The sequence below is a fragment of the Pseudomonas asgharzadehiana genome, from assembly GCF_019139815.1.
In the GTDB taxonomy this organism is placed as follows: Bacteria; Pseudomonadota; Gammaproteobacteria; order Pseudomonadales; family Pseudomonadaceae; genus Aquipseudomonas; species Aquipseudomonas asgharzadehiana.
This window is the reverse complement of the sequence record NZ_CP077079.1, coordinates 5,085,394-5,141,804: the sequence shown is the minus strand read 5'-3', so window position 1 is coordinate 5,141,804 and position 56,411 is coordinate 5,085,394. Positions and strand designations below refer to the sequence as shown.

Sequence of the window (56,411 nt, the reverse complement as noted above, 5' to 3'; positions counted from 1 at the left end):
TTGGCCCGTTCGGCAAACAGGGGCTTCCCCAGGGCGAGCAGCACCGTGCATTGAGCCTGGATCGCATCGCGCCAGGCGTGGGTGGCGGCGCTGCCGTGTTGGATGGCGGCGGTGGCGGTTTCGAGCAGGGCCGGGTCTTCCAGCAGGGCCAGATGGGCGGCGAAGATCTCTTGCTCTTCGACATGTTTGCGTTGGCGGGCGTGGCCCAGGGTGGTGCGGATGTCGCTGCGCACTTGCTCCAGGGCGGTGTCCAGGCGTTGCTGTTGGTCATCGGCCGAATGGGTGCCGGTATCGGCCGGCAATTCAATCCCGGCGAGGCGGAACAACGGCCCGCACGCCAGGCCCGGCGCCGCGCACACGCCTTGCAATACGTTGGCTTCGGTACTCGCCCGGCGGGGTGTCGCCGCGACAGGCTCGGAATGTTCGCCCTTGGCCGGCACTGACAGGGCGGCAATCAACGCCTGCAACGCCGCTTCGCCATCCTCGCCACGGCAGGTGACCCGTACTTCATCGCCTTCGCCAATCCCCAGCCCCATCAAGCCAACCAGGCTGTCGCACGGCGCCGATTTCGCGCCGTAATGCACGCGTGCCTGGCTGCTGAACGCCAGCGCTGTCTTGCGGATCAGCGCCGCAGGCCGCGCATGCAAGCCGCCCCGATGGGTCACGCGTACGCTGGCGCCGGCTTCAGCGCTCGAGTTATCCACAGCGGTGTCATCAAGGGCTGTCGAGCGAGCGAGTACACGCATCAGCGGCTCGCCGACCTTGACCGTTTGGCGCGCCAGAGGCTGCAACTCGAAGCCCTCGCCATTGGTCAGGATGATCAGGCTGACCAGGCTTTTGCACTGGCGCGCAATGCGGTCCAGATCAAAGCGCAGCAGCGCCTGGCCCTCTGTCACTCGCGCGCCCTCCTTGACCAGCAACGCAAAGCCTTCGCCGTTCAATTGCACAGTGTCGATCCCCACGTGCATGAGTAGTTCGGCACCGTTGTCGGCGCGGATCGTCAGGGCATGGCCGGTGCGCGCGACATGAAGGATCACCCCGTTACACGGCGCATGCAGGCTGTCATTGAGGGGGTCGATGGCAATGCCGTCGCCCATGGCGTGGCTTGCGAACACTTCGTCGGGAACGTGGCCCAGGGTCAGCACGGGGCCGCTCAACGGGGCGCTGAGTGTGAGTTCTTTATTGTTGTTGGACATGGGCACGGTACTCATCAGGAAAAACGCAGCGATCGACTCAGTGGGTGCGGGTGACTTTGCTCAGATGACGCGGCTGGTCCGGGTCCATGCCACGTGCGACCGCCAGCCCTGCTGCCATCACATAAAAACTCTGGATGGCCAGGATCGGATCCAGGCTCGGGTGCTCGGCGCGGCTCAGGGTCAGGTCGCGTTCGGCAATATCGTCCGGCGCGGCCAGCAATACACGTGCGCCGCGTTGGCGCATGTCGGCGGCCAGGCTCAGCAAACCGGCTTGCTCGGCGCCGCGCGGGGCGAACACCAGCAGCGGGTAGTTCTCATTGATCAAGGCCATCGGCCCGTGGCGCACTTCGGCGCTGCTGAAGGCTTCGGCCTGGATCGCCGAGGTTTCCTTGAGCTTGAGCGCGGCTTCCTGGGCGATGGCAAAACCGGCGCCACGGCCGATCACCATCAAGCGCTGGCTGTCACGCAGGGCGTCGACGGCATGGCGCCAATCCTGTTTGGCGGCGTCGCGCAAGCCCTCGGGCAGCGCCTGGCATGCTTGCAACAAGTCCGCTTGCTGATTCCAGTGCCCGACCAACAGGGCGCTGGCGCTGAGGGTGGCGATAAAACTCTTGGTGGCGGCCACACTGAGTTCGGGCCCGGCGCACAGCGGCACGTGGAACTCGCACGCAGCTTCCAGCGGTGAGTCTTCAGCGTTGACCAGCGAGATGCTCAAGGCACCGCGCTTGCGCAGCAGGCGCAGGCTGTTGACCAGGTCCGGGCTTTGCCCCGACTGCGAAAACCCGAAGGCCACTTGGCCGCTAACCTTCAACGGCGCTTGCAACAAGGTCACCACCGACATCGGCAACGACGCGACCGCAACCCCCAGATGCTGCATGGTCAGGTAGGCGAAGTAGCTGGCGGCGTGGTCCGAACTGCCACGGGCAATGGTCATCGCCACTTGCGGCGGCTGGCGGCGCAGGCGGCCGGCGATCTCTTCCAGTATCGGGGTCAGGCGCTGTAATTGGGCGACGACCGCTTCACAGGAGGCCAAGGCCTCTTCAAGCATTTTTGAAGTCAAGGGTGTCTCCTTCGACCATTACGTCGGTCAGATACAGGGAGCGGTCCAGGCGCACACAATCGGCAAAGCTGCCGGGTTGCAGGCGACCGCGTTCTTCCAGGCCCAGGTAGTCCGCAGGAAATTGCGACAGGCGTTGTGAGGCTTCGCTGATGGGCAGGCCGATCTTCACCAGGTTGCGCAGTGCCTGGTCCATGGTCAGCGTGCTGCCGGCCAGGGTGCCGTCGGCCAGGCGCACGCCGCCCAGGCACTTGGTCACGGTGTGGCTGCCCAACTTGTACTCGCCGTCGGGCATACCGGCGGCAGCGGTGGAGTCGGTCACGCAGTACAGGCACGGGATCGCACGCAGGGCCACGCGCATGGCGCCGGGGTGGACGTGGAGCAAGTCCGGGATCAATTCGGCGTATTGGGCGTGGGCCAGCGCGGCGCCGACGATGCCCGGCTCGCGGTGATGCAGCGGGCTCATGGCGTTATACAAGTGAGTGAAACTGGTGGCGCCGGCGGCGAGGGCGGCGACGCCTTCTTCATAGCTACCCAGGGTATGGCCGATCTGCATGCGTACCCCGCGCTCGCTGAGGGTGCGGATCAGCAGGTCGTGGCCGGCGATTTCGGGGGCGATGGTGATCACGCGGATCGGCGCCAGGCGCAGGTAGGCTTCGACTTCTTCCATCAAGGCGGTGTGGGCGAAATTGGGCTGGGCGCCGAGTTTTCCCGGATTGATGTAGGGACCTTCCAGATGCACGCCAAGTACTCGGGCGCTGCCCGTAGGGCGCTGCTCGCAGAAGGCGCCGAGCTGGCCGAGCACGCGGGAGATCTCTGCCACCGGCGCGGTCATGGTGGTGGCCAGCAGCGAAGTGGTGCCAAAGCGCACGTGGGTGCGGGTGATGGTCTCGAAGGCCTCGATGCCCTCCATGATGTCCTTACCGCCACCGCCGTGCACATGCAGGTCGATAAAGCCCGGCAGCAGGTAGGGCAAGTCGTTTTCAGCCGGGTCGCAAGGCGTGCCTTCAATGGCCACCACCTTGCCGTGTGCGTGTACCAGGCGGCCGCGAATCCAGCCGTGTGGCGTGAGGATATTGTCTTCGGACATGGCAGTTCTCTAAGGCCGCAACTCGGCGGCAAAGTCGTATCTGCGCAGCTCTGCCACGAAGTCGTAGTAGTCGTTGCGGCAGTAGGTGTCGGTGATTTCTATCGGCGTGTTGTCAGCGGTGTAGCCCACGCGGGTCATCAGCAACATGGCGGTGCCCGGGGCGATGCCTACCAGGGCGGCGAACTCGTCCGAGGCGTTGATCGCCTGGATGTGCTGCAGGGCACGCACGATGGGTTTGCCGATGCTTTCCAGGTACTCGTAGAGCGAGTTGCCGATGGCTTGCGGTTGCGGCAGCACGGTGGCGGGCAGGGTGGTCATTTCAATCGCCATGACCGTGTCATCGGCTTTGCGCAACCGCTTCAGGCGCGCCACTTTGTCGGTAGGCGACAAGGCCAGGCGGATCAGCTCTTCGTGGGTGGGCTGGGTGATATCGCGCTCCAGCCATTGGGAGGTAGGCACAAAACCCTTGAGGCGCAACATCTCGCTGAACCCCGAGAGGCGCGACAGCGGCTGTTCCAGGCGTGGCGTGATAAAGGTGCCGGAGCCCTGGCTGCGGCGGATCAGGCCTTGGTCAAACAGCACTTGCAGCGCCTTGCGAGCGGTGACTCGCGAGATGCTCAATTGCTCGCTGAGTACGCGCTCGGAGGGCAACGCCTGTTCGGATTTCCACTCGCCGGCGTGAATGGCGGCTTCGAGCTTGCGCGCCAATTGCAGGTACAGCGGCGTGGACTGTTTACCGTCGGGGCGCAGGGCCAGGATGGGATTCATCTGTCAGGTTTCCGATGCGTTATTGGAGTGTTGTCGCCCGGTATTGGCCGGAAATTAATACCACTTAAATACCATGTCAATGCCGCCAAAACGGTGCAAATCGCCATTCCAAGGCCCTGAAACGGAGCTTGGCGGCAAGTGGTATTACAGAGGTCTTTATCGCGCGCAGAACGACGCAGCCCGTGCCGTGCACTGGTATTCACCGGCGGGGGCTGTGGGGGAAGGGGATTTTTTTGAATTATTTTACGAACGGTCGACGATTACGGGCGAATCTCGATCAGCGTGCCGTCTTTGACCAGGCTCCAGACTTCACGCATGTCGACGTTGCGCATGCCGATGCAGCCGTCGGTCCAGTCCAGGGTGTGGAACCACTGCTCGGGGTAGTCCTCGGTGTCGGGAGTGCCGTGGATCATGATCATGCTGCCGGGCTTCACCCCTTCGCGGCGCGCGCGGGCGGCGTCGCTGATGTTGGGGTAGGAAATATGCATGGCCAGGTTGAAGCGGTCGCTGGTCTTGCGCCAGTCGATCCAATAGAAACCCTCGGGGGTGCGGCGGTCGCCTTCGATCAGCTTGTGGCCCTTGGGGTTTTTGCCCAGGGAAATACGGTAGGTCTTGAACGGCTTGCCGTCGTTGATCAGTTGCAACTGATGGGCGGATTTAAGCACCAGGACTTTTTCGACAGGTTTGCCGCCCAGGGTTTGCAGGGTGGAGGCCGACGACAGCGTAGCGAACGACAGGCAGAGCAGAGCAAGCAACCAACGCATTGAAACGGTATCCCTTTGGCGACGATCGGCCGGCTTGTTATTGGGCGGGCTTGGCAAGTGGTGGCACGGACTCGCTGCGCACCGGGTACGCCTGTTGGCGACGGTCAGCGAAAAAGCATTCTAAGGTACGCCCTACCGTGCGGAAAGCCAGCTCGGACCAAGGGATATCGGCTTCATCGAACAGCTTCACTTCAAGGCTTTCCTGGCCTGCGGCAAAGTCCAGGTCGATCAGCTCGGCGCGGTAGAAGATGTGCACCTGGCTGATGTGCGGCACATTGATCAGGGTATAGATGTTCAGGTTGCGCACGCGGGCGCAGGCTTCTTCCAGGGTTTCACGCATGGCCGCCTGTTCGACGGTTTCGCCGTTTTCCATGAAGCCTGCGGGCAGGGTCCAGTAACCCAGGCGCGGCTCGATGGCGCGGCGGCACAGCAGCACTTTGTCGCCCCACACCGGCACGGTACCGGCAACGATATTGGGGTTCTGGTAATGGATGGTCGAGCAGTGATCGCACACAAAGCGCAGGCGCGCGTCGCCTTCGGGAATGCGTTGGGTCACCGGTTTGCCGCACTGGCTGCAGAAATTCATGCTGGGGTTCCTGGAAAGTGCGTCTATCTTGGCGTGGCGGGCAAGGCCCTGCAAGTTGTCGTTTAGCGACACCCACCGGGTTTTGGGGTTGGGCGCCCGCACGCTTTGGTGCATGATGCAAGGTAGCCAACAGACCGAGATGACTCATGCTGGACGAGCTACTTCGCCGGGTAAGCAATCACACCCCCCACACGCTGGAAACCGATGGGCGTTTCCCCGAGGCTGCGGTGCTGGTGCCGATTACCCGCAGTGACGAACCTGAGCTGATCCTGACCCTGCGCGCCAGTGGCCTGTCGACCCACGGTGGCGAAGTGGCCTTTCCCGGCGGGCGCCGCGACCCCGAAGACCCGGACCTGATCTTCACCGCCCTGCGTGAAGCCGAAGAAGAAATCGGCCTGCCACCTGGGCTGGTCGAGGTGATCGGCCCGTTGAGCCCGCTGATTTCCCTGCATGGCATCCGCGTAACGCCGTATGTGGGGGTGATACCCGACTACGTCGAATACTTGGCCAACGACGCCGAGATCGCCGCCGTTTTCAGCGTGCCCCTGGACTTTTTCCGACAGGACCCACGCGAACATACCCACCGCATCGATTACCAGGGCCGCAGTTGGTATGTGCCCAGCTATCGGTTCGGCGAATACAAAATCTGGGGGCTGACGGCGATCATGATCGTGGAGCTGATCAACCTGCTCTATGACGATGCCAAGATCAGCCTGCATCAGCCGCCCAAGAGTTTCATCAATATCTAAGCCATCGTGTGAATGGCGAGCCGTGAGGACACACCATGAAATACCGCTTGGGCGACGCCCGCGTCGAGACGCATCCGCAGAGTTGGGTGGCCCCCAATGCAACGCTGGTGGGCAAGGTCAAGCTGGAGGAGGGCGCTAACGTCTGGTTCAACGCGGTGTTGCGTGGCGATAACGAACTGATCCTGATCGGCAAGAACAGCAACGTGCAGGACGGCAGCGTGATGCACACCGACATGGGCTACCCGCTGACCCTCGGCACCGGCGTGACCATCGGCCACAACGCCATGCTGCACGGTTGCACGGTGGACGATTACAGCCTGATCGGTATCAATGCGGTGATCCTCAACGGCGCCAGGATCGGCAAGCATTGCATCATCGGCGCCAACTCGCTGATTGGCGAAGGCAAGGAAATCCCCGATGGTTCGCTGGTGATGGGCTCGCCGGGCAAGGTGGTGCGTGAGCTGACCGACGCGCAGAAACGGATGCTCGAAGCCAGCGCTGCGCACTATGTGCATAACGCTCAGCGTTACGCGCGGGACCTGATCGAGCAGCCGGAATGAACCCGGTTGAACGCCCCGTTGCCTCGCCGTGCGTAAGTATTTGCGCGCTGGATGATGACGATATGTGCACCGGCTGCCAGCGCACTGTGGATGAGATTACGCGCTGGAGCCGCATGGATAACGCCGAGCGCCGGGCGGTGCTGGTGTTGTGCCATGCGCGGGCGGTGGCGAGTGGGTTGGTATGGATGACGCCCAAGCGCTCGGATGCCTGATCGATTGCTATCGGGAGCAAGCCCCCGATGAGGCCCTCCCAGACGACGTGTATTTATTTGTGTACCCTGTGCGAGATTATCCACAGGTCCACTTCCAATGCTCTTCCTGATCGCCTACATCAGCAGCGTCGTGCTGATCAACTTCGCCTTTTCCACCGCTCCGCACCTGGACGTGATCTGGTCCGCCTGGGGCGGCCTGGTATTCGTCTTGCGCGACATGGTGCAAACCCGCTTCGGCCATGGTGCGATCATTGCCATGCTGGCGGCGCTGGTGCTCTCGTACATTACCTCCGACCCGGCCATTGCCCTGGCCAGTGCCACGGCATTTGCGGTGTCCGAGTGCATCGACTGGCTGGTGTTCAGCATCACCAAGCGCCCGTTGCACGACCGCCTGTGGATAAGTTCGGCGCTGAGCATTCCCCTCGACACCTTCATTTTCTTCGGCCTGATCGGCGCCCTGACGCCGGCGGTGGTGGGCACCGCACTGGCCTCGAAATTCGCCGGGGTTACGGTGGTGTGGCTGATCATGGCCTGGCGCTTGCGCAAGCGGGCTGTCGCCAACTGAGGCCAATTGTTGTAGTTCATGTAAAATGCCGGCCTTTCTCCCCATGATCCGCTCCCCTGAGGACCTGAGATGACCCGAATCGGAACTCCATTGTCGCCAACCGCGACCCGCGTTTTGCTGTGTGGCTGCGGTGAGCTGGGCAAGGAAGTGGTAATCGAACTGCAACGCCTGGGCGTTGAAGTGATTGCCGTGGATCGCTATGCCAACGCGCCGGCCATGCAAGTGGCGCATCGCAGCCACGTGATCAATATGCTCGATGGCGCCGCCCTGCGTGCGGTGATCGAAGCCGAAAAGCCGCACTTCATCGTGCCGGAAATCGAAGCCATCGCCACCGCCACCCTGGTGGAACTGGAAGCTGAAGGCTTCACGGTGATCCCGACCGCGCGCGCCGCGTCGCTGACCATGAACCGTGAAGGCATCCGCCGCCTGGCCGCCGAAGAGCTGGACCTGCCGACCTCGCCTTACCACTTCGCCGATACCTTCGAAGACTACAGCAAGGCCGTGCAAGACCTGGGCTTCCCCTGCGTGGTCAAGCCAGTGATGAGTTCGTCGGGCAAGGGCCAGAGCCTGCTGCGCAGCGCCGACGACGTGCAGAAGGCCTGGGACTACGCCCAAGAGGGTGGGCGTGCCGGTAAAGGCCGCGTGATCATCGAAGGCTTTATCGACTTCGACTACGAGATCACCCTGCTGACCGTACGCCACATCGGAGGCACCACGTTCTGTGCGCCAGTCGGCCACCGTCAGGAGAAAGGCGACTATCAGGAATCCTGGCAGCCACAGGCCATGAGCCCGGTAGCCCTGGCCGAATCCGAGCGCGTTGCCAAAGCCGTGACCGAAGCCTTGGGGGGCCGCGGCCTGTTTGGCGTGGAACTGTTCATCAAAGGCGACCAGGTGTGGTTCAGCGAAGTATCGCCGCGCCCGCATGACACCGGTTTGGTCACGTTGATCTCCCAGGACCTGTCGCAATTCGCCCTGCACGCGCGCGCGATTCTCGGCCTGCCGATTCCTTTGATCCGTCAGTTCGGGCCTTCGGCTTCGGCGGTGATTCTGGTGGAAGGGCAGTCAACCCAGACCGCATTCGCCAACCTCGGCGCCGCCTTGAGCGAGCCGGATACGGCGTTGCGTTTGTTTGGTAAGCCAGAAGTCAATGGCCAGCGCCGCATGGGCGTGGCGTTGGCGCGGGATGAGTCGATCGAAGCGGCGCGGGCCAAGGCGACCCGGGCTTCCCAAGCTGTTGTCGTAGAGCTCTAACAGCATCGGGAGCAAGCCCCTCCCACATTTAACCGCGTATAGCCTTTGGAATGCGGTCGAGTGTGGGAAGGGGGCTTGCTCCCGATTGCGGTTTATCAGGCGACCTTGTTCAAGTCGTTATCCCGCGTCTCTTTCAGGCACAGCACGGCAATCAAGCTGAGCAACGCTGCCGCCGACACATACCCTCCGACATAACTCAGGCCACCCATCGCCACCAGCTTGGTTGCGAAGAACGGTGCGGCCGATGCACCGACGATTCCACCCAGGTTATACGCCGCCGAAGCACCGGTATAACGCACGCGGGTCGGGAACAGTTCGGGCAACAGCGCGCCCATCGGGGCGAAAGTCACGCCCATCAGGAACAGCTCCAAGGCCAGAAACAGTGCCACGGCCCAGGTTGAGCCGTGGGTCAGCAGGGGCTCCATGGTGAAGCCCGACAGGATGGCGAGGATCGCACCGACGATCAGCACCGGCTTGCGCCCATAGCGATCACTGGCCAGGGCGGCCAAGGGGGTGGCCAGGCCCATGAACAACACGGCAAAGCACAGCAGGGCGAGGAAGGTTTCGCGGCTGTAGCCCAGGGTCGATACGCCGTAGCTCAGGGAAAACGCTGTGGTGATATAGAACAGCGCATAGCACACCACCATAGAGGCGGCGCCCAACAGCACCGGCAGCCAATGCTGGCTGAACAATTCCACCAGCGGCACTTTTACTGGTTTTTCCCTGGCCACTGCGTTGGCGAATACCGGGGTTTCATGCAGCTTCAAGCGTGCGTATAAACCGACCATCACCAGCGCCGCGCTGAGGATGAACGGAATGCGCCAGCCCCAACTGCGGAACTGCTCGTCGTTCAGGCTCATGGCCAGGATCAGGAACAAGCCGTTTGCGGCAAGGAAGCCGATCGACGGGCCCAACTGCGGGAACATGCCGAACCAGGCGCGTTTGCCTTTGGGCGCGTTTTCGGTGGCCAGTAACGCCGCGCCGCCCCATTCGCCACCCAGGCCAAGGCCCTGGCCGAAACGCAGCACACACAACAGGATAGGCGCCCAAGCGCCGATACTGTCATAGCCGGGCAGCAAGCCGATCAACGTCGTGCATACGCCCATCAGCAACAGCGAGGCCACCAGTGTGGATTTGCGCCCGATACGGTCCCCGAAGTGGCCGAACAACGCCGAGCCCAGCGGCCGGGCGATAAAAGCGATACCGAAGGTCAGGAACGACGCCAGCATTTGCGCGGTGCCGGAAGTCTGCGGAAAAAACACCGGGCCGATCACCAGCGCCGCGGCGGTAGCGTAGATATAGAAGTCGTAGAACTCGATGGCGGTGCCGACGATGCTGGCGGTCGCGACCCGTGCGGTCGAGTTGGCCGGGGCGGCGGGCGCGGCTTCGTTATAGGTGGTACTCATGGCGGTATCCCTGACGGTCATTGCGCGTTTGGACGCGGATTATTATTGGTCGAACACCCATTGATCAGGGTTGCACGCGGTCGGGCGAAGCTTGGGTAAGCCGCAGGGATTATAAGAAGGGGTCTGGAATTACAACAAGAGCCCGCACGCCGCAAAACAAATGTGGAAGACGGCTATTTACGGTCAGGCAGTTAGGCGGCGACGGGTATCCGGCTGGTATGCCAGATCAGCACCTTGCTCACCCGGTTGTCCTCGGTCTCGAGGATTTCCAGGCGGTAGCGACCGATTTTCAGGCACACCGCGCAATCCGGAATCGTCTCCAGCGCCTCGGTCACCAGACCATTGAGGGTCTTGGGACCGTCGCTGGGCAGGTGCCAGCCCAGGCTTTTGTTCAGCTCACGGATCGATGCGGCGCCGTCGATGATATAGCGACCGTCGGGTTGGGGCTCGATATGCGGGTTGTCGGTGCTTTGCTCGTTTTCGAACTCGCCGACGATTTCTTCGAGGATATCTTCGAGGGTCACGATACCCAGCACTTCGCCATATTCATCCACCACCATGCCCAGGCGCCGCTGCTGTTTGTGGAAGTTCAGCAATTGCAGTTGCAGAGGCGTGCTTTCGGGAACGAAGTAGGGTTCATGGCAGGCGGCGAGGAGCGCCTCTTTGGTCAGGCTGGCGTCAGGCAGCAGGTGCTGGATTTGCCGCGTGTTGAGCACGGCCTGCACTTGGTTGATATCGCTGTGGAACACCGGCAGGCGCGTGCGCTGGGAGGTGCGCAGTTGCTCGATGATGTCTTCGATCGGGTCATCCAGGTTGATGCCATCCACTTCGCTGCGGGGCACCAGGATGTCATTGACCGTGATGTTGTCCAGGGCGTGGATGCCGGGCATGCCGGGTGTGCGGTTTTCGTCGGTCTCGGGCTCGGGCTCGTCATCGTGGTCGGGCAGCGGCTCGTCGCTCTTTTTCACCACGCCGGATTTGCGCGTGAACGGGCGCAACAACAGCAGGCTGATGCCATTGAGCAGCCAGGCTGCGGGGTAGAGGATTTTCAGCGGTACACCCAGCAGGCTGTTGCCAAAACCCAGCACCGCTTGCGGATGGCGGGTGGCCAAGGCGCGGGGCATGTAGTCGGCCAGTATCAGCAGCAGGGCGCAGGCGATCAGCCAACCCAGCCACGGGCCGTTCTCTGCCCAGGCATAGATCGCCAGCAATGTGCACAGAATGACCACGGCGGCGCGACACAGGCTGTTGCACAGGATCAGGCTGTTACGTGGAAAATTCAGGCGGGCCGCGGCCTTGTCACCCTGGCGCGTGCCGGGGCGCAGCGCCAGCAGGTGTTGCTGGGCGGCTTCAATGGCGGTAAACAGCCCGGCCCATAACACCAGCAAGGCGATTACCGCAAGCATCGGCCCAAGGGGCAAGTTGTCCATGATCGCTGCCCGTCAGATATGCAGGATGTATTCGCGAACCAGCTTGCTGCCGAAATAGGCCAGCATCAGCAGGCAGAAACCGGCCAGGGTCCAGCGGATTGCCTTATGCCCGCGCCAGCCGAGTCGGTTACGACCCCACAGCAGCACGCTGAACACGATCCAGGCCAGGCAGGCCAGCAGGGTCTTGTGTACCAGATGCTGGGCAAACAGGTTTTCGACGAACAGCCAGCCCGAGATCAACGACAGCGACAACAGCGTCCAGCCGGCCCACAGGAAACCAAACAGCAGGCTTTCCATGGTTTGCAACGGCGGGAAGTTCTTGATCAAACCCGACGGGTGCTTGTGCTTGAGTTGGTGGTCTTGCACCAGCAGCAGCAGGGCCTGGAACACAGCGATGGTGAACATGCCATAGGCCAGGATCGACAGCAGGATGTGGGCAAGGATGCCGGGTTCTTCGTCAATCACCTGCACCGTGCCGGTGGGGGCGAATTGCGCCAGCAACACCGTTAGCACGCCCAGCGGGAAGAGCAGAACGAGCAGGTTCTCGACGGGGATCCGGTAGCAGGCCAGCACGGTCAGTGCGATGACCGCCGCAGCGATCAGGCTGGCGGCGCTGAAAAAGTCCAGGCCCAGGCCAACCGGCGTCATCAGATGGGTGAACAGGCTCGCGGCGTGGGCCAGCAGGGCGAGGACGCCCAGCCCAACCAGCAGACGTTTGTCCGCCTTGGTGCCTTGGGCCAGACGAGTGCCCTGATAGAGAGTCGCAGCGGCATACAAGATGGCGGCGGCGAGGCTGGGTAGCAAACTGGGTGACAAGGGGACCATAAATCCTGATAGACGAGCCCGAAAGGCGCTGAGTTTGGCACACCCCAGCGTTGCACGAAAGACTCCCAGGCCAGACAGCGGGTGTGCATGCGCGCAGTCTTCGCTATAATCCGCGACCTGCCCACGCCGCAGGCTCGCCGAACGCTGTTTTTAATAGCGATTTACCACAGCCTGGGCCGTCACTACCTCGGTCTACCAACGCACTTCGATGCATAGGGCCTGAAAGGATCGCGCATGTTTGAAAACTTGACTGACCGTCTCTCGCAGACGCTGCGCCACGTAACCGGCAAGGCCAAGCTGACCGAGGACAATATTAAAGACACCCTGCGCGAAGTGCGCATGGCATTGCTGGAAGCCGACGTGGCGTTGCCTGTGGTCAAGGACTTCGTCAACTCGGTCAAGGAACGCGCGGTCGGCACTGAAGTGTCGCGCAGCCTGACCCCGGGCCAGGCCTTTGTGAAGATCGTCCAGGCCGAACTCGAAAGCCTGATGGGCGCGGCCAACGAAGACCTGAACCTCAGCGCCGTGCCGCCCGCCGTGGTGCTGATGGCCGGTCTGCAAGGTGCGGGTAAAACCACCACCGCCGGCAAGCTGGCGCGCTTCCTTAAAGAACGCAAGAAAAAATCCGTGATGGTGGTATCGGCGGACGTCTACCGTCCGGCCGCCATCAAGCAGTTGGAAATGCTCGCCGGCGAAGTGGGCGTGACCTTCTTCCCGTCGGACCTGAGCCAGAAGCCGGTCGACATTGCCAGCGCCGCTATTAAAGAAGCACGGCTGAAATTCATCGACGTGGTCATCGTCGATACCGCCGGTCGCCTGCACATCGACGAAGAGATGATGGGCGAGATCAAGGCATTGCACGCCGCGATCAACCCGGTCGAGACGCTGTTTGTGGTCGATGCCATGACCGGCCAGGATGCGGCCAACACCGCCAAGGCCTTCGGTGACGCGCTGCCGCTGACCGGCGTGATCCTGACCAAGGTCGACGGCGACGCCCGTGGTGGTGCCGCGTTGTCGGTACGTGCCATTACCGGCAAACCGATCAAGTTCATCGGCATGGGCGAGAAGAGCGAAGCGCTCGAACCGTTCCACCCGGAGCGTATCGCCTCGCGCATCCTCGGCATGGGCGACGTGCTCAGCCTGATCGAGCAGGCCGAAGCGACGCTCGACAAGGACAAAGCCGACAAACTGGCTAAAAAGTTGAAGAAGGGCAAGGGCTTCGACCTCGAAGACTTCCGCGATCAACTGCAACAAATGAAGAACATGGGCGGCCTCGGCGGCCTTATGGACAAGCTGCCGAACATCGGCGGTGTGAACCTGGCGCAAATGGGCAATGCCCAGGGCGCGGCAGAGAAGCAGTTCAAGCAGATGGAAGCCATCATCAATTCCATGACCCCGGCCGAGCGCCGCGACCCTGAGCTGATCAGCGGTTCGCGCAAGCGTCGGATCGCCATGGGCTCCGGCACCCAGGTGCAGGACATCGGTCGCTTGATCAAGCAGCACAAGCAGATGCAGAAAATGATGAAGAAATTCTCCGCCAAGGGCGGGATGGCCAAGATGATGCGCGGCATGGGCGGCATGTTGCCCGGCGGCGGCATGCCGAAGATGTAAAGAATTCGAGCGTAAGCGTTGCTTGCGCTCCGACCCACAGGGATGTGGGATCTCCAGCAAACCCGCCGTTGGCGGGAGCTGACTCGCCGTTTTAATCGACGGCCCTTTAGCAGATCTGAATGGCACGTTGATAGGCGCCAGAAAAAGACATTTGCAAAAGTCCGGATATTCCTTAGAATATGCGGCCTTTCGGGCACCTATGCCCGCTGTGCATTTAGATTTGCAGCACCGACTACAGGAACGATGTTCACATGCTAACAATCCGTCTTGCCCTTGGCGGCTCCAAAAAGCGCCCGTTTTACCACTTGACCGTAACCGACAGCCGCAACCCGCGCGACGGTTCGCACAAGGAACAGGTTGGTTTCTTCAACCCTGTTGCCCGTGGTCAAGAAGTTCGTCTGTCCGTGAACCAAGAGCGCGTAGCCTACTGGCTGAGCGTTGGCGCACAGCCATCCGAGCGCGTAGCAAAACTGTTGAAGGACTCGGCTAAGGCCGCAGCCTGAGCAATATGAACGCGACGCCAGCTGTTGCTGATGATTTGATCGTTATCGGCAAGATTTATTCTGTTCATGGCGTTCGCGGCGAAGTGAAGGTGTATTCCTTTACTGATCCGACCGAAAACCTGTTGCAGTACAAAACCTGGACGCTCAAGCGCGAAGGTAGTGTGAAACAGGTCGAGCTGGTCAGTGGACGCGGGAGCGATAAGTTCCTGGTCGCAAAGCTCAAGGGTCTTGATGATCGCGAAGAAGCCCGTCTTCTGGCCGGTTATGAGATCTGCGTGCCGCGCAACCTGTTCCCTGAATTGACCGACGGCGAGTACTACTGGTACCAGCTGGAAGGTCTGAAGGTTATCGATCAACTCGGGCAATTGTTCGGGAAAATCGATCATCTTCTGGAAACCGGCGCCAATGATGTAATGGTGGTCAAGCCTTGCGCTGGCAGCCTGGATGATCGCGAACGCCTGTTGCCCTATACGGAGCAATGCGTGTTGGCCGTCGACCTGGCAGCGGGCGAGATGAAGGTGGAATGGGACGCGGACTTCTAAGCGTGGCTAATTTGCGCATTGAAGTGATCAGTTTGTTTCCCGAGATGTTTTCCGCCGTCAGCGAGTACGGCATCACCAGTCGGGCGGTGAAGCAGGGGCTGTTGCAGCTTACCTGTTGGAACCCGCGAGACTACACGACGGATCGACATCACACTGTGGACGATCGCCCATTTGGCGGTGGCCCGGGCATGGTGATGAAGATCAAGCCCCTGGAAGACGCATTGGCCCAGGCCAAGGCCGCCGCCGGGGAGAAGGCGAAGGTAATTTACCTGTCCCCTCAAGGCCGCCAGCTGAAACAGGCTGGGGTACGCGAACTGGCGAATGAGGAAAGTTTGATCCTGATTGCCGGTCGCTATGAAGGCATTGACGAGCGTTTTATTGAAGCTCATGTCGATGAAGAGTGGTCGATTGGGGACTATGTCCTGTCTGGCGGTGAGCTGCCGGCGATGGTCCTGATAGATGCGGTTACACGACTGCTGCCTGGAGCTTTAGGGCATGTGGACTCCGCGGAGGAAGATTCCTTCACGGATGGTTTGCTGGATTGCCCGCACTACACCCGACCGGAGGTGTATGCGGATCAGCGTGTTCCCGACGTATTGCTAAGTGGCAATCACGCACACATCCGGCGTTGGCGTTTACAGCAGTCCCTTGGTCGGACCTATGAACGACGCGCCGATCTTCTGGAAAGCCGCTCGCTTTCTGGAGAAGAGAAGAAGCTGCTCGAGGAATACATCCTCGCGCGGGACGATAGTTAACAACGTATCGATGGTAGGTCCATTGACTTACCTTAGGAGCACAGCATGACTAACAAAATCATCCTTGCACTCGAAGCAGAGCAGATGACCAAAGAGATCCCTACCTTTGCCCCAGGCGACACTATTGTCGTTCAGGTGAAAGTGAAGGAAGGCGACCGTTCGCGTCTGCAAGCGTTCGAAGGCGTGGTAATCGCCAAGCGTAACCGTGGTGTGAACAGTGCTTTCACTGTTCGTAAAATCTCCAACGGTGTTGGCGTAGAGCGTACTTTCCAGACCTACAGCCCGCAAATCGACAGCATGGCCGTCAAGCGTCGCGGTGACGTACGTAAAGCCAAGCTGTACTACCTGCGTGACCTGTCCGGTAAAGCAGCTCGCATCAAGGAAAAACTGGCTTAAGTCCAGCTTCCCGATGCAGAAAAAAGCAGCCTACGGGCTGCTTTTTTGTGCCTGGAATTTGTCTGAGCGCTACCAGGCATACGCCATTGAAGTGTGGCGTTGGCTTGGCTGCGATAAGATCCACCCGACACCCCCGATAATCAGCCCGAGCCCCCATGCCCGCTATCGACCATCCCCTGATCGACCGCTTCCTCGACGCCCTCTGGCTGGAAAAAGGCCTGTCGGACAACACCCGTCAGGCCTATCGCAGTGACCTGGCGCTGTTCAACGGCTGGCTACAGGAAAAAAACCTCGAACTGATCAACGCCGGCCGTGAGCTGATCCTCGATCACCTGGCCTGGCGCCTTGAACAGAACTATAAACCACGCTCCACGGCGAGATTTCTCTCGGGCGTACGTGGGTTTTATCGGTATTTGCTGCGAGAAAAACTGATCGCGCTCGACCCGACCCTGCAAATCGACATGCCCCAACTGGGCAGGCCTTTGCCCAAATCGTTGTCGGAAGCCGATGTTGACGCCTTGCTCGCCGCCCCGGACCTGAGCGAAGCCATTGGCCAGCGCGACCGTGCGATGCTCGAAGTGTTGTACGCCTGCGGCCTGCGTGTCACGGAATTGATCAGCCTGACCCTGGAGCAAGTCAACCTGCGCCAAGGCGTGCTGCGGGTCATGGGCAAGGGCAGCAAGGAGCGGCTGGTGCCCATGGGCGAGGAAGCGATTGTGTGGGTCGAGCGCTATATGCGTGATGCCCGCAGCGAACTGCTCGGCGGGCGCCCCAGTGATGTGCTGTTCCCCAGCCTGCGCGGTGAGCAAATGACCCGCCAGACGTTCTGGCACCGCATCAAGCACCAGGCCAAGGTCGCCGGGATCGGCAAGACCCTGTCGCCCCATACGCTGCGCCATGCATTTGCCACGCATTTGCTCAACCACGGCGCCGACTTGCGCGTGGTCCAGATGCTGCTGGGGCACAGTGATTTATCCACAACCCAGATCTACACCCATGTGGCACGGGCGCGCTTGCAGGATATGCACGCCAAGCACCACCCGCGAGGCTGAAAACGCCCAATTTATCCCGCCACCGGCTGCCCTGCGATCCAACTGTGGTAGGCTTTGCCGGTTCGCAAAGGCGACGGTCCACACCCGAGTTTGCAATCGGCCTGCCTGTACCCGTCCCAGCATCTGCCTTCAGGAGTTTCCATGCGCTTGACCCAGATTATTGCCGTCGCAGCCATTGCGTTGGTATCCACCTTTGCCGTCGCCGATGACGCCGCTGAGCAGACCATCCGCAAGAGCCTGGCCAACCTGCAGCTTGATACGCCGATTGAAAGCATCAGTGCCAGCCCGATGGCCGGCCTGTACGAAGTCAAGCTCAAGGGCAGCCGCGTGCTGTACGCCAGCGGCGATGGCCAGTACATCGTCCAGGGCTACCTGTTCCAGCTCAAGGACGGCAAACCGGTCAACCTGACCGAGAAAGCCGAACGCCTGGGCGTGTCGAAGCTGATCAACGGCATCCCGGTGGCTGAAACCGTGGTTTACCCGGCCATCGGCGAGACCAAGACTCACATCACCGTGTTCACCGACACCACCTGCCCGTACTGCCACAAGCTGCACGCCGAAGTGCCCGCGCTGAACAAGCTCGGCGTGGAAGTGCGCTACGTTGCGTTCCCGCGCCAGGGCCTGGGTTCGCCAGGTGACGAGCAGTTGCAAGCGGTGTGGTGCTCGACCGACAAAAAAGCGGCCATGGACAAAATGGTCGACGGCAAGGAAATCAAGGCCGCCAAGTGCGCCAACCCAGTGTCCAAGCAGTTCGCCCTGGGCCAGTCGATTGGCGTGAACGGCACACCGGCCATCGTTTTGGCTGACGGCCAGGTGATTCCGGGCTACCAGCCGGCACCACAAGTTGCCAAACTGGCGCTCAGTGCCAAATAAACCAGCATCGTCGAACCTTTGACGATCATGGCCCGCGCATAAGTCGACGGGCCATCAATTGAAAGCCGCAGTCGTGCGGCTGTTTTCCACGGCCGACCTTGCGTCGGCCGTTTCATGGGGAGTTCTTCAGTGAAACCGGTCAAAGTAGGCATCTGTGGGTTAGGGACCGTCGGTGGCGGCACCTTCAACGTACTTCAGCGTAATGCTGAAGAAATTTCCCGCCGTGCAGGGCGTGGGATTGAAGTGGCGCAAATTGCCACGCGTTCGCCAAAGCCTCAGTTCGAAACGACCGGTATTGCAATTACCAACGATGTCTTCGCCGTGGCGACCAACCCTGAAATCGATATCGTCATTGAACTGGTCGGCGGCTACACCGTGGCCCGCGAATTGGTGCTCAAGGCCATCGAGAACGGCAAGCACGTAGTCACCGCCAACAAGGCGCTGATCGCCGTACACGGCAACGAGATCTTCGCCAGGGCCCGTGAAAAAGGCGTGATTGTCGCGTTCGAAGCCGCTGTAGCCGGGGGTATCCCGGTGATCAAGGCGATCCGTGAAGGCCTGTCCGCCAACCGCATCAACTGGGTGGCCGGCATCATCAATGGCACCGGTAACTTTATCCTTACCGAAATGCGCGAGAAGGGCCGTACCTTCGAAGACGTATTGGCCGAAGCCCAGGCCCTGGGGTACGCCGAAGCCGATCCGACCTTCGACGTGGAAGGCATCGACGCTGCGCACAAGCTGACCATCCTGGCGTCCATCGCCTTTGGTATTCCGCTGCAGTTCGACAAGGCCTACACCGAAGGCATCACCAAACTGACCACCGCCGATGTGAACTACGCCGAAGCCCTGGGCTACCGCATCAAGCACCTCGGTGTAGCGCGCAGCACCCCGGCCGGTATCGAGCTGCGCGTACACCCGACACTGATCCCCGCCGACCGCCTGATCGCCAACGTCAATGGTGTGATGAACGCCGTGATGGTCAATGGCGACGCCGCCGGCTCGACCCTGTTCTACGGCGCTGGCGCCGGCATGGAGCCGACGGCGTCGTCGGTGATCGCCGACCTGGTGGACGTGGTTCGTGCCATGACCAGCGACCCGGAAAACCGCGTACCGCACCTGGCTTTCCAGCCGGATTCGCTGTCGGCCCACCCGATCCTGCCGATCGAGGCCTGCGAAAGCGCCTACTACCTGCGTATCCAGGCCAAGGATCACCCTGGCGTACTGGCCCAGGTCGCCAGCATTCTGTCGGAGCGCGGTATCAATATCGAATCGATCATGCAGAAGGAAGTCGAGGAGCAAAACGGCCAGGTGCCGATGATCCTGCTGACTCATCGCGTGCTCGAGCAGCACATCAACGATGCCATCACCGCGCTGGAAGCCTTGCAAGGCGTCGTCGGCCCGGTCGTTCGCATTCGTGTCGAACACCTGAACTAACCGATTGTTCCAGAGGCCCCGTGCGTTCGGCGGCTTCTGTTCGAGAATGTTTTAGAGGAGCCAGTCATGCGTTACATCAGCACCCGCGGCCAGGCACCGGCCCTGAATTTCGAAGACGTTCTGCTGGCAGGCCTTGCCACCGACGGCGGCCTGTACGTGCCGGAAAACCTGCCACGCTTCACCCAGGAAGAAATCGCCTCCTGGGCCGGCTTGCCATACCACGAGTTGGCCTTCCGGGTGATGCGCCCGTTCGTCACCGGCAGCATTCCGGATGCGGACTTCAAAAAAATCCTGGAAGAGACGTACGGCGTGTTTTCCCACAGCGCCATCGCGCCTTTGCGCCAACTGAACGGCAATGAATGGGTACTGGAGCTGTTCCACGGCCCGACCTTGGCGTTCAAGGACTTTGCCCTGCAACTGCTCGGTCGCCTGTTGGACTACGTATTGGCCAAGCGCGGTGAGCGCGTGGTGATCATCGGCGCCACCTCCGGTGATACCGGCTCGGCGGCCATCGAAGGTTGCAAGCACTGCGAAAACGTCGACATCTTCATCCTGCACCCGCACAAGCGCGTGTCGGAAGTGCAGCGTCGGCAAATGACCACCATCTTTGGCGAGAACATCCACAACATCGCCATCGAAGGCAACTTCGATGACTGCCAGGAAATGGTCAAGAACAGCTTCGCTGACCAGAGCTTCCTCAAGGGCACCCGCCTGGTGGCGGTGAACTCGATCAACTGGGCGCGGATCATGGCCCAGATCGTCTACTACTTCCACGCGTCCCTGCAGCTGGGCGGCCCGGCGCGCTCGGTGTCGTTCTCGGTGCCCACCGGCAACTTCGGCGACATCTTCGCCGGTTACCTGGCGCGCAACATGGGCCTGCCGATCAACCAGTTGATCGTCGCCACCAACCGCAACGACATCCTGCACCGCTTCATGAGCGGCAACCAGTACGTCAAGGAAACCCTGCACGCCACTCTGTCGCCGTCGATGGACATCATGGTTTCGTCGAACTTCGAGCGTCTGCTGTTCGATATGCATGGTCGCAACGGCGCCGCTATTGCCGGCTTGATGGACACCTTCAAAAGCGGTGGCGGTTTCAGTGTTGATGAGGAGCGCTGGACTGAAACCCGCAAGCTCTTCGACTCCCTGGCGGTGGACGATGCGCAGACTTGCGAAACCATCGCCGAAGTGTTTGCCCAGACCGGTGAGCTGCTCGACCCGCACACCGCGATCGGTGTGAAGGCCGCCCGCGAATGCCGTCGCAGCCTGGATACCCCGATGGTCATCCTCGGGACCGCTCACCCGGTCAAATTCCCGGAGGCGGTGGAGAAGGCCGGTGTTGGCAAGGCCCTTGAACTGCCGGCGCATCTGACTGACCTGTTCGAGCGTGAAGAACGTTGCACGGTGTTGACCAATGACCTCAAAGCGGTGCAGGCGTTTGTCAGCCAGCATGGCAATCGGGGTAAACCGTTGTAAGGCGAACCGCTTACACCAAAACGCCGCTTTCCCTTGCTGGGTCAGCGGCGTTTTTTGTTTGTGTGCCGCAGTTTTTTCGTTGTCATGTTGCAAGCGCATGCTAAATACGTCATCCCCCCGCGATAACGAAAAAGCGAACTTTCCTACGTCACGACCAGTCACTTAGGATAGATGCAGCACCCGTTGAAACGATTGTTCCCGAACTATTGAGTGGTGATCGAGATGGAAAGTATCAGCCTATTGCTCGAAGAAGCACTGAGCCCTTATCTGGTTACGCTGACCACCTCAGGTGTGCAGGGCGAATGCCTGGTGACCGTGAAGAACCCCGGTGGCGCCATCATGGTCGAGCGCGAAGTCAACCGCGCGCAGTTGACCGACAAACGCGCCCTGGTGGATGTGGTGGATTGCCTGCTGCGCGATTTGAAAATCGCTGAAGGTCGCCTCGAACCCTCGGTTATCGCAGCCTTGCGCAACGCCGCCATGACACGTGCGCCGGTCTGCGCATGAAGAATTATTTGTCCTTGGAAACTTCCTACAGCATGGCCGGTCAGATTTCGTAACAGCAAGAGCAAACATTGTGCTCCGGTGTTTGTGGCTTGTTGTACTGGTCATTGTAAGGCCACGTTTAACCCCGAAGTGTCTCCCCACGCTTCGGGGTTTCTTTTTGCCTGCGATTTATGTGGGGCGATGCTGCTTGAGGTGTCAGATGGCGCCCTGTTCGCGCAGACGTGCGATGGCGGCGGCGTCGTAACCCAACGCTTCGAGCACCACCGCGTTGTGTTCACCCAACTGCGGGCCGACCCACTCGCAGCTGCCGGGGGTGTCCGACAGTTTGGGCACGATGCCCGGCATCTTGAAATCCTTGCCATCGGGCAACTGCGCCTTCAGGAACATTTCACGGGCCAGGAATTGCGGGTCGCCGAGCATGTCTTCGGCGCTGTAAATACGGCTGGCCGGTACGTCGGCTTTGTTCAGTTGCTCGACCACCTGCTCCAGTGGCAATGAATTGACCCAGCGATCGATCACGCCATACAGCTCATCACGGCGGCTGTCGCGTCCATCATTGCTGGCCAGTTGCGGATCGTTGGCCAAGTCGTCACGGCCGATGGCGCTCATGAAACGCTTGAAAATGGCATCGCCATTGGCGCCGATCTGCACATGCTTGCCGTCCGCGCTGGTATGGATCGAGGACGGCGTGATGCCGGGCATGATGTTGCCGGTGCGCTCGCGAATAAACCCGAACACGTCGAACTCGGGGATCATGCTTTCCATCATGGCGAAGATCGCTTCATACAGCGCCACATCCACCACTTGGCCCAGGCCGCCGTTGACCTCACGGTGCCGCAGCGCCATCAGCGCGCCGATCACGGCCCACAAGGCGGCGATGGAATCACCGATGGAAATCCCGGTGCGCACCGGCGGGCGGTCCTCGAAACCGGTGATATAGCGCAACCCGCCCATGGATTCGCCCACGGCACCAAACCCCGGCTGATCTTTCATCGGCCCGGTCTGGCCGAAGCCCGAGAGGCGAACCATCACCAGCTTCGGGTTCAGCGCGTGCAGGGTCTCCCAGCTCAGGCCGAGTTTTTCGAGCACGCCGGGACGAAAATTCTCGATGAGCATATCGGCGTCCGCCAGCAGCTGTTTGAGAACCGCCAAACCGTCCGGATGCTTGAGGTTCAGCGTCAGCGACTTTTTGTTGCGCGCCTGCACAAACCACCACAGCGAGGTGCCCTCATACAGCTTGCGCCATTTGCGCAGCGGGTCGCCGCCGTCGGGGGATTCGACCTTGATCACCTCGGCCCCGAACTCGGCGCAGATGCGAGAGGCGAACGGCCCGGCGATGAGGGTGCCGAGTTCGATGACTTTGAGGCCGGCAAGCGGTTTGGCATTGAACGACATGAGGATCCTTTCTGGCGCTGGACGGGTGTGTGATGCCTTTTAACATAGGCGAGCGGTGAGGGATAAGGATGATGATTCGTTGAATGGCTCCACCATCGGTTAGACTGGCCGCCTTTCCCTGTCTCTAGAAGCCCGTTCATGGCCCAGCCGTCCACGACCTACAAATTCGAACTCAACCTCACCGACCTCGACCGTTCGGTCTACGAGAGCGTCAAACAGACCATCGCCCGTCACCCTTCGGAAACCGAAGAGCGCATGACCGTGCGCCTGCTGGCTTATGCCCTGTTTTATAACGAGCAGTTGGCGTTCGGTCGTGGCCTGTCAGATGTAGATGAACCGGCCCTGTGGGAAAAAAGCCTGGATGATCGCGTTTTGCACTGGATCGAAGTCGGCCAGCCCGACGCCGACCGTCTGACCTGGTGCTCGCGCCGCACCGAGCGTACCAGCCTGCTGGCGTATGGCAGCCTGCGAGTCTGGGAAGGCAAAGTGGTGCCGGTGGCGACTAACCTGAAGAACGTGCACATCGCTGCCGTGCCACAGGAAGTGCTGGAAACCCTGGCCAAGGACATGCCCCGCGTTATCAAGTGGGACGTGATGATCAGCGAAGGCACAGTTTTCGTGACCGATGACCGTGGCCAGCATGAAGTGCAGTTGCAGTGGCTGGTTGGCGGACGCGATTGAAAAATGTGGGAGGGAGCAAGCCTCCTCCCACAGTGATTTGTGTCGTTTGAAGCATTGTCGTTTAACCGTTTATCCGCAGAGAAGTCATCACCCCCGTATGCGTATCGATCCTCGCCCGTTGCCCGCTGTCCTGCCGTTTCTCGGTGAATTGCCGCCGCTGTTGACCCGTCTTTACGCCGCCCGCGGGGTGCAATCGGAGGCTGAGCTGGATAAAAGCCTGGCACGGTTGATTCCCTATCAGCAGCTCAAGGGCATCGACGCGGCGGTAGACCTGCTGGTGACGGCCCTGGAACAACGTCAGCGCATCCTGATCGTCGGCGACTTCGATGCCGATGGCGCCACCGCCAGTACCGTGGGCACCTTGGGCCTGCGTTTGCTGGGTGCGGCCCATGTCGATTACCTGGTACCCAACCGCTTCGAATATGGCTATGGCCTGACCCCGGAAATTGTCGCCGTGGCCCTGCAGCGCGAGCCGCAATTGCTGATCACCGTGGATAACGGCATCTCCAGTGTGGAAGGGGTGGCCGCGGCCAAGGCGGCGGGGCTGCGGGTGCTGGTGACCGACCACCACTTGCCCGGTGACGAGTTGCCGGCAGCGGATGCGATCGTCAATCCGAATCAACCCGGCTGCGCGTTCCCCAGCAAGGCCCTGGCCGGCGTGGGCGTGATCTTCTACGTATTGATGGCCCTGCGCGCGCGCCTGCGTGACCTGGGCTGGTACACGAACACGCCGCAGCCGAACATCGGCGATCTGCTCGACCTGGTCGCCCTGGGCAGCGTCGCCGACGTGGTGCCCCTGGACGCCAACAATCGCATTCTGGTGCATCAGGGCCTGGAACGTATCCGCGCGGGTCGTGCGCGGCCGGGAATCAAGGCAATCCTGGAAGTGGCCAAGCGCGACGCCGCGCGCATCACTTCAACCGACCTGGGCTTTATCCTCGGGCCACGGCTCAACGCCGCCGGGCGTCTGGACGATATGAGTCTGGGCATCGAATGCCTGCTCACCACCGATTTTGCGGCCGCACGGGAAATGGCCGCGCAATTGGATGGCATGAACCAGGACCGCAAATCCATCGAACAAGGCATGCAGCGCGAGGCCCTGGCCCAGCTCAAGGACTTGCCGATGGAATCGATGCCCTATGGCCTGTGCCTGTTCGACCCCGAGTGGCATCAGGGCGTGATCGGTATTCTGGCGTCGCGCATGAAAGAGCGCTATTTCCGCCCGACCATCGCCTTCGCCGACGCCGGTGATGGCCTGCTCAAGGGCTCGGGGCGCTCTGTGCAGGGCTTTCACATCCGTGATGCCCTGGCGGTCGTCGCCAGCCAGCATCCCAGCCTGATCACCAAGTACGGCGGCCACGCCATGGCGGCCGGGCTGACGTTGCCCGAGGCAAATTTCCCACTGTTTGCCGAGGCCTTTGACGCCGAGGTGCGTCGTCAACTGCGTGAAGAAGACCTCACCGGTCGCCTGCTGTCCGATGGCACCCTGGCGGTGGAAGAGTTTCATCTGGAACTGGCCCGTGCGCTACGGCATGCAGGCCCGTGGGGGCAGCACTTTCCCGAGCCGTTGTTTCACGGTGTGTTCCAGTTGGTTGAGCAGCGCGTTGTGGGGGAGCGGCACCTGAAAGTGGTGCTCAAGAGCGAATGCGGCTCGGTGAAGCTCGATGGCATTGCGTTTGGGGTGGATCGGGAGGTCTGGCCGAACCCTACCGTGCGTTGGGTGGAATTGGCCTACAAGCTGGACGTGAACGAGTTTCGTGGGAATGAGACGGTTCAACTGATGATCGCGCACATCGAGCCGCGCTGATTTTCAGCCACACCATAAAGCAAATGTGGGAGGGGGCTTGCTCCCGATTGCGGTGCATCAGTCACAACGCTGTTGACTGACACTTAGCTATCGGGAGCAAGCCCCCTCCCACATTGGGTCCTGTGTGTTGCCTGGGGTTATTCGGCCTTGGCCTGGTGCTTGACGATGATATCCACCAACCGCTTGGCGAGCGCCGGGTAGTTCTCGTCGAAGTGATGCCCACCTGGCAGTTTCAGTGCCTCACCCACAGCGGTCTTGTCGGTGCAGCCACTCTCGTCGACTTCTTCGGCGCCATAAATGCACACCACTTTCTCAGGCGGCAGCTTGGCCATTTCCGGCCCGGTGGCGGCTTCTTTGCCGGCATTGCCCAGCCAACCTTCCACTTCGATCTCAAAGCTGCCGGTACGGGCGAAGGCCAGCAGGATGATCGCATCGACCCGTTGCTGCTCGTTCTCCGGCATGCGGTTGTAGATCGCCGGCAGTACGTCGGCGCCGAACGAATAGCCGGTCAGTACGAAGCGCTTGGTGCCCCACTTCTGCCGGTAGTGCTGCATCAGTTCGGTGAGGTCCTTGGCGCTTTGTTCCGGGGTTTTGTGCTGCCAGTAGTAGCGCAGGGTGTCGATGCCGACCACCGGGTAGCCGATCTTGGCCATTTCACCCGCTACGTCGCGGTCCAGGTCACGCCAGCCGCCGTCACCGGAGAGGAACAGGGTGACCGTGTCTTTGGCCTGGCCAGCCGGTACTTCCACCACGGGAATCGCCAGCCCGCCGTTGTCCGAACCCACCAGTTGCTTGCGCAGTTCGTTATTCAGGACTTGCGGGTAATGAATGTCATAGTCGCTGATGCTCGTAGTCGCGCGTGGCGTGTCGCGTACGAAACTGGCGCTTTCATCGTCAGGGTTATCGTTCCACGCCACCAGCCAGTTGCCGTGAGCGGCGGTCTTGGGCAGCGGGTCCTTGCAGCCTTCCTGCACCAGAGCAAAGCCGACGGAGATGGCGTTGGCCTTGTCGTCGTTCTGGGTGGCCAGCCAGCGCCAGGCGAGGGCGGCGCCAGGGCCGATGCCGCTGACCAGCGTCGCCGGGCCCTTGAGCTGGCCCAGGGCGCTTTGCAGCGCTTGTTCCTGCAGCTTGCAGTCGTCTTTTGGCAGGATCACCTGGACGATCTGCGCCTTGCCCCCCTGGCTCAGCGTCATCAGTTGGCTGTCGGTCAGGGTTTCGTCGGCCATCACCGCTACGGCGACGCGTGCTTTGGCTGTGCCGACCGGAGTGACGCGGGTCATCACCGAACCATCGGCCTGGGGCAGTTGCTCCAGGGTCGGCTGCGGGGCAGGGCGGTTCCAGAACCAAAAGCCACCGCCCAGGACCAGCGCGAGCAGCACTACAAAGGCCAATACATACCGCCAGGAGCGTCGAATCATCAGCGTTTCACCAATCCAGTCAAGCCGCCCGCGATCAGGGCGGCGGTATCGGCCAGTGCCACCAGCGGATCCAGTCCGGCGGGCACGGCCATGTAGCGGGGTTCCCAGTCGGGCTGGAACTTGTCTTTGAAGCGGCGCAAACCTTGGAAGTTATACAGTTGCTCGCCACGACGGAACACCATCGAACCCAGACGCTGGGTCAATGGCGCGCCCCGTCGCGGTTGCAGGCCCGACAATGGCACCATGCCCAGGCTGAAGCGGGCGTAGCCATGATTCTTATAGTGTTGAATCAGGCCGACCATCATGAACTCCATGGTCAGCTTGGGCGCGTCCGGGTGGGCACGCATCAGGTCGAGGCTGGCCAGGTCGTGGTTGTAGGTCTCGAGCAGGTTGGCGAAGGCCACTGGGCGCCCTTCGAAGCGAATGATCGCGATACGAAAATGCTTGAGGTAGTCGTCACTGAAGCGTCCCAGGGAAAAGCCTTTTTCGCGCACATTCTTACCGGTAAGCCAGGCGTCCGAGATAACTTTTAATTCATCCATCGGCGCGGTGCCCGGCTCGCAGATCTCTAGGGACAGGCCGTCCCGGGTGCCACGGTTCCAGGTGTAGCGCAAATCCTTCATCTCTTTGCCCTTGGCTTCAAGGTCAAAGCGTTTGAGGTCCACGCGCGCTTCTTCGCCCAGCTTGATCGCGGTAAGGCCGATGTCCATGTAGTACGGCAGGTTCTCCGCCCGCACCTGGTAGAACACCGGGCGCGCATGGTGGATGTCGCACAGGTCACGGAACTGCCAGATCATCTCGGCGCGCGGTTGGGTCGGGCCGATCGGGTCGTACAGGGCCACCAGGCTGCGGCCGCGACGGGCATACATCAGGAAGGCTTCGTCGTTGGGGTGGAACAGCAGCGCCTTGTCGCCGGTCAGCGCCAGGCCGCCGTCGGGCTGTGACGAGGCCATCAGGATCTTGCTGGCGCGCTCCAGCTCTTGCGGCGTCGGCAGGTGGATCACCGGGCGAGCAGTGCGCAGCAGCCAGGTCAGCGAGACGATCACCAGCAGCACCGCAGCCCCGAGCAGTGAGCGCAGGCCACGTGGGGCGTTGGCGTCCAGGGTGAACTGCCACCACAGTTGATGGCTGTAAGGCACATCTTGATAGGCGAACAGCAGCAGCCAGATCGACGCGCCCAGCACGCAGACGCTGGCCACCAGGTAGAGCGGCGAGAACGGCAGTTCGGTGAGGCGGCTGGCGCGGTAGAACGAGCGCCGGAAGATCGCCAGCAGCACCGCGGTCATGGTCATCAGACTGGCTTCTTCCCAGTCGAAACCCTTGAGCAGCGAGAGCAGGGCGCCCGTCAGCAGCAGCACCATGGTCAGCATCCAGGCGGCTGACAAACGCCGGCGCAAGCCCTGGGCCAGCAGCAGGCACAGCACGCCGATCAGGCTGGCACCAAAGTGCGACGCATCAATCAGGCGGTGGGGAATCAGGAAACCGATGTTTTCCAGGCGTGAGTCGATCTCTGGCGTGGCGCCGGAAAACAGCAGGACCACGCCGGACAAAAAAACCAGTACGGCCAACACCGGCGCCGCCAGGCCCGAAGCCACGCGCAGGCTCTGTTGGGTCTGGAACAGTCGCTGGGCCTCATTGATCAGCAGGAATACACAGGCAATCAGCAGCGGCAGCACGACATAGATCATGCGGTACAGCAGCAGGGCGGCGGCCAATGGCGCGGCGCCGAGCTTGTCGGCGAAGGCTGCCAGCAGAATCGCCTCGAACACCCCCACGCCACCCGGTACATGGCTGAGTACGCCGGCGGCCAGGGCCAGCAGGTACACCAGCAGGAACGGGCCGAACGGCGGGGCTTCGGGCAGCAACATATAAAGAACGGTAGCGGCAGCGGCGACGTCGAGTGCGGTGATGACCAGTTGCAGGAGCGTCAGGCGCCGGCCAGGCAAGCGCAGGGTGCGACGGCCGGCCCTGACCAGCAGGTTGTCCGGATACGGTTGTTCCGGCAGGCGTCGGCGATAAATACCGATGCACAGCATCGCCGATAACAGCAGGACGGCACCGGCAACGCCGCCGAGTACAGTTTGCGGCAAATGCAGGTACGTCGATGCGGCCGGCAAATTGCTCAGTGTCGCCAGGGCGGCCAGCGGCGGCAGGGCGCAGCCCAGGGCCAGGCTGGCGAATACGGTCATATGGGCCACTTCCGACGCCCCGATGCCATGGCGCGCATATAAACGGTAGCGCACCGAGCCGCCCGAGAGCATCGACAGGCCGATGGCATTGCCGATGGCAAACGCGGTAAAGCCGCCCAGGGCCAAGGTTTTGGCGGGCAGGTTTACCCCGGCGTAACGTGCTCCGGAAAATTCGTAGCCCAACAGAATGACGAACCCGGCCACCGCTGCGGCGAATGCCCCCAGCAGCGCCGGCCTGGGCACGTCCAGGATCGAGTCGTGGAGGGCGTAGAGGTCCAGTTCCAGCAACAGGTGTCGGCAGGCGATCAGGGCAATTGCGAACAGCAGCAAGGTGACGGCCAGCCCGATGGGTTGCCGGTATTTGCTCAACAGATCCAGCCAGCGTAAGCGGGTGGGAGCGATCGGTTGTTCTGCTGTGACGGTGTCTTGTGGTTCAGACGAGTTGGCGCGCATCAATCACCTCGTGGATTGTGCGCGACAGGATGGAGGTATCCAGCCAAGTTACCAATCCCTATGGACAAAATAATTACAAATATTAACGCGGATCACCGGGTGCGGCGACTGCGGCCATTGGTCGTAGAGAAGTAAGCATGCTTGCGATGAGATGGACTCTACAAACCCTGTACGGTTTCATGAAAGATGCCATGTCATTGTTTCAAAAGAACTTTTTCGCCGGATACAAAAAAGGCCACTCTTTCGAGTAGCCTTTTTTGATGTTTGGTTGCGGGAGCCGGATTTGAACCGACGACCTTCGGGTTATGAGCCCGACGAGCTACCAGACTGCTCCATCCCGCGTCTGTGGGCGGCATTGTACAGTCCAACGCCGAGGTGTCAACCGTTAATCAACCAATGGGTCAAATAAGTGTGAATTGACTGCGCGGGCAACCTGACTTCGCGATTGAAAACACTTTGCCCCGATGCCGGCCGGATCAGGAAGCTGACACCCAGGCTGTCTAGTCCTGAAATAGGTTTACACCTGTTTCACCCTAACGCCCGATGCATCGCATCGGGCGTTTTGTATTTCAAAGACAGGTGTGGACGCTCACGGTTGTAGATCGATACCGACTCGCTGACCATCTTCTTCGCCTGCGTTAAATCCTGTGGCCGCTGGAGCAAAAGCTCTGTCTTCAATATCCCGTTGACCCGCTCTGCCAAGGCGTTTTGGTAGCAGTCATAGCCATCCGTCATCGAACACCTGATGCCGTGCTTCGCATGCAACTCCTGATACATTCCCGAGCAATATTGGCTGCCTCTATCTGAGTGATGCACCAGCGGCTGCTCCGTTCGACGATATTTCACCGCTCGGCGCAGCGCCTGCGCGACCGACTCGGTGTGCAGGCTTTCATGGACGTGATAGCCCACGATCTTTCGTGAAAAAGCATCCGTCACAAGGCTCAAATAGGCCACACCTTCCTGAGTGGGCAGATAGGTGATGTCAGCCACCCAGACTTGTTCCGGGCCGCTGGGAATAACTTGATCAGGGCCGGGTTTGAGCAGGTTTGGATGACGCCGAAAGCGGTGATGGCTGTCGGTTGTCTTGTGATACGCCCGCTTGCGGGCTACCAATAAACGCCGTTCACGCAGAATCGAAAACAGGCGATCTCGACCCACTTGCAGCTCAAGCTGAGGTTGGCACTGCAGCAAGTAATGCAGCTTTCGGGTGCCCAAACGTGGCTGCCGCTGACGTTTTTGCTGAACGAAATCGGCAACTTTCTGATCCAGAGCGAGACGTGCCGCATCGGCGCGATTGCGTTTGTAGTAAGCCTGGCGGCTTATCCCCATGAACTGGCAAGCCCTGCTGATGCTCAGGTTTTGGATTCGTTTTTGGGCGAGGACTTGCCGGGACGCTTTTTTACGACAGAGAGACCGTAGTCATTTTTCAAGACATCCACGACTGCCTCAAAAAACTGCGCTTTCTGATTGGACAGCGCCAACTGCTCTTCAAGCTCTTTGATGCGTTGCTCTGGCGTTAATGGTCGGTTTTTGTCGGGCATAGACCCCATCCTCGGCGAGCCAATGTATGTGCCCGGGCTCCAATCCTGCCGACCGTGCTTGCGTAGCCAGGTCAGAACGGTCGTTTTGCCTTGAATCCCGTAGCGCTCCTGAGCCTCTTTATAACTCAGCTCGCCTTTTTCGACCTGATCGACGACCGATAATTTGAAGGTCAACGTGTAGTCTCGCTGACTGCGCCTTTTTACTGATTCCATTACGTCCTCCTGAAAAGCAGATCAGAAGGTGTAAACCTTATTCAGGACGGGACAGGCAAAACAAAAAAGGCCACTCTTTCGAGTAGCCTTTTTTGATGTTTGGTTGCGGGAGCCGGATTTGAACCGACGACCTTCGGGTTATGAGCCCGACGAGCTACCAGACTGCTCCATCCCGCGTCTGTGTGTCGGCATTCTACAGAGGAACGCGAGTGTGTCAACCCGAGATTGAAAGAAAAGCGCTTGTGGTTCAATCGGTTAGCTCTCCATTAGTGGCTGCATGACCGCTGCGGGCCAGTCCGGCCGGGGCTTTCAGCTCTATTGAAATGCCAAATTCGATTGAGAAAATAAATTTAGCTGGGAATTTTCCTACCGCTCAGACGGAAGATTCAAACTACTGGTGCTATATACAGGGGTGAATGCGATACTGGCGGCCCGTTGGATTGCCCTCTTTTATATGACTCAGCGCAAAATCATCCACGTCGACTGTGATTGCTTCTACGCCGCCATCGAGATGCGCGATGACCCGAGCCTGGCGCAAAAGCCGCTGGCGGTGGGGGGCTCGGCGGATCGGCGTGGGGTGATCGCCGCTTGCAACTACGAAGCGCGGGCCTATGGGGTGCGCTCGGCCATGTCGTCGCGCCATGCCTTAAAGCTGTGCCCGGACCTGACCATCGTCAAGCCGCGGATGGATGCCTATAAAGAAGCGTCAAAGGAAATCCAGCTGATCTTTCGCGATTACACCGATTTGATCGAGCCTTTGTCGCTGGATGAGGCCTACCTCGATGTCTCCGACAGCCCGCATTTTGGTGGCAGCGCCACGCGTATCGCCCAGGATATTCGCCGGCGGGTATCCAACCAGTTGCACATCACCGTGTCCGCAGGGGTGGCGCCGAACAAGTTCCTGGCGAAGATCGCCAGCGACTGGAAAAAGCCCAACGGCCTGTTCGTGATTACCCCGGACCAGGTCGAAGACTTTGTCTCCCAGTTGCGCGTGAGCAAATTGCACGGTGTAGGCAAGGTGACGGCCGATAAGCTGGCGCGCCTGGGTATTGAAGACTGCCTGCAACTGCGCGAGTGGAACAAGCTGGCGCTGGTGCGCGAATTCGGCAGTTTTGGTGAGCGACTCTGGAGCCTGGCTCGTGGGATCGATGACCGTTTGGTGCACAACGACAGTCGGCGACAATCCATCAGTGTGGAAAATACCTACGACGTCGACCTGCCCGATCTTTCAAGTTGCCTGGCAAAACTCCCCGAACTGATGGAAACCCTGGCCGGGCGCATGGCGCGCATCGACAGCAGTTACCGCGCAGGCAAGCCGTTTGTGAAGGTGAAGTTTCATGACTTTACCCAAACGACATTGGAGCAGGCGGGGGCGGGGAGGGATCTGGAGAGTTATCAACAGTTGCTGACCCAGGCATTTAACCGAGGTGGCAAGCCGGTGCGGCTGTTGGGGATTGGTGTGCGGCTGCTGGACTTGAGCGGCGGCAACGAACAGCTCGAATTCTCCTGGTAGAAACCGGAGTCGAAATGTGGGAGGGGGCTTGCTCCCGATTGCGGTGTGTCAGCTATGTATAAGCTGGCTGATGCACCGCTATCGGGAGCAAGCCCCCACACATTTGGATCTACAGCGTTTTTGAAGCCTCAGCGTGCTCCGGGATCCGCCACCAACCGCCCCGCATCCTTGGTCAGCGCTTGCAGAAATTCCTGCTGCAACTCCGGATCATTGCGGGTCAGTTCGATCAAGCTTTGTTCCAGTTCGCTGGCTTCTTCTTCCAGGCCCAGCTCCGAGAGGCGCTTGACCCGGTGAACCCACTGGCTGACTTCATCGTCTTCCAGGTCGTCATAGATCAGGCCGTGGGCTTCCAGCAATTTGCCGCGCAAGGCGCTGCTGATCGCCAGGGTCGAGTCCGAATGCACATCGTCCTGGCCATCTTCCACGCTGATTTTCAAGGTGGTGATGCGGTTCAGGTCCTGCTCGGCAAATGGGCTGTCCAACAGGTTCAGGCGCAGGACGCCGTTGCGGTCGGTGGTCAGCTCATGGGTTTGTTTGCCGGCGGTGACCTGTACCGGGCGCTCGCTCCACGGCAGGCTCGAATACTCCACGCGCTTGTCGCGCTGGACTTCATCGATACCCGCCAGGTTCTGTTGCGCACGGCCATGGGACTGCACGTTCATGAACGGGTTGAGGCCGTCCACGCCGTAGGTCAGCCAGTCGTGGGTCATGCTGGTAGGCAGGTGGCCGAGGGCGAAGATATTCGCCACGTTGGCACCCGCGCCCGCCACCAGCGCCACCGCACCCAGGGGCATCTCATAGAGTTTGCGCCAGGGTTGGTAGGGCGTGTAGCGGTCGTAACGACGGGTGACTTCGAATTCGGTGACCTCGAAGGTCTTCTGTTCGTGAATGCGCACCCGGCGTTGCGGCAGCTCAAGCACTTTGGGTTCGCCTACATCGATCTGCAGGCTGTGGTTGAGCAACTTACGCTCGACCCGCTCCTCGTGCTCACTGCGTTGCGACATCTGGTTGGCGCAGCCGCTGACCAGCAGGGCGCCGCACAAGGCGGCGCCCCCCAGGGCTCTGGTGTTTCGCTTGAACATGACTTCTCTTGATCTGGTTTTCAGCGACGAATACGCGCCTGAAGGAAAGACAGCACGTCAGCCACCGGCAACGGTTGGGCTTCGGCTTCGGTCCGGCTCTTGTATTCCAGATTGCCATCAGCCAGGCCGCGGTCACTGACCACGATGCGGTGTGGGATGCCAATCAGTTCCATGTCGGCGAACTTGATGCCCGGGCTGGTTTTCTTGTCCCGGTCATCGAGCAACACTTCAAAACCGGCTGCCGTGAGTTCGGCATACAGTTTGTCGGTGGCTTCGCGTACTTGCTCGGTTTCGTAACGCAGCGGCACCAGGGCAACCTGGAACGGCGCCAGGGCGTCACTCCAGATGATGCCTTTCTCGTCGTTGTTCTGCTCGATGGCAGCGGCAACCACGCGGGACACGCCAATGCCGTAGCAACCCATGTCCAGGGTGATCGGCTTGCCGTTTTCGCCCAGCACTTCGCACTTCATCGCCTTGCTGTACTTGTTGCCCAACTGGAAGATGTGCCCGACTTCGATGCCGCGCTTGATTTCCAGGGTGCCCTTGCCATCCGGGCTTGGGTCACCGGCCACGACGTTGCGCAGGTCGGCCACGGTCGGCACCGGCAGGTCTCGCTCCCAGTTCACGCCGAAGTAGTGCTTGTCGTCGATGTTCGCGCCGATGCCGAAATCGCTCATCAGTTCGACCGAGCGGTCGATGATGATCGGCAGCGGCAGGTTCAGCGGGCCGAGGGAACCGGCGCCGGCGCCAATGGCGTCGCGCAGTTCGGCATCGGTGGCCATGACCAGCGGGCTGGCCACGCCAGGTTGCTGGGCCGCCTTGATTTCGTTGAGTTCGTGGTCGCCACGGATCACCAGGGCGATCAGCTTGCCTTCTTCCTCGGCGTGCACGATCAGGGTCTTGATGGTCTTTTCAATCGGCAGATTGAATTTCTCCACCAGGGCCGCGATGGTCTTGGTGTCCGGGGTATCCACCAGGCGCAGCTCTTCAGTTGGGGCTGGGCGCGAGGTTTCACGCGGCACGGCTTCGGCTTTCTCGATATTCGCCGCGTAGTCGGAGCCGTTGCTGAAGGCGATGTCGTCTTCGCCGGACTCGGCCAGCACGTGGAACTCGTGGGAGCCGGCGCCGCCGATGGAACCGTTGTCCGCTTCAACCGCGCGGAACTTCAGGCCCAGGCGTGTGAATACGTTGCAGTAGGCCTGGTGCATGCGGTCGTAGGTCGCCTGCAGCGAAGCCTGGTCGGCGTGGAACGAATAGGCGTCCTTCATGATGAACTCACGGCCGCGCATCAAACCGAAGCGTGGGCGGATTTCATCACGGAATTTGGTCTGGATCTGATACAGGTTCAGCGGCAGCTGTTTGTAGCTGCTCAGCTCGTTGCGCATCAGGTCGGTGATCACTTCTTCATGGGTCGGGCCGGCGCAGAAGTCGCGGCCATGACGGTCCTTGAAGCGCAGCAACTCAGGGCCGTACTCTTCCCAGCGCCCGGATTCCTGCCACAGTTCAGCCGGTTGGGTGCTCGGCATCAACACTTCCAGAGAACCGGCAGCGTTCATTTCTTCACGAACGATGGCTTCGACCTTGCGCATCACCTTCAGGCCCATGGGCAACCAGGTGTACAGGCCCGAGGCCAGTTTGCGGATCATGCCGGCGCGCAGCATCAACTGATGGCTGATCACGACCGCGTCGGAAGGCGTTTCTTTCTGTGTGGCGAGCAAATATTGACTGGTGCGCATGGTAGGCCGTTGTCGGTTGCTGGGCTTGAAATGACTTGGGATTGTACGGGCGCAAACTGCTGGAGTACAGGCGTCAGAATGCAGAGGGGTCTGTGGGAGGGGGCTTGCTCCCGATAGCAGGGTCAGGCGCTTATAGCGCACTGGCCCACCGCTATCGGGAGCAAGCCCCCTCCCACATTGACCGAGTTGTGTCAGTCTTCGGCGGGTGGGTTCAACCGAATCCGCCGGTTTTCCTGATACCAGTGCAACGCAATCAGCAGCAGCGTTGGCACACCCAGCAGGCAGGTAATCATAAAGAAGTTGTGATAGCCGAACTTCTCCACCATCACGCCCGAATACCCGCCGATGAGGCGTGGCAGCAACAGCATGATCGAGCTGAGCAGCGCATATTGGGTGGCGGAGAACTTGAGGTTGGTCAGGCTCGACAGGTAGGCCACAAACGCCGACGTGGCCAGGCCCGAGCTGAAGTTGTCCAGGGAGATGGTGAAGATCAGCATCTGCAGGTCCGGGCCCATGTCGGCAAGCATCACGAACAGCAGGTTGGTGCCGGCCGACGTCACACCGCCGATAAACAGGATCGGCAGGATGCCGAAACGCACGATCAACAGGCCGCCCATGCCGGCGCCGAGCAGGGTCATGATCAGGCCGAAGATCTTGCTGACCCCGGCAATCTGGTCCTTGGTAAAGCCCTGGTCGATATAGAACACGTTGGCCATCACGCCCATCACGGTGTCGGACATGCGATAGGTGGCGATCAACCCCAGCAACAGCAGGGCCTGCCAGCGGTAGCGCAGGATAAAGTCATTGACCGGCGTCAGCACCGGCGCAAGCCCACGGCGGCCCATGGCCGAAAGGCATAAGGCGGTCAGCGTGATATAGAGGATGGCGCGCAGGAAGGCGCGGTCTTCCATCAGCAGGTCCCACAGGCTGACACCCTGGAACAGTACACTGGCGAAATCGGTGTTGAACAGTTGGGTAAACATCGCCGGAACCGACACCAGCAGCACAATCAGCACAAACACCGATACCAGTTGGTGCACAAAACTGTAGCGTCCGGCCTGCAACTGGGTGCGCAATGGCACATTCGGTTCGCGCATGAGCAGCGTGGTCAGCAGCGCCGGGATCATCAGCACGCCGAACAGCACGTAGGTGCCGGTCCAGGCCGCGTGTTTATAGTTGAAACCGGTGGAGCCGAAGCCTTCGGCAAAGAACAGCGCGCCGGCCGTGGCCAGCAGGGCGGCGATGCGGTAGCCGGACATATAGCTGGCGGCCAAGGCGGCCTGGCGGCTGTCGTCGGCGATTTCCAGGCGATAGGCATCGACCGCGATGTCTTGGGTGGCGGAGGCGAAGGCCACGACCACGGCAATAGCGATCAGCCAGGACAGGTGTTTCTGTGGGTCGCAGAAGCCCATGCCGATCAATCCGAGGATCACCAGCGACTGGGACAAGACCAGCCAGGAACGTCGACGTCCGAGTTTGCCGAGCAGCGGCAGGCGCCATTGGTCGAGCAGCGGCGACCAGACCCATTTGAAGGCGTACGCCAAACCGATCAGGCTTGCATAGCCGATGGTCTCGCGGGCCACACCGGCCTCGCGCAGCCACACCGAAAGCGTCGAGAACACCAACATGTAAGGCAAGCCGGCGGCAAAGCCGAGCAACAACAGCACTAACGTCGAGGGGCTGGCATAGGCAGCGAGCGCGGCGCGCCAGGTTTTACGGGGCATGGGCTGGAGTCTGCCTCAGGTTTGCGAAAACAAAGCGCGCACTCTAACCGCTGTGCTCTACCGGGCGCCAGCCATGGCGCTGAATATCCACGCGATTGTTGCGCACCGTGACGCCTTCATCGCGCAAACGCGCGCGCTGCTCGTCGCCCGAGGCACTGCCCGCCGGCAGACTTATCCGACCACCGGCACCCAGCACGCGGTGCCAGGGCAGTCGGCTGTCCTCGGGCAGTTGGCTCAAGGTGCGCCCGACCCACCGAGCCGCGCGCCCCAGCCCAGCCAGTTGCGCCAGTTCGCCGTAGCTCACCACGCAGCCAGCGGGGACTTGCGCCAAAGTCAGGTAGAGCGCGGTGCGGCGCATTTCGGCGGGGGTTTGGGCTGATTGATTCACTGTGGTGCTATCCGGTTTATGGCGCGATCCGTTGAAATCGTCGGCATATTTGTAAGAAACGTCTGTAAACATGGTGGTGAGCGTTGAACTCAACCCCGATCCTTGAGTCAGTCCTTGCTCAGACGTTATCTAACACGATAATGCCCTCTTTTTGCCAAAGCCCGAGCCTCGAATACGCTTATGTTGTCCAGAACCCTGCTGTGCCTAGCTGTTCTCAGCGCCTCAACCCCCTTGCTAGCAGACACCGTCTGGTTGAAGAACGGTGACCGCCTGACCGGCAAGATCAAGGTCTTCGACGGCGGTAAGCTGTTGATCCAGACCGATTACGCCGGCGCCATCCCGGTGGACTGGAAGCAGGTCAAGACCCTGGAAAGTGACCAGGAACTGCTGGTCAAGCAGGATGCCTATACCGGCGAAAAGGCCAAGTCCCTGCAGGCTGCGGATGACGGCAAAGTAGTGCTGGCCAATGGCGAGGCGCCCAAGACCGTCGAACTGGCCAGCATCCAGCAAATCATCAAGCCCAAGCCGGTGATTGAAGACCTGGTGTGGAAGGGCAACGTCGACATGGCGCTGGACTATAAGCGCGCCGAGAAAGATACCAACGATTACGACATCGATTTCAAGACCACCGCGCGTCATGGCCAATGGCGTCACACTGGCCAGGGCGAATACAACCGCGAGTTCCAGGATGATGTGAGCACCACGGACAACTGGGCGCTGGAATACGACCTGGACCGTTTCCTCACCGAGCACTGGTTCTGGCAGGGGCGTTTGACCTACAAGCGCGACAAAGTCGAAGACCTCGCCCGCCAACGCACCGTCGGTACCGGCCCGGGGTACCAGTTCTGGGACGACGAGTTGGGGGCGTTCTCCCTCGGTTCGCTGGTCAACCGTACCGACTATGAATATGCCGAAGGCGGTAAAGACAACTTCTATTCGGTGGCCATGAAATGGAATTACAACCGCTACCTGGTGGGCAAGACCGTCGAGTTCTTCACCAATGGGGAACTGGGCCGGCCGATCGATGGGCCCGTCGACTACTCTCTCGATGCTGAGATGGGCCTGCGCTACAAAGTCACCGAATGGGCATCGCTCAACCTCAAGGCCGAGCGCGACATGATCAGCGGCGACTCCGAAAGCAGCTTGAGCAAGACCCGCTACACCGCAGGCTTCGGCGTGGCCTGGTAATCGAGTCCCTGGCAACCGGTGCGTATATTGATTACCGTGTGTTGAGATCGATTCCCATAGACTGTGGGCGGCTGAATACCCGAGGAGTCATACGTTGAGCGCACAGGTTGCCAAGAACGCCCGAGAGCTGTTGCTCAAGGAATACCGTGGGGCCCTCTCCACATTATCCAAGGCCATGCCTGGCTTCCCGTTCGGTTCGGTGGTGCCTTACTGCCTGGACGAACTGGGCCGCCCGCTGATCCTGATCAGCCGCATCGCCCAACACACCCACAACCTGCAGAAAGACCCCAAGTGCTCGCTGTTGGTGGGCGAGCGCGAGGCGGATGATGTGCAGGCGGTGGGGCGCCTGACCTATCTGGCCGAAGCCGAGAAGCTGGAAGACACCGCTGCCATTGAAGCGGCCGCCGAGCGTTACTACCGCTACTTTCCTGATTCGGCCAATTACCACAAGGCTCACGATTTCGACTTTTGGGTGCTCAAGCCGGTTCGCCACCGCTATATCGGCGGCTTTGGCGCGATTCACTGGATCGACCAGTTGAGCCTGACCAACCCGTTCTTCGGCAAGGCCGAGCGCAGTATGGTCGACCACATGAACAGCGATCACGCCAAGGCAATTGCTCACTATGTCGACCTGGCGGGGCTGCCCGCCTCCGAGCCGGCGCAACTGGCCGGCATCGACAGCGAGGGCATGCACCTGCGCATTGGCCAATCACTGTACTGGTTGCCCTTTGCCGAGTCTTGCAACACTCCGACACAAGTGCGCGAAGCCCTCGTTTCATTGGCTCATGCCCAGGCATGGCCAAAAAAAGAACCGGCTTCAGCTTGAATTCAGGCAGGGGTGGCGGCATCTAGTGTGTACTTGCAAGGCATTCTTGCGTTGAGGAACTCTTTTGATGCGCCCTTTTTTATTGCTCTTTCTGCTGTTCCCGGTGTTGGAGCTGTTCGTATTCGTTCAAGTCAGCAGTGCGATCGGCTTTTTCCCGGCCCTGTTGCTGATCATTCTCGGCTCGATGCTCGGCGTTCTGGTGCTGCGCGTCGCCGGGCTGGCGACGGCGCTGCGTGCCCGTGAAAGCCTGAACCGCGGCGAGCTGCCGGCCCAGACCATGCTCGAAGGCCTGATGATGGCCCTGGCGGGTGGCCTATTGATCCTGCCGGGTTTTATCAGCGATGTGATCGGCCTGGTCATGCTGCTGCCGTTCACCCGCAAACTGCTGGCCGGCAAGATGCGCCAGCGCGCCGAAGAAGCGGCGATACGCCAACGAGCGTTCGCCGACGACCTGCAATCGCGCGGTGGCCCGGCTCCACGCGAGCCGCTGGGGCGCGAAGGCGATGTGATTGAAGGCGAGTTCGAGCACCGCGACAGCAAATAACTGCTTCATCGGCACGGCACCTTTGGGTGCCGTGTTGCATTTCCCCGGCCGCAGACACAAAAAATTTCATCTACGCCCCCTTGTAATCAGCTTATGCGCCCTTATGTATCGGTCACCGCAAGGTTTCTGGTGGTGACACTAGACAGACTTCCGCGTTTCGCCCAGCGAACCGCGACCGGCACCGCCGGAATTTAACCCGCCGGAATTGATACCGGCCGATGAAAAACACAATTAGGAGAGATCGACAATGAGCAAGCTTCGTCCTCTGCACGACCGCGTCGTCATCCGTCGCAGCGAAGAAGAAAAGAAAACCGCTGGCGGCATCGTTCTGCCAGGTTCGGCTGCTGAAAAAGCCAACCACGGTGTGATCGTCGCTGCGGGCCCAGGCAAGACCCTGGAAAACGGTGATGTCCGCGCACTGGCCGTGAAAGTGGGTGACAAGGTTGTTTTCGGCCCTTACTCCGGCAGCAATACTGTGAAAATCGACGGCGAAGACCTGCTGGTGATGGCTGAGAACGAAATTCTCGCCGTACTCGAAGGCTGATTTCCCGCTCATTTTCCCGTTACTACAAAGTATTTAAGGAATATCGATCATGGCTGCTAAAGAAGTTAAATTCGGCGACTCCGCCCGCAAGAAAATGCTCACCGGTGTCAACATCCTGGCTGACGCAGTAAAAGCGACCCTGGGCCCGAAAGGCCGTAACGTGATCATCGAGAAGAGCTTCGGCGCTCCGACCATCACCAAGGACGGCGTTTCCGTAGCCAAAGAAATCGAACTGGAAGACCGTTTCGAGAACATGGGCGCGCAGCTGGTCAAAGACGTTGCCTCCCGTGCCAACGATGACGCAGGCGACGGCACCACCACCGCTACCGTTCTGGCTCAGGCCATCGTCAACGAAGGCTACAAGGCCGTCGCTGCCGGCATGAACCCGATGGACCTCAAGCGCGGCATCGACAAGGCGACCATCGCCATCGTTGCCGAGCTGAAAAACCTGTCCAAGCCATGCGCTGACACCAAGGCTATCGCCCAGGTGGGTACTATTTCCGCCAACTCCGACAGCTCCATCGGCGACATCATTGCCGAAGCCATGGAAAAAGTCGGCAAAGAAGGCGTGATCACCGTTGAAGAAGGCTCGGGCCTGGAAAACGAACTGTCGGTTGTAGAAGGCATGCAGTTCGACCGTGGCTACCTGTCCCCGTACTTCGTCAACAAACCAGACACCATGGTTGCTGAGCTGGACAGCCCGCTGATCCTGCTGGTCGACAAAAAGATCTCCAACATCCGCGAAATGCTGCCAGTACTGGAAGCCGTGGCCAAAGCCGGCCGCCCACTGCTGATCGTTTCCGAAGACGTTGAAGGCGAAGCCCTGGCCACTCTGGTTGTGAACAACATGCGTGGCATCGTCAAAGTCGCAGCCGTCAAGGCTCCAGGCTTCGGCGACCGTCGCAAGGCCATGCTGCAGGACATCGCCGTATTGACCGGCGGTACCGTTATCTCCGAAGAGATCGGCCTGAGCCTGGAAAGCGCCACCTTGGAAAACCTGGGTAGCGCCAAGCGCGTGACCATCTCCAAGGAAAACACCATCATCGTTGACGGTGCTGGCGTTGAAAGCGACATCGAGTCCCGTATCGCCCAGATCCGTGCGCAGGTTGCTGAAACCTCCTCGGACTACGACCGTGAAAAACTGCAGGAGCGTCTGGCCAAGCTGTCCGGCGGCGTTGCAGTGATCAAGGTTGGCGCCGGTTCCGAAGTTGAAATGAAAGAGAAGAAAGCCCGCGTTGAAGACGCCCTGCACGCAACCCGCGCAGCCGTCGAAGAAGGCGTGGTACCTGGCGGTGGCGTTGCGCTGATCCGTGCTCTGGAAGCCCTGACCGGCCTGACCGGCGACAACGCTGACCAGAACGTCGGTATCGCTGTGCTGCGTCGTGCTGTTGAAGCACCGCTGCGCCAGATCGCTGCCAACTCCGGCGACGAGCCAAGCGTTGTGGTTAACGAAGTCAAGAACGGCAAAGGTAACTACGGTTACAACGCTGCGACTGGCGTCTACGGCGACATGATCGAAATGGGCATCCTGGACCCTACCAAGGTGACCCGTTCGGCGCTGCAAGCAGCATCCTCCATCGGCGGTCTGATCCTGACCACCGAAGCGGCGATCGCTGATGCACCGAAGAAAGAAGGCTCGGCTGGCGGCGGTATGCCAGACATGGGCGGCATGGGTGGCATGGGCGGCATGATGTAAGCCAGCCTTACCCCTGTACTGAAAAAGCCCCGCCTGCAGTGATGCAGGCGGGGCTTTTTTGTGCGCGCTGTCTGAGGTTCAGCGCGGCGCCAAGGGCCTCGATGGCCGATACAGCAACAAACCATACAGGCCCAGGCAGATCAGCCAGCAAAAAATCGCCGTCCACACATTGTGGGAAAAGAAGTGCGCCCCTTGCAGCATGCGGCTCACTGAAAAGATGCTGCCCAAGCCGGCCGCGAAGAGGAATGCGTAGCGGGCCATCCGCGGCTTGCGGTCACGCAGTGCAAAAAACAGCGCGAACAGGGCGAACCCGGTGGCCGCATGGCCGCCGGGCCAACAGCGCCCGGGTTTATCGGTGGCGGGGCGATGGCTCAACAGTGTGCTGTAGGTTTCCTCGCCACCGAACTCCTTGAGGCTCCACGGGCACTGCACGCCGGTCAGGGTTTTCAACGGTGAAACAAAGGCGGTCGCCAGTCCAAGGGACAGCACCAGGCAGCCCAGTTCGCGGCGGTAGGGCTTGAGGCGTTGCAGGATAAATGTGCCGACAAACCCCAGGATTGCCATGACCGAAAACAGGATCACCAACTGCTTGGCGCGGTCATGCAGGATGTCTTCGAGCAAGAAGCTGTAGCGACCGACGAAGCCGCCCTCCGCCGCGTTGTAGAACCGTTTGGCGAGAGCCATGTCCAGTGGCGTCAGCTCCAGCAACAGCAATGCCAGCGCGGCGGCGGCGGGAATGCCCAGGTATAGCCGAAAATCAAGCGGCTTGGAAGCCGGCGCAACGGGAGGGGATGGCATGGCGGACCTTGATCGAAGACGTCCCGCACTCACCTGTGCGGGACGCTCTGTTTAGCGTGTGCTCAGCGCTGGGGCCTCGTCCTTGTGCCCCCTCCAACTCAGCAATTGTTGTTTGAACCCATAGCTGGCGGCCTGGTAGTAGGTGATCGCGCGCTGGATTAATGGATCATCGCTGTTCACCCGCAATTCCTGGCTCTCACCCAGGGCTTGGTCATGGCGACGCAGGCCCAGGCGTGGGCTGAGGATCGCCAGGTCCGTGCCGTCGAACAACCCCAGATGCTGGTAGTTGCCGACCACGACCCGAGGCGGCAGTGGGTTGTCCTGCAGCAGGTTGCGGCCAAAGAAGGTCGACTCGTAGCTCAGGTTGATCAGGCCCAACAGCGTCGGCGCAATGTCGATCTGGCTGGCCAATTGCGCGGTTTCCCGGGCATCGATCAGCGTTGGCGCATAGATGAACAAGGGGATCTGATAGTTGGTGATGGGCAGGTCTTCCTTGCCCGCGCTGCCGGCGGTGTGGTCGGCGACGAACACAAAGATCGTGTTATCGAACCACGGTTTCTTGCGCGCAGCGGCGAGGAATTCGCCGATGGCGTGGTCGGTGTATTTCACCGCGCCGTCGCGACCATTGCCGGATTTGATGTCGATGCGCCCATCCGGATAGGTGTAGGGACGATGATTGGAGGTGGTCATCAGTTGCAGCAAAAACGGCTGCTGCCTGGCGTAGTCGGCGTCGGCGAGCTTGAGGGTCTGTTTGTAGAGATCTTCGTCGGCCATGCCCCAGGCGTTTTTAAACGAAATTTCCGCTTCGGGCACGCTGCTCTGGTCTACGACCCGGTAACCGTTACCGCTGAAAAACGCGTTCATATTGTCGAAGTAACCGCGCCCGCCGTAGACGAACACGCTGTCGTAGCCGATGGCGGAGAGTTGTTGTCCGAGGCTGGCGAACCCGCTCTCGCGGCCAATGCGCTTGACGATCGAGCGCCCCGGCGTCGGAGGGATCGCCAGGGTGATGGCCTCAAGGCCTCGATCGGTACGGGTGCCGGTGGCGTAGAAATTATTGAAATACAGGCTTTGTTTACGCAGCTCATCCAGGTTAGGCGTGAGGTTGCGCCCATCGCCATTGCTGCCCATGTACTTGGCGCTGAAACTTTCGATGGTCACCAGCACGATATTGGGTTTGCGCAAGGTGCCGGGGTTGCTGATCTCGCGCCGGATATCCAGCGGGTCCTGGCCGACGAAGCGGGCGTTGGGTTCGCTGAGTTCGGCGCGCAATTGCTGGGCGACCACGTCGGTTGGCAAGGTTTTGTAGAACTGGGTGTAGTCCAGCTCGTTGTTACGGAACGCGGCGAAAAACTGATAGGGGCCGTTACTCGCCAGCTCGTTCTTGTAGGCGTTGCCACCCTGGGTGCGCGGGCTGTCCTGACTGATCAGTTGCAGGCTGAGGCCGGCGACGACCAGCAGCGCCGCGGCGTTCAACACGCGGCCGCGCAGGGCCGGCAGCGGAGCGTTCATCGCCGCGTTGAACGGTTTGCGCAGCGCCAGGCTCAGCACAATGGCCAGCATCGCCAGCAGGCTCAGCAGCTTGCCGATCGGGTAGGACTCCAGCAGGTTGTTCAGCACCTCGTCGGAATACACCAGGTAATCGACGGCAATAAAGTTGAAGCGCACACCGAACTCGTCCCAGAACAGCCATTCGGCGACCGCGGTGAACAGCATGGCGAACAGGCTCACGGTCAACACCGCCTGCAGGAACCAGCGGTGTCCACGGCGGCGCCACAGTCCCGCAGGGCAGAGCAGTAAGTAAAGTCCCAGCGGCAGCGCCGCATAGGCCAGGAAACCCAGATCGTAGAGCACACCGACGCCAAACACCGGCAGCAGGTTGCCGCCGACTTCGTCCAGGTGAGTAATGAGCAGCACGCTGCGAGTGAGCAGGAAAACCACCAGCCAGGCACCGGTGATCAACTGCAGATAGCGCATTGGCGCCGATTTGAAAAACCCCATGTCCATGTTCCTTATATCAATGGGCGGCGATATTCGTCCTGACGCTGTAGTCAGTTTGTGAAGCTATAGTGAAAAACTCGTTGAACGGTTGAATCGGTTGAAAACCCTTATCGACGCACCTTCCGGCTCTATCCCTGAGCCCTGCTTGGCCTTAAGCTGCGCGAGCCAACACGGCCGTTACCGCGTACGGAGACACTGCCCATGCGAATTTTATTGGTTGAAGACAACCGCGATATTCTGGCCAACCTGGCGGATTACCTGGGGCTCAAGGGCTACACCGTGGACTGTGCGCAGGACGGTTTGTCGGGCCTGCACCTGGCGGCCACCGAGCATTACGACCTGATCGTGCTCGACATCATGCTGCCCGGTATCGATGGCTACACCCTGTGCAAGCGCCTGCGCGAAGACGCCCGCCGCGACACGCCAGTGATCATGCTCACCGCGCGTGACCAGTTGGACGACCGGTTGCAGGGCTTCAAGTCCGGCGCCGATGATTACCTGCTCAAACCGTTTGCTCTGTCGGAACTGGCCGCGCGTATCGAAGCCGTGCTGCGCCGTGCTCAGGGCGGCGGCCGCCGCGCCTTGCAGGTCGGCGATTTGAGCTATGACCTCGACACCCTGGAAGTCACCCGTGAAGGGCGCCTGCTCAAGCTCAACCCGGTCGGCCTCAAGCTGCTGGCGGTGCTGATGCAAAAAAGTCCGCACGTGCTGCGCCGCGAAATCCTCGAAGAGGCGTTGTGGGGCGACGATTGCCCGGACAGCGACAGCCTGCGCAGCCACGTCCACCAGTTGCGCCAAGTCATCGACAAGCCCTTCGCCAAACCGTTACTGCAGACAGTGCACGGCGTTGGTTATCGTCTGGCCGAGGGGCGTGATGGAGTTTAAGCAAAGCCTTTCCCAGCGGATCATCATCGCCTTTGCCTTGATGAGTGCGTTGGTGGCGGGGGCCTTCGCCATGGGCATTATCGCGACCGTGCACCTGGTGGAAGAGAAGTTGATCTCGGCGGGCCTGGGCGGTGACTTGCAACGCTTGCTGCTGATGGACACGGTCGAAGACTGGCGCCACCGACCCGAGCCGGACCAGTTGTTCTATTTCAGCGGCGGGCCGGGCGATTTTGAATTGCCCAAGGACCTGCGGCATCTGGAGCCGGGCTTTCATGAAGTATTTCGCGAATCGCTGTCGTACCACGCCATGGTCGAAGTGATTGACGGGCGACGTTATGTGTTGCTGCAAGACCAAAGCGATTTCGAAGAGCGTGAGCGTGTGCTGTTTGCCGTGGTGCTGGTGGGCTTTGTGCTCAGCCTGGCATTGGCGGTGTTCCTCGGCTGGGTGCTGGCGCGCAAGGTGATGGCGCCGGTGGTGCGCCTGGCGCGTCAGGTGCGTCACCGCGACCAGTTGCTGGGGCTGGCGCCGCCCCTGGCGCCGGACTATGCGGCCGATGAAGTGGGTGAGCTGGCGGTGGCGTTCGACGCCACGTTGGGGCGGCTGCGCGCGGCGTTGTCGCGTGAGCAGTTGTTTACCAGCGATGTGAGCCACGAATTGCGCACCCCCTTGATGGTATTGGCTAGCTCCTGCGAGCTGTTGCTGGAAAACCCGGCCATCGACCAGCGCGGGCGTAACCAGGTGCAGCGCATTGCCCGTGCCTGCGAAGAAATGCGCGAGCTGGTACAGACCTTCCTGATGCTGGCCCGCGCCCAGCATAACGATGCCTCTATGTCGGCCCAGGTCACCCTCAGCCAGGTGGCGGACGATTTGCTCGGCATCTGGCGTGAACAAATCGAACACAAGGGGTTGGAACTGATCTACCAGCCAGGCAACCCCCTGGACACGCGCTACAACACGACGTTCCTGCATGCGGTGATGGGCAACCTGCTGCGCAATGCCTTGCATTACACCGAGCATGGTTTTATCCGGCTGACCCTGGAGCCGGCGGGCTTTGTGGTGGAAGACAGTGGCGTCGGCATTCCAGAAGAGAAACGCGAAGCGATGTTCGAGCCCTTCGTGCGCGGCAGCGAGAAGCGTGGTGATGGCCTGGGGCTTGGTTTGTCGCTGGTGCAACGGATCTGCGAGAACCAGGGCTGGAGCGTCAGCCTCAGCACCATGGAGCCCAATGGCTGCCGCTTTCATGTCGAACTGGGTCAGCCCGGCGCCTGACCCGTCCACCCTGCCGCAATCCTGCCAAACATCGTCGTCATTCGGCGAAGATGGCCCCATGATATTGTTTATGTCTGTAAAGTTTTGAAATGTATGGGGTTGGACAGGACAGGTTTTTCACACATGGTTGACCTGTTGATCACAGTTCGGTGCTTAACGTTGTAGGCATCAGTAACTGGAGATCAGTGATGTCTAACCCTATCAAGCTCGAATTTTCCGAAAAGTATGACGATGAGCATGCGCGGGAATATTTACTCAAGCATCAAGACAATCTGGCGCGTCGCCTGTCCCATAAACGCGACGAGCAATTGGCTCGTGGCGCCCTGGCGATGGCCGGTGAGCCAGGCCTGGTACTGGACCTGCCGTGCGGCGCGGGGCGGTTCTGGCCGTTGCTGGCAGAGAAACCCAACCGTGTGATTATCGGCGCGGACAATTCAGCGTCGATGTTGAAGGTTGCAACCGTCGCCCAACCCGCGGAAGTTGTGAAACGGGTACGACCCTTGCAGACATCAGCCTTTGATATCGACCTGCCAGATAACGCGGTCGACAGCATTTTCTGTATGCGCCTGCTGCACCATATTGGTGACCCGGCGCACCGGCTGGCGATATTGCGGGAGTTCCAACGGGTTACCCGCGACAGTGTGATCATTTCGCTGTGGGTCGACGGCAATTTCAAAGCCTGGAAACGCAAGCGCCTCGAAGGGCAGCGGCGTAGAAAAGGTGAGCAGGAAAGTTACCAAAACAGATTTGTGTTACCAGCTGCTACTGTTGAGGCAGAGTTCGAAGAAGCCGGTTTTCGTGTCCAGGAGTCTCTGGACTTCATACCGTTGTACGCCATGTGGCGAGTGTATGTATTGCGCAAGAGGTAGCAGGATGGCAGTTGAGTGCGTAGCAGGCAGTCACGTAGCTCCCGAAGACAAGTTTGATTATTTCTGGCGCCAGCAAGGCGAGTGGGTCGAGGAACCCAATCGTCGGCGCGGCGGTGAAAGCGGTGTGCAACGCGTGATGAGCGCCAATGGCCGCTTGCTCTACAGCAAGCGCCAGACCGGGCACATCTATCGCAGTTGGCTGCACCCGTTCGGTCGCCCCACCGTGTTGCGCGAGCGGGACGCCATCAAGGGCCTGCGCTTGTTGGATGTGCGCGTACCGGAGCTGGTGTTCTGCGAGGCGCGTCGCGATGCGGATCACCACTGGAAGGCACTGCTGGTGACAGCGGCGCTCGACGGTTTCGACGAAATTGAACACTGGTACGCCGCCGGTGGCCGTGAACGCTACGGCGAAGTAGTGCACGAGCGTGTGCTCAAGGAATTGGCCGGCACCCTGGCGCGTATGCACAAGGGGCGCTGGCAGCACGGTTGCCTGTACATCAAGCATATTTTTGTGCGGGTGATGGGCGAGGGCGACTCGGCCACTGTGGACGTGGCACTGCTGGATTTTGAAAAATGTCGCCAGCGCCTGACCGCTCATCGGGCGGCGTCCCATGACATGCGGCAACTGCGCCGCCATTCGTCGTGGAGCGATAGCGACTGGCAAAAACTCAGCTACTTTTACGAGACGGCGTTTGGCAGCGCTATCAAGGGTTTAACCAAATGAAGCTAGAAATAGCACGAGGTCTGTTCCTGGTGGGGGCGTTGGGCGTTGCTGCCTTGGCCCTGGCCGCGTGGGAGCAGCCTCGCACACAGGTACTCAGTGCAACGCAGGAGGGCGCGCAATGCCTGTTGCCGCGTGTCGCCAAGGCGAGTGTGGCGGCCAAGCCTGATCACGAGCTGCTGCTGTTCATGTTTGGCATGTCTCAAGGGATGAGGCCACAGAGTTGAAACGATCAAGCCAGCCGAAAAGGGCCTTGCGATGCGAGGCCCTTTTTTTTGCGTTATTCACCGCCGGGAAACGGCCAAACTCGGCTCAAATCAGGTGCAGATGGTTATCCCAGAGCCCCGCCGGCAACTCCAGCGGTGTTGCCACCAACGGTTGCTGGCGGCAATCGTAGAAGCGGCAACGCCCTTGACCGGAGGTGACGACAAAACCATCCGCCACCGCGCCGACACCCGCGCAGTCCGGTAACGGCCCATCCAGGCGCAGCTCGCCGCTGTCCATGTCCCAGATAAAGAAGCGGTTGCCACGCGGCGCGGTCAGCGCCACCAGGCGCAACTCGCTGTGCACCGCGACGCTGGCGGTGTAATGCCCCATCGCCTGCAACTGCTCATCGGCTACCGGGAAGGGGACGAACGGCTGCCCTGGCCGCTTGATCGCCAGCAGCTCGGAACGCTCTTGGGACGGCCCCATGAATTGCTGACCGGTAAGGATGGTGCCATCGCTGGCGATGCCCATGTGGCGCACGCTGTTCATCTGTTGCGCCAGGGTTTCCTTGCTGATCAGTGTGCCGTCGCGGCGCATCAATACCAGGCTTGGCTCCATGGCGTTGAGGTTCATCTCCACACGGCTTTCGGCTTCGGTGCGAATGCCGCCGTTGGCCACGATCAGTGTCTCGCCGTCGGGCATCCACGACACCTGGTGCGGGCCGATACCGTGGGTAGAAAGCTCACCGCTGTGCACCAGCCGCTCGCCTTCGAACTTATACACACCGAGCAGGCCGCGACCGGGGTCGGAGGTGTCGTTTTCGGTGGCGTACAGCGAGTCGCCGCTCTGGTGAATCACCGCATGGCCATAGAAGTGGCGATTGGCGTTCGAGGTAATGGTTTGCAGCAATGCGCCATCACGCAGGTCGATCAGGTAACTCTCGGTGCCTGGGCGTCGGGCAACAAACAACGCAATCGGTAGCGTGGGGTGGTTGATGATGTCGTGGCAACGCTGGCCAACCTGGGTGGCAAATACGGGTTTGCCGTCCAGGTGGTAGCCCACGGCGTAGTGCTTGCCGTCCGCATCATCCCGCGCCGACAACAGCAGCGGGCGTTTGTCTTTGCTTTTGAACAGCGTCCAGCCACCCAGGGTGAGTGCGCTGAGCAGTACGCTGCCAATGGCCAAAGCCTGTCGCCTGAGCATCATCAGTCACCGTCGTTGGCGTTAAAGCCCAGTTGGATGCCCAGCGCCTTGGCCAGTTCGCCTTCGTGCAGGCGGTGAACCACATTGAGGCTGTCGTAGAGGTCATTGAGTTGCTGGCGCCCGGCGTCATCGTTCAACAGTTCGTTGAGGGTGCGCTGGTTGCTGGCGAACAGTTTCAGCGATGCTGCATAGGCAGCGTCGATCTTGTCGGCCAATGGCTTCTGATCCGCCGGCAGCAGGCCGCGCAGGCCCTTGTTGTCGACGCCGACCCACACGGTCTGGGCGGCGGCGAGGCTGGCCTCCAGGCTTTGCAGGGACGACTGGCTGCGCCATGCGTCAGCCTGGAACGGCTGCGGGATGCCCTTGGTCTGGCGGCCCATCGGCGTGCCGAGTTTTTTCTTCAGGGTGTCCAGCGCGGTCACTTGCACACGCAGCAGATCAGCGATCGCTTCGTGGGAATCGGCGTAGCGCTGGTTGGGAAACTTGCTCATCTGCGCGAGCATGCCGTCGGTGCTATTCCAACTGGCCAGGATCTCTTCAGCCAAGGCTTTCTGACGGTCGCCGATGGCCACCAGCAGCGGGCAATAACGCGCTTTCTGTGCCGCGTCGGCGAGGTCGGTCTTGGCGTCGTAGAGGATGTATTCGTAGGCCGACAAGCCTTGTACCACCACGCTGGACTTGGCCAGTTCGGCGCCGTCGATCTGCGGCTGGCTGGCGACCAGTTGTTCTACCTGACGGCCCACCAGGTTCTTTTTGTCCGGCCAGAACTGCACCTGCCACGAACGGTTGCCTTCAGCCAGCGGGCCGATCAGCAGCGGTTGCAACTCGGCCCAGGCTTTTTGCGCGTGGAGGAAGTCTGCGCGGGCGGTGTCCAGGCTCTCCTTGCCTTGGCAGTAGGCCAGGGCACTGACGGCCAGTTGACGGTCGGCCTCGACCCAGCGGCTGTAGGTCGGCAGGATCACTTGCTTGGCGATCGCCGCCGAGGTCACGGCTTGCGGGTCTTGTGGCGAGCAGGCGCCCAGCGCAAGGGCGGCCAGGCTGGTGAACAACAACTTGGGACGGAACATGTCGAGCTCCCTTCTGTAAGTGGGGCAAAGCTTATAAAGAATTCAGGAACGCCAGCAACGCAGCGCGCTGCTCGGCATTGAAGGACAACACATGCTGCTGCGCCGCTTGTGCCTCACCGCCGTGCCAGAGCACGGCTTCCAGCAGGTTGCGCGCGCGGCCGTCATGCAGAAACTGGGTGTGGCCACTCACGGTTTGCGTCAGGCCGATGCCCCACAACGGCGCGGTGCGCCAGTCGCGGCCGCCGGCCTTGAATTCGCTGCGGTTGTCGGCCAGGCCCGGGCCCATGTCGTGCAACAGCAGGTCGCTGTAGGGGCGGATCACCTGGTTGGCCAGTTCAGGTTCGGCGGCCGTCGCTGCGGTGGTGAACGACGGTTTGTGACAACCCTGGCAACCCGCCTGGTAAAACAGGTTCTTGCCGTCCAGCACTTGTGGGCTGTCGACATCGCGACGCACGGGTACGGCGAGGTTGCGGGTGTAGAACAGCACCAGGCGCAGGATGTTATCGCTGACTTCCGGCTCGCCGTCGGGGCCGTTGCCGTTGGGCGCCTGCTTGCAGGCCACTTGGGCGTCGGTGCAGTCATCGAAGGGTCTCAGGGAGGTGGTGAGGCCCATATCACCAGAAAACGCGTGAACATTTTGTTGATTGAGGTTGGGTTGCCCGGCTTTCCAGCCAAAGCGCCCCAGAACAGTCTTTTGCCGAGCGTCATCCCACACCCAATTCGCGCGGCCGACCAGGGCTTCTTTATCGGCGGTTTTCGCGTCGGTGTTGCGCAGGATATCCGCCTCGCTGATGGCTTCGAGCAGGCCCAGGCCGATCATCGGCGGGGCGATGCGCGCAGAAAAACGCGTGTCGGGGTGCATCGGGCCATAGCCCAGTTGGGTGATCTGCAGGTTTGGCTGGCGCAACTCGACGACGGTACCGTCCTTGAAGGTGACGTTGACCGGCGTGTAGTCGACGCGCACCTTGCCTTCGGGTTCTACACCGGGCACGGCCATGTCTTGCAATTGCCCGCCATAGACCGGCTCGGGCACCACGCCGGCCTGTTCAATGAGTTTGGCGTAGGCGGGCGCATCCGGGATCGACAGACGCACCAGCATCGACACTGCATTGGCGGCGTCGGGCAGCGGCGGGTGGCCACGGCCATCCTTGATATGGCAGTTCTGGCAGGCGTTGGTGTTGAACAGCGGGCCCAGGCCATCACGCGCGGTGGTGGTGGACGGCGCGATCACCCAGGGGCTGCGGAAAAAGCTGTTGCCGACGCTGAAGTCCAGGCGGCGCGTGGGCGACAGGTTGGCCGACGGCAGGGAAAACGCGTTCTGGTCGCGCTTGTTCACCGTCGCCGCGCCGCCCGCACGCGCCTCACCCGGCTCGGCCTTGGCAAACCTGGGGGCGTTATCGCACGCAGTGAGGCCCAGGGCCATGCAAGCGATGGACAGACGAAAAAGCGAGCGGAACATCGAGTTTCCTGAACGAAGGCGAAAAATCTGGTCGCAAAGTCTAACAGGGCCGGGGGGAATGAATAAGAGCAATTATCGTTTGGTGGTAGCCGATTCATTCCCGCTAGAATGACCGCACATTTTTTTTGGAGGTGACCAATGCAGGCTATCGACGCTTTGCTCAACCGTGTTTCCGTGCCGCGCTTGCTGGAGCCGGCACCGACCCAGGCGCAGCGCGACGTGTTGTTCGCCGCCGCCATGCGCGCGCCTGACCACGGCCAGCTGCGTCCTTGGCGTTTCCTCACGGTGGAGGGCGCCGCCCGCGAGCGGATGGGCACGCTGCTGGCCGAAGCCGCGCGCCTGCAAGACGCCGACGCCCCGCAAGCCGCCATCGACAAGGCGCAGAACGGCCCGTTGCGCGCACCGCTGGTGGTGGTGGTGATTGCCCGTTTGCAGGAACACTTCAAGGTACCCAAATCCGAACAGTTGCTGGCCGCTGCCTGCGCCGCCCACGGCATTCTGCTGGCGGCATACGCACAGGGGATCGGCGCGGTGTGGCGCACCGGCGAATTGTCTTACTCCGCTCATGTCGCCAAGGGCCTGGGGCTGAAGCCGGATGAAGAAGTGATTGGCTTCCTTTACCTGGGCACGCCGCAAAACCCACCGCGCACGGCGCCGAAGGAAGATGTGGCGCAGTTTGTTCAAGCCTGGAACGGTCTTTGAACGATCACTGAGCTGCTTGATGTGGGCGCTGGCAAACCCCGCTCCCACAGCGGCTTCATGGCGTTGGTGAGCGGATCGTTGGCGGTGCAGGAGCGTTCAGAGCGGCTGGGTATGCCGTTCGGGGCGTGACCAGATCCACAGGTTGCCCAGGCTCATGCCGGCAATGGCCAGGTAAATCGGCCAGCCGTGGTCGAGCATCACCAGCATCACTATGGCGCACAGCAGCATGCTCACGGTGGCGCTGACCTTGGCCCTGCGCGCGATGATCTTGCCGTTGCGCCAGTTGAACAGGATCGGCCCGAACAGGCGGTGGTTTTCCAGCCAGGCGCTGAGGCGTGGCGAGCTTTTAGTGGCAGCCCAGGCAGCCAGCAGGATGAATTCGGTGGTGGGCAAACCCGGCACGACAATCGCCACCAACCCGATGCCCAGGCTGACGTAGGCCAGCAGTCCGAAAAGGAGCTGGACGATTTTCGAGGTGGATTGGGTTTTACCGGTCATGGTGAAACTTATCTGGGGAGAAGGTTTACAAAAGTGCGAACTGAAATGCAGTTTAACGGTGGAAGGGGGCTTGCACCCTCCCACAGTTGATCGCATTTCAATTCAGACGTCAGGCCAGTTCAGGCGCGCTAGCGTACGCCTGTTCCAGCAACACGGTGAAGCGTACAAACGCATCGACCGCGCCTTGTTCCACGGCGGCTTCTTCTTCGGCGCTCAATTGCAGAGCATCCAGGGTGCGGGTGAAGCTCTTCCAGCCTTCGGCGCGACCGCCGGCCGGTTCGCCCAGGTGGCGGGCCCCGAAGGTTTCGCTCATGCCCAGGCCCACGGCGCGTTTGATCAGGAACGCGGCGCCCAGCTTGGAACCTTCAGACACGAACAGCCAGCCCAGCGCTTGGGCCTTGCTTGGGTTCTTGAGCGCGCCGGCCACCGGTGCGGGCACTTCAGTGTCCAGGTCGGCAAGGTCCAGTTTGGCGGCGTCGGCGCGGCAGCGCGCGGCCAGGTCCGGGACGATCTTGATCAGTTCGGCATCGTTGTACAGGCCCACCAGTTCCGATTGGAACAAGTACTGCGCCACCACGAAACGGGCAAAGTTGGCCTGGGTTTCGAACGGTGCATGGGCTTTTACCAGCGCATCGAGCTTGGTGTGCGGCTCATTGGTGATCTGGTTCAAGCGCTGGGAGCGCAGGCTTGGGCGTTCTGCGGTAGGGGAAGCGGTCATGAAAAAGTCCTTGAGAAGGGAAGCGCCTTGTTGCCCTAAAGAGAGCGGTTATCAACTAGACGAACAAGAAGACGCGGCACAGTAAAAAATCCACACCTGGCCGATGAAATCTCGGCGAGGTGAGGGAGGCGTGGTCAGATGTCCCAGACCACGTTGATCGCAAAGTTGCGACCCGGCTGGGTCAGGCGGTCAAGGTTGGCGGGGCCCGTCACTGCGGCTTCGCCGACGCTGTCGTAGCTGCGCACGTCATCCCAGTTCCAGTACTTTTTGTCGGTCAGGTTGTAGAAGCCGCCGTTGAGGGTCACGTCGTTGGTCACCTTGTAGTAGGCGGTCAGGTCGAGAATGCCGAAGCCCGGGGTCTTGAACGGGCCTTCGGTGCTGCCGTCGGGGGCGTGAAAGGTGCTGCTGTCGACGCGATTCTGTTTTTTCACCAGGGTCCAGCTCAGCAGGCCACCGTAGTTGTCCTGCTCATAGCCCAGGCCGAACACGCCCTTGAGCGGGTTGACGCTGTTAAGCGGTTCACCGTTGTCGTCGTTGCGGCCGTGGGCGTAGGCAACCGCGCCTTGGGTGTAGAGGCCTTGTGGCGCGCCGAATGCGTCCAGGTTCAGGCGGCCCTTGGCTTCTACGCCCTTGACGGTGGCGCGTTTGATGTTCACGGCCTTGAACTGCTCGACGGTACCCGCGACCACGGCGTTGTCTTCGTCGATAAAGTCGCGGTACTTGTTGTAGAACACCGCGATCTCAAAAGACCCCTCGTCAAACTTCCCGCGAAGCCCGGTTTCGATGCCCTTGCTGGTTTCCGGCTTGAGGTCGGGGTTCGGCTCCACGAGATAGCCGATGTTCAGGTTCTCGAAGCGCCCATAGAGGGATTTGGCCGAGGGGGTGCGGAACCCTTCGGCGTACTGGCCGAACCATGTGTAGTGATCGGTCAGGGCGTAGGTCAGGCCAAATTTGGGCGTGACACGGTGCCAGGTTTTTTCCTTGTCGCTCACTTGGTCCGCACCGGTGGGGTTCACGGTGTTGAGGAATTCCTCGGTCAGCTTGGGTTTGAGCCGGGTGTAGTCGTAGCGCACGGCGGGCAGGAACGTCCATTTATCCCAGCTGATCTGGTCTTGTGCGAACAAGGAGTAAGCGTTGATGGTTGGGTCGGGGAAGTCACTGGACTTCTTCACGCTGTCGCCGGCTTGCGGGCTGGGCGCGCCGATGGCCGTGCAACCGGAGCCGACAGCGAGGCAATAGGCCGAGCCCTCGCGGGACCCGGTGACTTTTTGCTGTTTGAGCGTCGTGCCGTAGGTCACCTGGTGATCGGTTTCACCCAGGCTGAATGCTTTGTCCAACTGAGCGTCGAAAACCCACTGTTTCTCTTCGTAAAGCGTGTCGCGGGTACGCATCACGCGCCGGCCCGACTGATAGATTTCGGCGGTCGTCTGGTCGGTCTTGGCGATCTGGTAATTGAGGCTGGTCTTG

At 60.7% G+C, this 56,411-nt stretch carries 53 protein-coding genes, 2 tRNA genes and 1 pseudogene (2 of these 56 only partly in view); 29 read left to right on the top strand and 27 right to left on the bottom strand.

All coding sequences use genetic code 11. The features are described 5' to 3' along the window. The 6 genes from ptsP to KSS96_RS23345 form a co-directional block, all read right to left on the bottom strand. Positions 1–1,196 carry the start of a phosphoenolpyruvate--protein phosphotransferase gene (gene ptsP / locus KSS96_RS23370; protein ID WP_217855348.1) on the bottom strand. Its footprint begins 1,315 nt before the window's first position, so only the first 1,196 of its 2,511 coding nucleotides appear in the window; the start codon lies at positions 1,194–1,196; the stop codon falls past the left edge of the window. A gap of 37 nt (positions 1,197–1,233) precedes the next feature. Continuing rightward, positions 1,234–2,244 (bottom strand): SIS domain-containing protein, encoded by a 1,011-nt coding sequence (locus tag KSS96_RS23365; protein ID WP_065876674.1) that lies wholly within the window; start codon positions 2,242–2,244, stop codon positions 1,234–1,236. Next, the gene (gene nagA, locus KSS96_RS23360; RefSeq protein ID WP_065876673.1) at positions 2,237–3,343 is read right to left on the bottom strand and encodes an N-acetylglucosamine-6-phosphate deacetylase; all 1,107 of its coding nucleotides are present in this window, start codon (positions 3,341–3,343) and stop codon (positions 2,237–2,239) included. The genes KSS96_RS23365 and nagA overlap by 8 nt, the downstream gene beginning before the upstream one ends. A 9-nt stretch (positions 3,344–3,352) precedes the next feature. Further along, entirely contained in the window at positions 3,353–4,111 is a 759-nt protein-coding gene (locus tag KSS96_RS23355) for a GntR family transcriptional regulator (protein ID WP_065876672.1), read from the bottom strand. Positions 4,112–4,371: 260 nt separating this feature from the next. Further along, positions 4,372–4,875 carry a L,D-transpeptidase family protein gene (locus KSS96_RS23350; protein WP_017529986.1) on the bottom strand — a complete coding sequence of 168 codons (504 nt, stop codon included), beginning with the start codon at positions 4,873–4,875 and terminating at the stop codon, positions 4,372–4,374. Between the two features lie 37 nt (positions 4,876–4,912). Further along, positions 4,913–5,461, bottom strand: coding sequence for an NUDIX hydrolase (locus KSS96_RS23345; protein ID WP_017529985.1), 549 nt, complete (start codon positions 5,459–5,461; stop codon positions 4,913–4,915). A gap of 146 nt (positions 5,462–5,607) precedes the next feature. Here KSS96_RS23345 and KSS96_RS23340 point away from each other — a divergent pair, with 146 nt between their 5' ends. From KSS96_RS23340 to purT, 5 genes are all read left to right on the top strand, one after another. Continuing rightward, the gene (locus KSS96_RS23340; protein WP_016971944.1) at positions 5,608–6,210 is read left to right on the top strand and encodes a CoA pyrophosphatase; all 603 of its coding nucleotides are present in this window, start codon (positions 5,608–5,610) and stop codon (positions 6,208–6,210) included. A 35-nt stretch (positions 6,211–6,245) separates the two neighbouring features. Continuing rightward, positions 6,246–6,770, top strand: a complete 525-nt coding sequence (locus KSS96_RS23335) for a gamma carbonic anhydrase family protein (protein ID WP_116079258.1) — start codon at positions 6,246–6,248, stop codon at positions 6,768–6,770. Next, positions 6,767–6,982, top strand: a complete 216-nt coding sequence (locus KSS96_RS23330; RefSeq protein WP_065876670.1) for a DUF1289 domain-containing protein — start codon at positions 6,767–6,769, stop codon at positions 6,980–6,982. The genes KSS96_RS23335 and KSS96_RS23330 overlap by 4 nt, the downstream gene beginning before the upstream one ends. 97 nt (positions 6,983–7,079) lie before the next feature. Further along, a complete protein-coding gene (locus tag KSS96_RS23325; RefSeq protein ID WP_017529982.1) occupies positions 7,080–7,547 on the top strand; it encodes a VUT family protein in 468 nt (155 codons plus the stop codon). 69 nt (positions 7,548–7,616) lie between these two features. Then, the gene (gene purT / locus KSS96_RS23320) at positions 7,617–8,798 is read left to right on the top strand and encodes a formate-dependent phosphoribosylglycinamide formyltransferase (protein ID WP_017529981.1); all 1,182 of its coding nucleotides are present in this window, start codon (positions 7,617–7,619) and stop codon (positions 8,796–8,798) included. A gap of 95 nt (positions 8,799–8,893) precedes the next feature. Here purT and KSS96_RS23315 read toward each other — a convergent pair whose 3' ends face one another. From KSS96_RS23315 to KSS96_RS23305, 3 genes are all read right to left on the bottom strand, one after another. Continuing rightward, positions 8,894–10,204 (bottom strand): MFS transporter, encoded by a 1,311-nt coding sequence (locus KSS96_RS23315; protein ID WP_017529980.1) that lies wholly within the window; start codon positions 10,202–10,204, stop codon positions 8,894–8,896. Positions 10,205–10,395: 191 nt separating this feature from the next. Then, positions 10,396–11,634, bottom strand: coding sequence for a transporter associated domain-containing protein (locus KSS96_RS23310; RefSeq protein ID WP_137220243.1), 1,239 nt, complete (start codon positions 11,632–11,634; stop codon positions 10,396–10,398). A gap of 12 nt (positions 11,635–11,646) precedes the next feature. Then, positions 11,647–12,459, bottom strand: a complete 813-nt coding sequence (locus KSS96_RS23305; RefSeq protein ID WP_017529978.1) for a cytochrome C assembly family protein — start codon at positions 12,457–12,459, stop codon at positions 11,647–11,649. 234 nt (positions 12,460–12,693) lie between these two features. Here KSS96_RS23305 and ffh point away from each other — a divergent pair, with 234 nt between their 5' ends. The 10 genes from ffh to KSS96_RS23255 all read left to right on the top strand — a co-directional run bounded on the left by ffh (position 12,694) and on the right by KSS96_RS23255 (position 21,608). Further along, positions 12,694–14,070: a signal recognition particle protein gene (ffh, locus tag KSS96_RS23300; RefSeq protein ID WP_017529977.1), complete on the top strand. Its 1,377-nt coding sequence runs from the start codon at positions 12,694–12,696 to the stop codon at positions 14,068–14,070. Positions 14,071–14,321: 251 nt separating this feature from the next. After that, positions 14,322–14,573 (top strand): 30S ribosomal protein S16, encoded by a 252-nt coding sequence (rpsP, locus tag KSS96_RS23295; protein ID WP_003175899.1) that lies wholly within the window; start codon positions 14,322–14,324, stop codon positions 14,571–14,573. 5 nt (positions 14,574–14,578) lie between these two features. Then, a complete protein-coding gene (gene rimM / locus KSS96_RS23290) occupies positions 14,579–15,115 on the top strand; it encodes a ribosome maturation factor RimM (RefSeq protein ID WP_053135622.1) in 537 nt (178 codons plus the stop codon). Then, positions 15,097–15,870, top strand: a complete 774-nt coding sequence (trmD, locus tag KSS96_RS23285; RefSeq protein WP_175404167.1) for a tRNA (guanosine(37)-N1)-methyltransferase TrmD — start codon at positions 15,097–15,099, stop codon at positions 15,868–15,870. The genes rimM and trmD overlap by 19 nt, the downstream gene beginning before the upstream one ends. Before the next feature lie 45 nt (positions 15,871–15,915). Continuing rightward, positions 15,916–16,266: a 50S ribosomal protein L19 gene (rplS, locus tag KSS96_RS23280; RefSeq protein WP_003175895.1), complete on the top strand. Its 351-nt coding sequence runs from the start codon at positions 15,916–15,918 to the stop codon at positions 16,264–16,266. A gap of 155 nt (positions 16,267–16,421) precedes the next feature. Continuing rightward, positions 16,422–17,318, top strand: a complete 897-nt coding sequence (gene xerD / locus KSS96_RS23275) for a site-specific tyrosine recombinase XerD (protein WP_017529974.1) — start codon at positions 16,422–16,424, stop codon at positions 17,316–17,318. A 141-nt stretch (positions 17,319–17,459) separates the two neighbouring features. After that, positions 17,460–18,191, top strand: a complete 732-nt coding sequence (locus KSS96_RS23270; RefSeq protein WP_017529973.1) for a thioredoxin fold domain-containing protein — start codon at positions 17,460–17,462, stop codon at positions 18,189–18,191. Between the two features lie 129 nt (positions 18,192–18,320). Then, entirely contained in the window at positions 18,321–19,625 is a 1,305-nt protein-coding gene (locus KSS96_RS23265) for a homoserine dehydrogenase (protein WP_017529972.1), read from the top strand. A 66-nt stretch (positions 19,626–19,691) separates the two neighbouring features. Beyond that, positions 19,692–21,101 carry a threonine synthase gene (thrC, locus tag KSS96_RS23260; protein ID WP_017529971.1) on the top strand — a complete coding sequence of 470 codons (1,410 nt, stop codon included), beginning with the start codon at positions 19,692–19,694 and terminating at the stop codon, positions 21,099–21,101. A gap of 222 nt (positions 21,102–21,323) precedes the next feature. Then, positions 21,324–21,608 (top strand): DUF3509 domain-containing protein, encoded by a 285-nt coding sequence (locus tag KSS96_RS23255; RefSeq protein WP_065876668.1) that lies wholly within the window; start codon positions 21,324–21,326, stop codon positions 21,606–21,608. A 195-nt stretch (positions 21,609–21,803) separates the two neighbouring features. Here KSS96_RS23255 and KSS96_RS23250 read toward each other — a convergent pair whose 3' ends face one another. Then, positions 21,804–23,003 (bottom strand): CaiB/BaiF CoA transferase family protein, encoded by a 1,200-nt coding sequence (locus KSS96_RS23250; RefSeq protein ID WP_017529969.1) that lies wholly within the window; start codon positions 23,001–23,003, stop codon positions 21,804–21,806. Positions 23,004–23,141: 138 nt separating this feature from the next. Here KSS96_RS23250 and KSS96_RS23245 point away from each other — a divergent pair, with 138 nt between their 5' ends. Next, complete coding sequence (locus tag KSS96_RS23245) at positions 23,142–23,684, top strand: YaeQ family protein (RefSeq protein ID WP_003175888.1); 543 nt, start codon at positions 23,142–23,144, stop codon at positions 23,682–23,684. 97 nt (positions 23,685–23,781) lie between these two features. Beyond that, positions 23,782–25,491 (top strand): single-stranded-DNA-specific exonuclease RecJ, encoded by a 1,710-nt coding sequence (gene recJ, locus KSS96_RS23240; RefSeq protein ID WP_017529968.1) that lies wholly within the window; start codon positions 23,782–23,784, stop codon positions 25,489–25,491. 137 nt (positions 25,492–25,628) lie between these two features. Here the strand turns inward: recJ and KSS96_RS23235 are convergent, their stop codons facing one another. The 5 genes and pseudogenes from KSS96_RS23235 to KSS96_RS23215 all read right to left on the bottom strand — a co-directional run bounded on the left by KSS96_RS23235 (position 25,629) and on the right by KSS96_RS23215 (position 31,482). Continuing rightward, positions 25,629–26,909 (bottom strand): virulence factor family protein, encoded by a 1,281-nt coding sequence (locus KSS96_RS23235; protein ID WP_017529967.1) that lies wholly within the window; start codon positions 26,907–26,909, stop codon positions 25,629–25,631. Next, positions 26,909–29,551 carry a bifunctional lysylphosphatidylglycerol flippase/synthetase MprF gene (gene mprF / locus KSS96_RS23230; RefSeq protein ID WP_017529966.1) on the bottom strand — a complete coding sequence of 881 codons (2,643 nt, stop codon included), beginning with the start codon at positions 29,549–29,551 and terminating at the stop codon, positions 26,909–26,911. Before mprF ends, KSS96_RS23235 begins: the two co-directional genes overlap by 1 nt. 265 nt (positions 29,552–29,816) lie before the next feature. After that, positions 29,817–29,893, bottom strand: a tRNA-Met gene (locus KSS96_RS23225). A 158-nt stretch (positions 29,894–30,051) separates the two neighbouring features. Further along, positions 30,052–31,305, bottom strand: a pseudogene (locus KSS96_RS23220) (IS3 family transposase). Between the two features lie 100 nt (positions 31,306–31,405). After that, positions 31,406–31,482: transfer RNA gene (locus KSS96_RS23215), tRNA-Met, on the bottom strand. 277 nt (positions 31,483–31,759) lie between these two features. On the opposite strand from KSS96_RS23215, the gene dinB reads away from it, so the two are divergent. Further along, positions 31,760–32,818 (top strand): DNA polymerase IV, encoded by a 1,059-nt coding sequence (gene dinB / locus KSS96_RS23210; RefSeq protein ID WP_217855346.1) that lies wholly within the window; start codon positions 31,760–31,762, stop codon positions 32,816–32,818. Between the two features lie 128 nt (positions 32,819–32,946). On the opposite strand, the gene KSS96_RS23205 is transcribed toward dinB, so the two are convergent. From KSS96_RS23205 to KSS96_RS23190, 4 genes are all read right to left on the bottom strand, one after another. Next, positions 32,947–33,900, bottom strand: coding sequence for a hypothetical protein (locus tag KSS96_RS23205; RefSeq protein ID WP_017529283.1), 954 nt, complete (start codon positions 33,898–33,900; stop codon positions 32,947–32,949). 20 nt (positions 33,901–33,920) lie between these two features. Next, entirely contained in the window at positions 33,921–35,636 is a 1,716-nt protein-coding gene (locus tag KSS96_RS23200) for a proline--tRNA ligase (protein WP_017529282.1), read from the bottom strand. A 191-nt stretch (positions 35,637–35,827) separates the two neighbouring features. Beyond that, positions 35,828–37,360 (bottom strand): AmpG family muropeptide MFS transporter, encoded by a 1,533-nt coding sequence (locus KSS96_RS23195; protein ID WP_017529281.1) that lies wholly within the window; start codon positions 37,358–37,360, stop codon positions 35,828–35,830. A gap of 43 nt (positions 37,361–37,403) precedes the next feature. Further along, positions 37,404–37,718, bottom strand: coding sequence for an MGMT family protein (locus KSS96_RS23190; protein WP_050554005.1), 315 nt, complete (start codon positions 37,716–37,718; stop codon positions 37,404–37,406). A 210-nt stretch (positions 37,719–37,928) separates the two neighbouring features. Here KSS96_RS23190 and KSS96_RS23185 point away from each other — a divergent pair, with 210 nt between their 5' ends. From KSS96_RS23185 to groL, 5 genes are all read left to right on the top strand, one after another. Further along, complete coding sequence (locus KSS96_RS23185) at positions 37,929–38,936, top strand: DUF481 domain-containing protein (protein ID WP_065876666.1); 1,008 nt, start codon at positions 37,929–37,931, stop codon at positions 38,934–38,936. A gap of 94 nt (positions 38,937–39,030) precedes the next feature. After that, the gene (locus KSS96_RS23180; protein ID WP_217855345.1) at positions 39,031–39,762 is read left to right on the top strand and encodes a HugZ family pyridoxamine 5'-phosphate oxidase; all 732 of its coding nucleotides are present in this window, start codon (positions 39,031–39,033) and stop codon (positions 39,760–39,762) included. 67 nt (positions 39,763–39,829) lie between these two features. Next, entirely contained in the window at positions 39,830–40,306 is a 477-nt protein-coding gene (locus KSS96_RS23175; protein WP_065876665.1) for an FxsA family protein, read from the top strand. Between the two features lie 247 nt (positions 40,307–40,553). Next, on the top strand, positions 40,554–40,850 hold the full coding sequence (locus KSS96_RS23170; RefSeq protein WP_017529276.1) for a co-chaperone GroES: 297 nt from the start codon (positions 40,554–40,556) through the stop codon (positions 40,848–40,850). A gap of 49 nt (positions 40,851–40,899) precedes the next feature. Beyond that, positions 40,900–42,546, top strand: coding sequence for a chaperonin GroEL (gene groL, locus KSS96_RS23165; protein WP_017529275.1), 1,647 nt, complete (start codon positions 40,900–40,902; stop codon positions 42,544–42,546). Positions 42,547–42,624: 78 nt separating this feature from the next. Here groL and KSS96_RS23160 read toward each other — a convergent pair whose 3' ends face one another. Both KSS96_RS23160 and KSS96_RS23155 read right to left on the bottom strand, forming a co-directional pair. Then, on the bottom strand, positions 42,625–43,344 hold the full coding sequence (locus KSS96_RS23160; protein ID WP_017529274.1) for a phosphatase PAP2 family protein: 720 nt from the start codon (positions 43,342–43,344) through the stop codon (positions 42,625–42,627). A gap of 51 nt (positions 43,345–43,395) precedes the next feature. Beyond that, positions 43,396–45,345, bottom strand: a complete 1,950-nt coding sequence (locus tag KSS96_RS23155) for an LTA synthase family protein (protein ID WP_068935932.1) — start codon at positions 45,343–45,345, stop codon at positions 43,396–43,398. Positions 45,346–45,546: 201 nt separating this feature from the next. Between KSS96_RS23155 and colR the strand changes: the two genes are divergently transcribed. The 5 genes from colR to KSS96_RS23130 all read left to right on the top strand — a co-directional run bounded on the left by colR (position 45,547) and on the right by KSS96_RS23130 (position 49,317). Then, a complete protein-coding gene (gene colR / locus KSS96_RS23150) occupies positions 45,547–46,230 on the top strand; it encodes a two-component system response regulator ColR (RefSeq protein WP_003175870.1) in 684 nt (227 codons plus the stop codon). Further along, complete coding sequence (locus KSS96_RS23145; protein WP_065876663.1) at positions 46,220–47,500, top strand: sensor histidine kinase; 1,281 nt, start codon at positions 46,220–46,222, stop codon at positions 47,498–47,500. Before colR ends, KSS96_RS23145 begins: the two co-directional genes overlap by 11 nt. 188 nt (positions 47,501–47,688) lie before the next feature. Continuing rightward, the gene (locus tag KSS96_RS23140; protein ID WP_017529271.1) at positions 47,689–48,369 is read left to right on the top strand and encodes a class I SAM-dependent methyltransferase; all 681 of its coding nucleotides are present in this window, start codon (positions 47,689–47,691) and stop codon (positions 48,367–48,369) included. 4 nt (positions 48,370–48,373) lie between these two features. After that, positions 48,374–49,093, top strand: coding sequence for a lipopolysaccharide kinase InaA family protein (locus KSS96_RS23135; protein ID WP_017529270.1), 720 nt, complete (start codon positions 48,374–48,376; stop codon positions 49,091–49,093). Continuing rightward, a complete protein-coding gene (locus KSS96_RS23130; RefSeq protein WP_017529269.1) occupies positions 49,090–49,317 on the top strand; it encodes a hypothetical protein in 228 nt (75 codons plus the stop codon). The genes KSS96_RS23135 and KSS96_RS23130 overlap by 4 nt, the downstream gene beginning before the upstream one ends. Positions 49,318–49,402: 85 nt before the next feature. Here KSS96_RS23130 and KSS96_RS23125 read toward each other — a convergent pair whose 3' ends face one another. The 3 genes from KSS96_RS23125 to KSS96_RS23115 are packed head-to-tail and all read right to left on the bottom strand — an operon-like array spanning position 49,403 to position 53,026. Next, positions 49,403–50,500 (bottom strand): DUF1513 domain-containing protein, encoded by a 1,098-nt coding sequence (locus KSS96_RS23125; protein ID WP_217856502.1) that lies wholly within the window; start codon positions 50,498–50,500, stop codon positions 49,403–49,405. Positions 50,501–50,502: 2 nt separating this feature from the next. After that, positions 50,503–51,567 carry an imelysin family protein gene (locus tag KSS96_RS23120; protein ID WP_017529267.1) on the bottom strand — a complete coding sequence of 355 codons (1,065 nt, stop codon included), beginning with the start codon at positions 51,565–51,567 and terminating at the stop codon, positions 50,503–50,505. 31 nt (positions 51,568–51,598) lie between these two features. Then, on the bottom strand, positions 51,599–53,026 hold the full coding sequence (locus KSS96_RS23115) for a di-heme oxidoreductase family protein (protein ID WP_017529266.1): 1,428 nt from the start codon (positions 53,024–53,026) through the stop codon (positions 51,599–51,601). Positions 53,027–53,164: 138 nt separating this feature from the next. Here KSS96_RS23115 and KSS96_RS23110 point away from each other — a divergent pair, with 138 nt between their 5' ends. Continuing rightward, positions 53,165–53,728 (top strand): NAD(P)H nitroreductase, encoded by a 564-nt coding sequence (locus tag KSS96_RS23110; RefSeq protein ID WP_017529265.1) that lies wholly within the window; start codon positions 53,165–53,167, stop codon positions 53,726–53,728. A gap of 96 nt (positions 53,729–53,824) precedes the next feature. On the opposite strand, the gene KSS96_RS23105 is transcribed toward KSS96_RS23110, so the two are convergent. The 3 genes from KSS96_RS23105 to KSS96_RS23095 all read right to left on the bottom strand — a co-directional run. Continuing rightward, complete coding sequence (locus KSS96_RS23105; protein ID WP_217855344.1) at positions 53,825–54,226, bottom strand: YbaN family protein; 402 nt, start codon at positions 54,224–54,226, stop codon at positions 53,825–53,827. A 109-nt stretch (positions 54,227–54,335) separates the two neighbouring features. Next, entirely contained in the window at positions 54,336–54,944 is a 609-nt protein-coding gene (locus KSS96_RS23100) for a biliverdin-producing heme oxygenase (protein WP_217855343.1), read from the bottom strand. A gap of 134 nt (positions 54,945–55,078) precedes the next feature. Then, on the bottom strand, positions 55,079–56,411 hold the 3' portion of the coding sequence (locus tag KSS96_RS23095) for a TonB-dependent receptor (protein WP_116079248.1). It continues 1,232 nt past the right edge of the window; the window shows 1,333 of its 2,565 coding nt (coding positions 1,233–2,565); its start codon lies off the right edge, out of view; it ends in the stop codon at positions 55,079–55,081.

Coding starts and splice junctions, on each gene's coding strand:
- KSS96_RS23365 (WP_065876674.1), bottom strand. CDS start 2,244: ATGCTTGAAGAGGCCTTGGCCTCCTGTGAAGCGGTCGTCGCCCAATTA.
- nagA (WP_065876673.1), bottom strand. CDS start 3,343: ATGTCCGAAGACAATATCCTCACGCCACACGGCTGGATTCGCGGCCGC.
- KSS96_RS23355 (WP_065876672.1), bottom strand. CDS start 4,111: ATGAATCCCATCCTGGCCCTGCGCCCCGACGGTAAACAGTCCACGCCG.
- KSS96_RS23350 (WP_017529986.1), bottom strand. CDS start 4,875: ATGCGTTGGTTGCTTGCTCTGCTCTGCCTGTCGTTCGCTACGCTGTCG.
- KSS96_RS23345 (WP_017529985.1), bottom strand. CDS start 5,461: ATGAATTTCTGCAGCCAGTGCGGCAAACCGGTGACCCAACGCATTCCC.
- KSS96_RS23340 (WP_016971944.1), top strand. CDS start 5,608: ATGCTGGACGAGCTACTTCGCCGGGTAAGCAATCACACCCCCCACACG.
- KSS96_RS23335 (WP_116079258.1), top strand. CDS start 6,246: ATGAAATACCGCTTGGGCGACGCCCGCGTCGAGACGCATCCGCAGAGT.
- KSS96_RS23330 (WP_065876670.1), top strand. CDS start 6,767: ATGAACCCGGTTGAACGCCCCGTTGCCTCGCCGTGCGTAAGTATTTGC.
- KSS96_RS23325 (WP_017529982.1), top strand. CDS start 7,080: ATGCTCTTCCTGATCGCCTACATCAGCAGCGTCGTGCTGATCAACTTC.
- purT (WP_017529981.1), top strand. CDS start 7,617: ATGACCCGAATCGGAACTCCATTGTCGCCAACCGCGACCCGCGTTTTG.
- KSS96_RS23315 (WP_017529980.1), bottom strand. CDS start 10,204: ATGAGTACCACCTATAACGAAGCCGCGCCCGCCGCCCCGGCCAACTCG.
- KSS96_RS23310 (WP_137220243.1), bottom strand. CDS start 11,634: ATGGACAACTTGCCCCTTGGGCCGATGCTTGCGGTAATCGCCTTGCTG.
- KSS96_RS23305 (WP_017529978.1), bottom strand. CDS start 12,459: ATGGTCCCCTTGTCACCCAGTTTGCTACCCAGCCTCGCCGCCGCCATC.
- ffh (WP_017529977.1), top strand. CDS start 12,694: ATGTTTGAAAACTTGACTGACCGTCTCTCGCAGACGCTGCGCCACGTA.
- rpsP (WP_003175899.1), top strand. CDS start 14,322: ATGCTAACAATCCGTCTTGCCCTTGGCGGCTCCAAAAAGCGCCCGTTT.
- rimM (WP_053135622.1), top strand. CDS start 14,579: ATGAACGCGACGCCAGCTGTTGCTGATGATTTGATCGTTATCGGCAAG.
- trmD (WP_175404167.1), top strand. CDS start 15,097: ATGGGACGCGGACTTCTAAGCGTGGCTAATTTGCGCATTGAAGTGATC.
- rplS (WP_003175895.1), top strand. CDS start 15,916: ATGACTAACAAAATCATCCTTGCACTCGAAGCAGAGCAGATGACCAAA.
- xerD (WP_017529974.1), top strand. CDS start 16,422: ATGCCCGCTATCGACCATCCCCTGATCGACCGCTTCCTCGACGCCCTC.
- KSS96_RS23270 (WP_017529973.1), top strand. CDS start 17,460: ATGCGCTTGACCCAGATTATTGCCGTCGCAGCCATTGCGTTGGTATCC.
- thrC (WP_017529971.1), top strand. CDS start 19,692: ATGCGTTACATCAGCACCCGCGGCCAGGCACCGGCCCTGAATTTCGAA.
- KSS96_RS23255 (WP_065876668.1), top strand. CDS start 21,324: ATGGAAAGTATCAGCCTATTGCTCGAAGAAGCACTGAGCCCTTATCTG.
- KSS96_RS23250 (WP_017529969.1), bottom strand. CDS start 23,003: ATGTCGTTCAATGCCAAACCGCTTGCCGGCCTCAAAGTCATCGAACTC.
- KSS96_RS23245 (WP_003175888.1), top strand. CDS start 23,142: ATGGCCCAGCCGTCCACGACCTACAAATTCGAACTCAACCTCACCGAC.
- recJ (WP_017529968.1), top strand. CDS start 23,782: ATGCGTATCGATCCTCGCCCGTTGCCCGCTGTCCTGCCGTTTCTCGGT.
- KSS96_RS23235 (WP_017529967.1), bottom strand. CDS start 26,909: ATGATTCGACGCTCCTGGCGGTATGTATTGGCCTTTGTAGTGCTGCTC.
- mprF (WP_017529966.1), bottom strand. CDS start 29,551: ATGCGCGCCAACTCGTCTGAACCACAAGACACCGTCACAGCAGAACAA.
- dinB (WP_217855346.1), top strand. CDS start 31,760: ATGACTCAGCGCAAAATCATCCACGTCGACTGTGATTGCTTCTACGCC.
- KSS96_RS23205 (WP_017529283.1), bottom strand. CDS start 33,900: ATGTTCAAGCGAAACACCAGAGCCCTGGGGGGCGCCGCCTTGTGCGGC.
- KSS96_RS23200 (WP_017529282.1), bottom strand. CDS start 35,636: ATGCGCACCAGTCAATATTTGCTCGCCACACAGAAAGAAACGCCTTCC.
- KSS96_RS23195 (WP_017529281.1), bottom strand. CDS start 37,360: ATGCCCCGTAAAACCTGGCGCGCCGCGCTCGCTGCCTATGCCAGCCCC.
- KSS96_RS23190 (WP_050554005.1), bottom strand. CDS start 37,718: ATGCGCCGCACCGCGCTCTACCTGACTTTGGCGCAAGTCCCCGCTGGC.
- KSS96_RS23185 (WP_065876666.1), top strand. CDS start 37,929: ATGTTGTCCAGAACCCTGCTGTGCCTAGCTGTTCTCAGCGCCTCAACC.
- KSS96_RS23175 (WP_065876665.1), top strand. CDS start 39,830: ATGCGCCCTTTTTTATTGCTCTTTCTGCTGTTCCCGGTGTTGGAGCTG.
- KSS96_RS23170 (WP_017529276.1), top strand. CDS start 40,554: ATGAGCAAGCTTCGTCCTCTGCACGACCGCGTCGTCATCCGTCGCAGC.
- groL (WP_017529275.1), top strand. CDS start 40,900: ATGGCTGCTAAAGAAGTTAAATTCGGCGACTCCGCCCGCAAGAAAATG.
- KSS96_RS23160 (WP_017529274.1), bottom strand. CDS start 43,344: ATGCCATCCCCTCCCGTTGCGCCGGCTTCCAAGCCGCTTGATTTTCGG.
- KSS96_RS23155 (WP_068935932.1), bottom strand. CDS start 45,345: ATGGGGTTTTTCAAATCGGCGCCAATGCGCTATCTGCAGTTGATCACC.
- colR (WP_003175870.1), top strand. CDS start 45,547: ATGCGAATTTTATTGGTTGAAGACAACCGCGATATTCTGGCCAACCTG.
- KSS96_RS23145 (WP_065876663.1), top strand. CDS start 46,220: ATGGAGTTTAAGCAAAGCCTTTCCCAGCGGATCATCATCGCCTTTGCC.
- KSS96_RS23140 (WP_017529271.1), top strand. CDS start 47,689: ATGTCTAACCCTATCAAGCTCGAATTTTCCGAAAAGTATGACGATGAG.
- KSS96_RS23135 (WP_017529270.1), top strand. CDS start 48,374: ATGGCAGTTGAGTGCGTAGCAGGCAGTCACGTAGCTCCCGAAGACAAG.
- KSS96_RS23130 (WP_017529269.1), top strand. CDS start 49,090: ATGAAGCTAGAAATAGCACGAGGTCTGTTCCTGGTGGGGGCGTTGGGC.
- KSS96_RS23125 (WP_217856502.1), bottom strand. CDS start 50,500: ATGCTCAGGCGACAGGCTTTGGCCATTGGCAGCGTACTGCTCAGCGCA.
- KSS96_RS23120 (WP_017529267.1), bottom strand. CDS start 51,567: ATGTTCCGTCCCAAGTTGTTGTTCACCAGCCTGGCCGCCCTTGCGCTG.
- KSS96_RS23115 (WP_017529266.1), bottom strand. CDS start 53,026: ATGTTCCGCTCGCTTTTTCGTCTGTCCATCGCTTGCATGGCCCTGGGC.
- KSS96_RS23110 (WP_017529265.1), top strand. CDS start 53,165: ATGCAGGCTATCGACGCTTTGCTCAACCGTGTTTCCGTGCCGCGCTTG.
- KSS96_RS23105 (WP_217855344.1), bottom strand. CDS start 54,226: ATGACCGGTAAAACCCAATCCACCTCGAAAATCGTCCAGCTCCTTTTC.
- KSS96_RS23100 (WP_217855343.1), bottom strand. CDS start 54,944: ATGACCGCTTCCCCTACCGCAGAACGCCCAAGCCTGCGCTCCCAGCGC.